The organism is Tistrella mobilis, from assembly GCF_039634785.1.
GTDB lineage: Bacteria > Pseudomonadota > Alphaproteobacteria > Tistrellales > Tistrellaceae > Tistrella > Tistrella mobilis.
Map to the genome: position 1 here is coordinate 453,851 of NZ_JBBIAB010000001.1, position 55,426 is coordinate 509,276.

General features: G+C 67.7%; 56 protein-coding genes (1 of these 56 only partly in view). 32 read left to right on the plus strand and 24 right to left on the minus strand.

Features of this window, described 5'->3' with window-relative positions:
* Positions 1 to 231 precede the first annotated feature (231 nt).
* The 3 genes from WI697_RS02140 to WI697_RS02150 all read left to right on the plus strand — a co-directional run bounded on the left by WI697_RS02140 (position 232) and on the right by WI697_RS02150 (position 2,756).
* Positions 232 to 1,629, plus strand: coding sequence for an NAD(P)H-dependent flavin oxidoreductase (locus tag WI697_RS02140; protein ID WP_062765925.1), 1,398 nt, complete (start codon positions 232 to 234; stop codon positions 1,627 to 1,629).
* Positions 1,630 to 1,778: 149 nt separating this feature from the next.
* Positions 1,779 to 2,189: an iron response transcriptional regulator IrrA gene (gene irrA, locus WI697_RS02145; protein WP_014747063.1), complete on the plus strand. Its 411-nt coding sequence runs from the start codon at positions 1,779 to 1,781 to the stop codon at positions 2,187 to 2,189.
* Positions 2,190 to 2,252: 63 nt separating this feature from the next.
* Positions 2,253 to 2,756 carry a rubrerythrin family protein gene (locus tag WI697_RS02150; protein ID WP_062765923.1) on the plus strand — a complete coding sequence of 168 codons (504 nt, stop codon included), beginning with the start codon at positions 2,253 to 2,255 and terminating at the stop codon, positions 2,754 to 2,756.
* A gap of 15 nt (positions 2,757 to 2,771) precedes the next feature.
* On the opposite strand, the gene WI697_RS02155 is transcribed toward WI697_RS02150, so the two are convergent.
* The gene (locus WI697_RS02155; RefSeq protein ID WP_014747065.1) at positions 2,772 to 3,371 is read right to left on the minus strand and encodes an SH3 domain-containing protein; all 600 of its coding nucleotides are present in this window, start codon (positions 3,369 to 3,371) and stop codon (positions 2,772 to 2,774) included.
* A 304-nt stretch (positions 3,372 to 3,675) separates the two neighbouring features.
* On the opposite strand from WI697_RS02155, the gene WI697_RS02160 reads away from it, so the two are divergent.
* The 3 genes from WI697_RS02160 to WI697_RS02170 all read left to right on the plus strand — a co-directional run bounded on the left by WI697_RS02160 (position 3,676) and on the right by WI697_RS02170 (position 5,520).
* Entirely contained in the window at positions 3,676 to 4,656 is a 981-nt protein-coding gene (locus WI697_RS02160) for a 2-hydroxyacid dehydrogenase (protein ID WP_062765920.1), read from the plus strand.
* 139 nt (positions 4,657 to 4,795) lie between these two features.
* The gene (locus WI697_RS02165) at positions 4,796 to 5,068 is read left to right on the plus strand and encodes a PIN domain-containing protein (protein WP_345957218.1); all 273 of its coding nucleotides are present in this window, start codon (positions 4,796 to 4,798) and stop codon (positions 5,066 to 5,068) included.
* A 32-nt stretch (positions 5,069 to 5,100) separates the two neighbouring features.
* On the plus strand, positions 5,101 to 5,520 hold the full coding sequence (locus WI697_RS02170) for an NYN domain-containing protein (RefSeq protein ID WP_345957219.1): 420 nt from the start codon (positions 5,101 to 5,103) through the stop codon (positions 5,518 to 5,520).
* Positions 5,521 to 5,534: 14 nt separating this feature from the next.
* On the opposite strand, the gene WI697_RS02175 is transcribed toward WI697_RS02170, so the two are convergent.
* The 8 genes from WI697_RS02175 to ubiE form a co-directional block, all read right to left on the minus strand.
* Positions 5,535 to 5,990, minus strand: a complete 456-nt coding sequence (locus WI697_RS02175; protein ID WP_345957220.1) for a hypothetical protein — start codon at positions 5,988 to 5,990, stop codon at positions 5,535 to 5,537.
* Positions 5,991 to 6,002: 12 nt separating this feature from the next.
* Entirely contained in the window at positions 6,003 to 6,818 is an 816-nt protein-coding gene (locus WI697_RS02180; RefSeq protein ID WP_345957221.1) for a HesA/MoeB/ThiF family protein, read from the minus strand.
* 64 nt (positions 6,819 to 6,882) lie between these two features.
* Positions 6,883 to 7,857 (minus strand): cysteine synthase A, encoded by a 975-nt coding sequence (gene cysK / locus WI697_RS02185; protein WP_062765914.1) that lies wholly within the window; start codon positions 7,855 to 7,857, stop codon positions 6,883 to 6,885.
* 52 nt (positions 7,858 to 7,909) lie between these two features.
* On the minus strand, positions 7,910 to 8,365 hold the full coding sequence (locus WI697_RS02190) for an RrF2 family transcriptional regulator (protein ID WP_014747071.1): 456 nt from the start codon (positions 8,363 to 8,365) through the stop codon (positions 7,910 to 7,912).
* A 74-nt stretch (positions 8,366 to 8,439) separates the two neighbouring features.
* Positions 8,440 to 8,898 carry a dUTP diphosphatase gene (gene dut / locus WI697_RS02195; RefSeq protein ID WP_345957222.1) on the minus strand — a complete coding sequence of 153 codons (459 nt, stop codon included), beginning with the start codon at positions 8,896 to 8,898 and terminating at the stop codon, positions 8,440 to 8,442.
* Complete coding sequence (gene coaBC / locus WI697_RS02200; RefSeq protein ID WP_345957223.1) at positions 8,898 to 10,172, minus strand: bifunctional phosphopantothenoylcysteine decarboxylase/phosphopantothenate--cysteine ligase CoaBC; 1,275 nt, start codon at positions 10,170 to 10,172, stop codon at positions 8,898 to 8,900. Before coaBC ends, dut begins: the two co-directional genes overlap by 1 nt.
* Before the next feature lie 171 nt (positions 10,173 to 10,343).
* Entirely contained in the window at positions 10,344 to 11,858 is a 1,515-nt protein-coding gene (gene ubiB / locus WI697_RS02205) for a 2-polyprenylphenol 6-hydroxylase (protein WP_345957224.1), read from the minus strand.
* Positions 11,859 to 11,885: 27 nt separating this feature from the next.
* Complete coding sequence (gene ubiE / locus WI697_RS02210) at positions 11,886 to 12,698, minus strand: bifunctional demethylmenaquinone methyltransferase/2-methoxy-6-polyprenyl-1,4-benzoquinol methylase UbiE (protein ID WP_062765902.1); 813 nt, start codon at positions 12,696 to 12,698, stop codon at positions 11,886 to 11,888.
* A gap of 79 nt (positions 12,699 to 12,777) precedes the next feature.
* Here ubiE and mutM point away from each other — a divergent pair, with 79 nt between their 5' ends.
* The 11 genes from mutM to WI697_RS02265 all read left to right on the plus strand — a co-directional run bounded on the left by mutM (position 12,778) and on the right by WI697_RS02265 (position 23,781).
* Positions 12,778 to 13,641, plus strand: a complete 864-nt coding sequence (gene mutM / locus WI697_RS02215; RefSeq protein ID WP_345957225.1) for a bifunctional DNA-formamidopyrimidine glycosylase/DNA-(apurinic or apyrimidinic site) lyase — start codon at positions 12,778 to 12,780, stop codon at positions 13,639 to 13,641.
* Positions 13,638 to 14,066 carry a hypothetical protein gene (locus WI697_RS02220; RefSeq protein ID WP_062765896.1) on the plus strand — a complete coding sequence of 143 codons (429 nt, stop codon included), beginning with the start codon at positions 13,638 to 13,640 and terminating at the stop codon, positions 14,064 to 14,066. The genes mutM and WI697_RS02220 overlap by 4 nt, the downstream gene beginning before the upstream one ends.
* Before the next feature lie 148 nt (positions 14,067 to 14,214).
* Positions 14,215 to 14,988 carry an enoyl-CoA hydratase gene (locus tag WI697_RS02225; RefSeq protein ID WP_014747078.1) on the plus strand — a complete coding sequence of 258 codons (774 nt, stop codon included), beginning with the start codon at positions 14,215 to 14,217 and terminating at the stop codon, positions 14,986 to 14,988.
* A 193-nt stretch (positions 14,989 to 15,181) separates the two neighbouring features.
* Positions 15,182 to 15,451 carry a 30S ribosomal protein S20 gene (rpsT, locus tag WI697_RS02230; RefSeq protein WP_014747079.1) on the plus strand — a complete coding sequence of 90 codons (270 nt, stop codon included), beginning with the start codon at positions 15,182 to 15,184 and terminating at the stop codon, positions 15,449 to 15,451.
* 551 nt (positions 15,452 to 16,002) lie between these two features.
* The gene (locus WI697_RS02235; RefSeq protein WP_014747080.1) at positions 16,003 to 16,473 is read left to right on the plus strand and encodes a rhodanese-like domain-containing protein; all 471 of its coding nucleotides are present in this window, start codon (positions 16,003 to 16,005) and stop codon (positions 16,471 to 16,473) included.
* 106 nt (positions 16,474 to 16,579) lie between these two features.
* The gene (gene dnaA, locus WI697_RS02240) at positions 16,580 to 18,115 is read left to right on the plus strand and encodes a chromosomal replication initiator protein DnaA (protein ID WP_345957226.1); all 1,536 of its coding nucleotides are present in this window, start codon (positions 16,580 to 16,582) and stop codon (positions 18,113 to 18,115) included.
* A gap of 207 nt (positions 18,116 to 18,322) precedes the next feature.
* Positions 18,323 to 19,444, plus strand: coding sequence for a DNA polymerase III subunit beta (gene dnaN, locus WI697_RS02245; RefSeq protein WP_014743521.1), 1,122 nt, complete (start codon positions 18,323 to 18,325; stop codon positions 19,442 to 19,444).
* Complete coding sequence (gene recF, locus WI697_RS02250; protein WP_345957227.1) at positions 19,441 to 20,706, plus strand: DNA replication/repair protein RecF; 1,266 nt, start codon at positions 19,441 to 19,443, stop codon at positions 20,704 to 20,706. Before dnaN ends, recF begins: the two co-directional genes overlap by 4 nt.
* 13 nt (positions 20,707 to 20,719) lie before the next feature.
* Complete coding sequence (gene gyrB, locus WI697_RS02255; RefSeq protein WP_062765890.1) at positions 20,720 to 23,224, plus strand: DNA topoisomerase (ATP-hydrolyzing) subunit B; 2,505 nt, start codon at positions 20,720 to 20,722, stop codon at positions 23,222 to 23,224.
* A gap of 84 nt (positions 23,225 to 23,308) precedes the next feature.
* Positions 23,309 to 23,518: a ribbon-helix-helix protein, CopG family gene (locus tag WI697_RS02260; RefSeq protein ID WP_014743524.1), complete on the plus strand. Its 210-nt coding sequence runs from the start codon at positions 23,309 to 23,311 to the stop codon at positions 23,516 to 23,518.
* Complete coding sequence (locus WI697_RS02265) at positions 23,515 to 23,781, plus strand: hypothetical protein (RefSeq protein WP_014743525.1); 267 nt, start codon at positions 23,515 to 23,517, stop codon at positions 23,779 to 23,781. The genes WI697_RS02260 and WI697_RS02265 overlap by 4 nt, the downstream gene beginning before the upstream one ends.
* A gap of 34 nt (positions 23,782 to 23,815) precedes the next feature.
* Here the strand turns inward: WI697_RS02265 and WI697_RS02270 are convergent, their stop codons facing one another.
* On the minus strand, positions 23,816 to 24,631 hold the full coding sequence (locus WI697_RS02270) for a DODA-type extradiol aromatic ring-opening family dioxygenase (RefSeq protein ID WP_345957228.1): 816 nt from the start codon (positions 24,629 to 24,631) through the stop codon (positions 23,816 to 23,818).
* Positions 24,632 to 25,031: 400 nt separating this feature from the next.
* Between WI697_RS02270 and WI697_RS02275 the strand changes: the two genes are divergently transcribed.
* On the plus strand, positions 25,032 to 26,975 hold the full coding sequence (locus tag WI697_RS02275) for a transglycosylase domain-containing protein (RefSeq protein WP_345957229.1): 1,944 nt from the start codon (positions 25,032 to 25,034) through the stop codon (positions 26,973 to 26,975).
* 11 nt (positions 26,976 to 26,986) lie between these two features.
* Here WI697_RS02275 and WI697_RS02280 read toward each other — a convergent pair whose 3' ends face one another.
* Complete coding sequence (locus WI697_RS02280) at positions 26,987 to 28,207, minus strand: multidrug effflux MFS transporter (protein ID WP_345957230.1); 1,221 nt, start codon at positions 28,205 to 28,207, stop codon at positions 26,987 to 26,989.
* Between the two features lie 519 nt (positions 28,208 to 28,726).
* Here WI697_RS02280 and WI697_RS02285 point away from each other — a divergent pair.
* A complete protein-coding gene (locus WI697_RS02285; RefSeq protein ID WP_014743529.1) occupies positions 28,727 to 29,824 on the plus strand; it encodes a citrate synthase/methylcitrate synthase in 1,098 nt (365 codons plus the stop codon).
* 101 nt (positions 29,825 to 29,925) lie between these two features.
* Here WI697_RS02285 and WI697_RS02290 read toward each other — a convergent pair whose 3' ends face one another.
* Both WI697_RS02290 and WI697_RS02295 read right to left on the minus strand, forming a co-directional pair.
* On the minus strand, positions 29,926 to 30,813 hold the full coding sequence (locus WI697_RS02290) for a 23S rRNA (adenine(2030)-N(6))-methyltransferase RlmJ (protein WP_345957231.1): 888 nt from the start codon (positions 30,811 to 30,813) through the stop codon (positions 29,926 to 29,928).
* A 90-nt stretch (positions 30,814 to 30,903) separates the two neighbouring features.
* Positions 30,904 to 32,121 carry an amidohydrolase family protein gene (locus WI697_RS02295; protein WP_062762658.1) on the minus strand — a complete coding sequence of 406 codons (1,218 nt, stop codon included), beginning with the start codon at positions 32,119 to 32,121 and terminating at the stop codon, positions 30,904 to 30,906.
* A gap of 642 nt (positions 32,122 to 32,763) precedes the next feature.
* Here WI697_RS02295 and WI697_RS02300 point away from each other — a divergent pair.
* The 3 genes from WI697_RS02300 to WI697_RS02310 all read left to right on the plus strand — a co-directional run bounded on the left by WI697_RS02300 (position 32,764) and on the right by WI697_RS02310 (position 35,458).
* Positions 32,764 to 33,969, plus strand: a complete 1,206-nt coding sequence (locus WI697_RS02300) for a homocitrate synthase/isopropylmalate synthase family protein (RefSeq protein ID WP_345957232.1) — start codon at positions 32,764 to 32,766, stop codon at positions 33,967 to 33,969.
* A gap of 5 nt (positions 33,970 to 33,974) precedes the next feature.
* Positions 33,975 to 34,667, plus strand: a complete 693-nt coding sequence (locus WI697_RS02305; protein WP_062762664.1) for a Sua5/YciO/YrdC/YwlC family protein — start codon at positions 33,975 to 33,977, stop codon at positions 34,665 to 34,667.
* Positions 34,668 to 34,777: 110 nt separating this feature from the next.
* Complete coding sequence (locus WI697_RS02310; RefSeq protein ID WP_062762666.1) at positions 34,778 to 35,458, plus strand: TenA family transcriptional regulator; 681 nt, start codon at positions 34,778 to 34,780, stop codon at positions 35,456 to 35,458.
* 61 nt (positions 35,459 to 35,519) lie between these two features.
* On the opposite strand, the gene WI697_RS02315 is transcribed toward WI697_RS02310, so the two are convergent.
* The 6 genes from WI697_RS02315 to WI697_RS02340 all read right to left on the minus strand — a co-directional run bounded on the left by WI697_RS02315 (position 35,520) and on the right by WI697_RS02340 (position 41,580).
* The gene (locus WI697_RS02315; protein ID WP_014743535.1) at positions 35,520 to 36,305 is read right to left on the minus strand and encodes an ABC transporter permease; all 786 of its coding nucleotides are present in this window, start codon (positions 36,303 to 36,305) and stop codon (positions 35,520 to 35,522) included.
* A 6-nt stretch (positions 36,306 to 36,311) separates the two neighbouring features.
* Complete coding sequence (locus WI697_RS02320; protein ID WP_014743536.1) at positions 36,312 to 37,487, minus strand: ABC transporter permease; 1,176 nt, start codon at positions 37,485 to 37,487, stop codon at positions 36,312 to 36,314.
* Entirely contained in the window at positions 37,484 to 38,554 is a 1,071-nt protein-coding gene (locus tag WI697_RS02325; RefSeq protein WP_062762675.1) for an ABC transporter ATP-binding protein, read from the minus strand. Before WI697_RS02325 ends, WI697_RS02320 begins: the two co-directional genes overlap by 4 nt.
* Before the next feature lie 112 nt (positions 38,555 to 38,666).
* A complete protein-coding gene (locus WI697_RS02330; protein ID WP_082828357.1) occupies positions 38,667 to 39,722 on the minus strand; it encodes an ABC transporter substrate-binding protein in 1,056 nt (351 codons plus the stop codon).
* A 233-nt stretch (positions 39,723 to 39,955) separates the two neighbouring features.
* Positions 39,956 to 40,831, minus strand: a complete 876-nt coding sequence (locus WI697_RS02335) for an ABC transporter permease (protein ID WP_197465087.1) — start codon at positions 40,829 to 40,831, stop codon at positions 39,956 to 39,958.
* Positions 40,828 to 41,580, minus strand: coding sequence for an ABC transporter ATP-binding protein (locus WI697_RS02340; protein WP_296715028.1), 753 nt, complete (start codon positions 41,578 to 41,580; stop codon positions 40,828 to 40,830). Before WI697_RS02340 ends, WI697_RS02335 begins: the two co-directional genes overlap by 4 nt.
* A gap of 149 nt (positions 41,581 to 41,729) precedes the next feature.
* On the opposite strand from WI697_RS02340, the gene WI697_RS02345 reads away from it, so the two are divergent.
* The 4 genes from WI697_RS02345 to WI697_RS02360 all read left to right on the plus strand — a co-directional run bounded on the left by WI697_RS02345 (position 41,730) and on the right by WI697_RS02360 (position 44,881).
* Positions 41,730 to 42,230 carry a class I SAM-dependent methyltransferase gene (locus WI697_RS02345; RefSeq protein WP_014743541.1) on the plus strand — a complete coding sequence of 167 codons (501 nt, stop codon included), beginning with the start codon at positions 41,730 to 41,732 and terminating at the stop codon, positions 42,228 to 42,230.
* Positions 42,227 to 43,576, plus strand: coding sequence for an ActS/PrrB/RegB family redox-sensitive histidine kinase (locus WI697_RS02350; protein WP_062762684.1), 1,350 nt, complete (start codon positions 42,227 to 42,229; stop codon positions 43,574 to 43,576). Before WI697_RS02345 ends, WI697_RS02350 begins: the two co-directional genes overlap by 4 nt.
* A gap of 51 nt (positions 43,577 to 43,627) precedes the next feature.
* Positions 43,628 to 44,218 (plus strand): ActR/PrrA/RegA family redox response regulator transcription factor, encoded by a 591-nt coding sequence (locus WI697_RS02355; protein WP_014743543.1) that lies wholly within the window; start codon positions 43,628 to 43,630, stop codon positions 44,216 to 44,218.
* A gap of 138 nt (positions 44,219 to 44,356) precedes the next feature.
* A complete protein-coding gene (locus WI697_RS02360; RefSeq protein ID WP_014743544.1) occupies positions 44,357 to 44,881 on the plus strand; it encodes an acyl-CoA thioesterase in 525 nt (174 codons plus the stop codon).
* Positions 44,882 to 44,897: 16 nt separating this feature from the next.
* Here the strand turns inward: WI697_RS02360 and WI697_RS02365 are convergent, their stop codons facing one another.
* A complete protein-coding gene (locus WI697_RS02365; RefSeq protein ID WP_345957233.1) occupies positions 44,898 to 45,812 on the minus strand; it encodes a response regulator in 915 nt (304 codons plus the stop codon).
* Positions 45,813 to 46,105: 293 nt separating this feature from the next.
* On the opposite strand from WI697_RS02365, the gene WI697_RS02370 reads away from it, so the two are divergent.
* The 5 genes from WI697_RS02370 to WI697_RS02390 all read left to right on the plus strand — a co-directional run bounded on the left by WI697_RS02370 (position 46,106) and on the right by WI697_RS02390 (position 51,020).
* Positions 46,106 to 47,305 carry an aspartate aminotransferase family protein gene (locus WI697_RS02370; RefSeq protein WP_014743546.1) on the plus strand — a complete coding sequence of 400 codons (1,200 nt, stop codon included), beginning with the start codon at positions 46,106 to 46,108 and terminating at the stop codon, positions 47,303 to 47,305.
* On the plus strand, positions 47,302 to 48,276 hold the full coding sequence (gene argF, locus WI697_RS02375; RefSeq protein ID WP_062762691.1) for an ornithine carbamoyltransferase: 975 nt from the start codon (positions 47,302 to 47,304) through the stop codon (positions 48,274 to 48,276). Before WI697_RS02370 ends, argF begins: the two co-directional genes overlap by 4 nt.
* Entirely contained in the window at positions 48,276 to 49,259 is a 984-nt protein-coding gene (hslO, locus tag WI697_RS02380; protein WP_062762694.1) for an Hsp33 family molecular chaperone HslO, read from the plus strand. Before argF ends, hslO begins: the two co-directional genes overlap by 1 nt.
* A gap of 55 nt (positions 49,260 to 49,314) precedes the next feature.
* Positions 49,315 to 49,971, plus strand: a complete 657-nt coding sequence (locus tag WI697_RS02385; RefSeq protein WP_345957234.1) for a hypothetical protein — start codon at positions 49,315 to 49,317, stop codon at positions 49,969 to 49,971.
* A gap of 143 nt (positions 49,972 to 50,114) precedes the next feature.
* Entirely contained in the window at positions 50,115 to 51,020 is a 906-nt protein-coding gene (locus WI697_RS02390) for an IclR family transcriptional regulator (protein ID WP_345957235.1), read from the plus strand.
* Positions 51,021 to 51,027: 7 nt separating this feature from the next.
* Here WI697_RS02390 and menC read toward each other — a convergent pair whose 3' ends face one another.
* From menC to WI697_RS02410, 4 genes are all read right to left on the minus strand, one after another.
* Positions 51,028 to 52,137: an o-succinylbenzoate synthase gene (menC, locus tag WI697_RS02395; RefSeq protein ID WP_345957236.1), complete on the minus strand. Its 1,110-nt coding sequence runs from the start codon at positions 52,135 to 52,137 to the stop codon at positions 51,028 to 51,030.
* A gap of 120 nt (positions 52,138 to 52,257) precedes the next feature.
* Complete coding sequence (locus WI697_RS02400; RefSeq protein ID WP_345957237.1) at positions 52,258 to 53,565, minus strand: serine hydrolase domain-containing protein; 1,308 nt, start codon at positions 53,563 to 53,565, stop codon at positions 52,258 to 52,260.
* A gap of 159 nt (positions 53,566 to 53,724) precedes the next feature.
* Entirely contained in the window at positions 53,725 to 54,174 is a 450-nt protein-coding gene (locus tag WI697_RS02405; RefSeq protein WP_345957238.1) for an NUDIX hydrolase, read from the minus strand.
* Between the two features lie 36 nt (positions 54,175 to 54,210).
* Positions 54,211 to 54,819, minus strand: coding sequence for a TetR/AcrR family transcriptional regulator (locus tag WI697_RS02410; protein WP_345957239.1), 609 nt, complete (start codon positions 54,817 to 54,819; stop codon positions 54,211 to 54,213).
* Positions 54,820 to 55,353: 534 nt separating this feature from the next.
* Here WI697_RS02410 and WI697_RS02415 point away from each other — a divergent pair.
* A protein-coding gene (locus tag WI697_RS02415) for a Crp/Fnr family transcriptional regulator (protein ID WP_014743556.1) crosses the window boundary here: on the plus strand, positions 55,354 to 55,426 show its beginning. Its footprint extends 608 nt past the window's final position; the window shows 73 of its 681 coding nt (coding positions 1–73); it begins with the start codon at positions 55,354 to 55,356; the stop codon falls past the right edge of the window.

Consider the following 55,426-nt stretch of genomic DNA (forward strand, 5'->3'; position numbering starts at 1 on the left):
TGCCGGTGAGGGCCGCGCTGTGCGGGTGCGGTGCAAAAAACCACGGCGGGCAGGGCTGGACTTCATGGAAAACCATGGCCAGTTAACCGGCGAACCTGCCCAAAGCCCGGTCTCGAGACCCGGCTGCGGGTGGATCGGTTCGAACGCATCGGCGCGGATCGGACGGCGGAACCGCCGGCCCGGGCCGCCGCTTTGAACAAAAAGAACGCAAGGACGAGTAGCGGAGGCATCGTGAAGCCCTTGAACCCCATCCTCCTGTCCGGACGGGAAGTCCTGCCCTTGGTCGAAGGCGGGAAAGGTGTCGCCGTGTCGAACGGCGAAAGCTCCGGCGCGTGGGCTGCAGCCGGCGGCGTGGGGACGTTTTCGGGTGTGAATGCCGACAGTTTCGACGCCGACGGCCGCCCGATCCCGCAGACCTATTACGGCAAGACCCGCCGCGAGCGTCATGGCGAGCTGGTGGCCTATGGCATCCGCGGCGGCATCACCCAGGCACGCATTGCCCACGAGCTGGCGGGCGGCGAAGGCCGGATCCACGTCAATGTGCTGTGGGAGATGGGTGGCGCCGAGACGGTGCTGCAGGGCGTGCTGGAAGGGGCCAAAGGCCTGATCCACGGCGTGACCTGCGGTGCCGGCATGCCCTATCGCGTGGCGCAGATCGCCGCCGAGCACGGGGTTTATTACTACCCGATCGTTTCGTCGGCCCGCGCCTTCCGGGCGCTGTGGAAGCGCGCCTATCACCGCTTCGCCGAATATCTGGGCGGCGTGGTGTACGAGGATCCGTGGCTTGCCGGCGGCCATAACGGCCTGTCGAACGCCGAGGACCCGCGCGAGCCGCAGTCGCCCTATCCGCGTGTGCGGGAACTGCGCGAGCTGATGAAAGAGATCGGCATCCCCAACGTGCCGATCATCATGGCCGGCGGCGTCTGGTATCTGCGCGAGTGGGAGCACTGGCTGGACGATCCCGAGGTGGCGCCGGTGGCGTTCCAGTTCGGCACCCGGCCGCTGCTGACCAGGGAGAGCCCGATTTCGGATGCCTGGAAGGAGCGGCTGCGGACGCTGAAGCCGGGTGATGTCTATCTGCATCGCTTCAGCCCGACCGGATTCTATTCCTCGGCGGTCAACAACGACTTCCTGCAGGAACTCCGTGGCCGCAGCGATCGCCAGATCGCCTATACCACCGAGCCCGTGGGCGATCACGAGGTGGCGCTGCCGATCGGTGCCCGCGGCCGGCCGGTCTATGTCACCGCCCATGATTTCGAGCGTGCCCAGGGCTGGATCGCCGAGGGTCATACCGAAGCGATGAAGACCCCGGACAGCACGCTGATCTTCGTGGACCCCGCCGCGGCGAAGCAGATCCATATCGATCAGATCGACTGCATGGGGTGCCTGTCGGCCTGCCAGTTCAGCAACTGGGCGGCCAACGAGAAGGGCACCACCGGCCGTCGGGCCGATCCGCGCAGCTTCTGCATCCAGAAAACGCTGCAGAACATCGCCCATGGCTCGAATGTCGAGCACGAGCTGATGTTCGCCGGCCACAACGCCTATCGTTTCGCCGAGGATCCGTTCTATTCGAACGGCTTCGTGCCGACCGTGCGTCAGCTCGTCGAACGCATCCGCACCGGTGACTGATGTGCATCTTCCGGCCGGAGATCGGGGGGCTTCCCTGGTCTCCGGCCTTGCACTCAGAATGGAACGCACCTAAATTCCTGGCTAACTGACCGTCCCTACGCGACTTTCCCATGGCGCGTCGTGGACCTTCAACAAGACGAGAGCCGGGAATGTCCACCAACCGCCCCTATACCGCCGTGCTCGAGAAGCTCAAGGCAGCCGGTCTCCGGCCGACCAAGCAGCGTCTCGCTCTGGCGCGTCTGCTGCTCGACGGCACCGACCGTCATGTGACGGCCGAAGAGCTGCACCGCGAGGCGCAGGCGGCGGCGCTCCCGGTGTCGCTGGCCACCGTGTACAATACGCTGCACCAGTTCACCCAGGCGGGGCTGCTGCGCGAGCTGGTCGTCGACAGCGGCCGGTCCTATTTCGACACCAATGTCAGCCACCATCATCATTTCTTTTATGAAGACGGCGGCCATCTCCAGGACATCCCCGGGGATGCGGTCCAGATCGCCCGTCTGCCCGAACCGCCGGGCGATGCCTCCATCGCCCGTGTCGACGTGATCATCCGCGTCCGCTGATGCCCGGCATGGGGGCGCGGGGCGGCGGGGTCACGAACCGGAGAGCCACGGAGCCATCACCCCATGACCGACCGTTCCGACGACCGTTTCCCGGCCGCCGAACCGCCGCTTGCCGGCACGCGGACCGAGGCCAATCTGATCCGCGCCTTCATGTCCGAGGCGGCCGCCAACCGCCGCTTCCTCTATTTCGCCCGCCAGGCCGATATCGAGGGCTTCAACGACGTGGCCGCAGTGTTCCGGTCGATCGCCGAGGGCGAGACCGGGCATGCGCTGGGCCATCTGGAATTCCTGGAAGAGGCGGGCGGTGACCCGGCGACCGGGCTTCCCATCGGGACCACCCCTCAGAACCTCCGCGCCGCGATCGCAAGCGAGGAGGAGGACGCCACCGGCGTCTATCCCGAGATGGCCCGCGTGGCCCGCGACGAGGGCCAGATCGAGGCGGCGGAGTGGTTCGAGACCCTGGCCCGGGCGGAGCGTGCCCATGCGGCGCGGTTCCGGCGCTCGCTCACCAGCCTGGAAGAGATCCTGGACGAGACCGCAGCCGAAGGGGATGACGACGGCGCCTGAGGCGCCGTCGGGCCGTCAGTGGAAATCTTCGTCCGGGTAGACGCCCCAGATCTCGTCGCGGCGGATCCAGGCGCGGGTGTTGGCGATGTCCATTTCGCACCAGTTCCGCTCGCAGGCCATCAGGCGGCCGACCACGCCCGGCTCGGCACGCAGCAGCGGCACGGCGTCCGCTGCCGGGCGGTTGTAGAGCGTGCGGACCTCCCCCTGGATGATGGCGGTGCGCCGGCCCGACAGCAGGCTCATATGCGCCCAGCCCTCGGCCCCCTCGACATCGCGGATCTTGCGCCAGTTTTCGTATTCCGCCGTCACCTCGACCGGCAGATCCTTGCGATTGTAGATCGCGGCGACGGGATAGCGGGTGCCGGGGCCGGTGCGGACATTCACCTCGGCCGAGCGCAGCGACACGAAACGGGGCAGGGGCGGCCGCTCGGCACTGCGGCCGATCCATTTGGCGCCGCCTTCATCCTCGGCCGGGGCATCCTTCGCCTCATCGGCGGTGGGCGCGTCGGCGGCGCCGGCCGTAAAGAACAGCGCGGCGCCTCCGATCATGGCCAGACAGACGAACAGCGTCAGCAGGAATGCGAAACGGGGGCGGGCGGTGGTGCGGTCGGGCATGAGAGGGATGGGTCCTGAAGGGCGGGCCTGAAAGCATGGGGGCGGTGCCGGCCGTGGGGTTCCCTTGGGGTCAAGGGCCCCGGCGGGGCTTTCCAGACCTTACGCCGCAGGGGATCGTCACGCAATCGGTCGGCCGGTTTGTATCGCACCGGCCGATTTGCTAAGAAAGGGGACCGGGCGGGTGCCGTCGGGCAGGGCGCCAGATGCGGGGCCGTTCCTGCGCCCGGTACAGGACGCCTGGATAATACGCCCCGGGGCCGGACGCTGGGCGGCCGTAAGGTGGGCGGTCTATGGGAGAGTGTCGATGGTGAAGCCGAAGCCGGTGGTTGTGGTCACCCGCAAGCTGCCCGAGCAGATCGAGACGCGCATGATGGAGCTGTTCGACACGCGGCTCAATCATGACGACGTCCCATTCGGGCAGGACAAGCTGATCGAGGCGGTCAAGACCGCCCATGTGCTTGTACCCACGGTGACCGACCGGATCGATGCCGGCGTGCTCGCCCATGCCGGGCCGCAGCTGCGGCTGATCGCCAATTTCGGCAACGGCACCGACCATATCGATCTCGCCACGGCGCGTCAGCGCGGTATCACCGTCACCAACACGCCCGACGTGCTGACGGAAGACACCGCCGACATGACCATGGCGCTGATCCTGGCGGTGGCACGGCGCGTGCCGGAAGGCGAGCGCATGGTCCGCAAGGGTGAGTGGAACGGCTGGAGCCCCACCCACATGCTCGGCCGCCGGATCTGGGGCAAGCGCCTGGGCATCATCGGCATGGGCCGTATCGGCCGTGCGCTGGCCCGCCGGGCCCGCGGCTTCGGCCTGTCGATCCACTACCACAACCGCAACCGGCTGCATGCCGATATCGAGGGTCCGCTCGAGGCGACCTATTGGGAAAGCCTCGACCAGATGCTGGCCCGGATGGACATCGTGTCGGTCAACTGCCCGCACACGCCGGCCACCTATCATCTGCTGTCGGCGCGGCGGCTGAAGCTGCTGAAGAAGGACGCCTATGTCGTCAACACCGCCCGTGGCGAGGTGATCGACGAGGCGGCGCTGACCCGTATGCTGCGCGACGGCCAGCTGGCCGGTGCGGCGCTCGACGTGTTCGAGCACGAGCCTGCGGTGAACCCCAAGCTGGTCGAACTCGACAACACCGTCCTGCTGCCGCATATGGGCTCGGCGACGCTCGAGTCGCGCATCGACATGGGCGAGAAGGTGCTGATCAACATCAAGACCTTCATCGACGGCCATACGCCCCCGGATCGGGTGCTGCCGTTCTGATGATGGCAGGATCTTGTCAGATCTGAGGTCTGCTGCTATCTTCTGAGCATCGACCCCCGGCTAGTACCCCGTGCACATATAGGGCACGTGACGAACCCCGGGGGTATTTTTCATACTAAATTTCTACCTGGGGTTGATTATGTCCACGGCTATCCTGATTGATGGCGCCTTCTTTCTCGTGCGACTGAACAGCCTCTATCACGCATGGCCCGGACTGAGCGACCCGGATCAGGTCGCCACGATCATCCATCGTACCGCCCTCGGGATGCTGAAACAGGGCGAGACGGAGGCGCGCCGGAACCTGTACCGGATCTTCTTCTATGACTGTCCGCCGCTGCAGAAGCGCGTCACTTTGCCAGTTTCACGGCAGACCCGAAACTATGCGCAGACCGATATGGCGACCTTCGCCTGAGCCTTCATGCGCGATTGAGGGCAAAGCGCAAAATGGCATTGCGGCTGGGAACGTTGAAGGGAGGAACGTCCTGGCGACTGAAGGCGCCTGCGACCCAGGAACTTCTGAAGGGGCGGCGTGGTTGGGCTTCCCTCACTGATGATGATTTCGAACTGGATCTTCGCCAGAAGGGGGTCGATATGAGGATCGGGCTCGATATGGCGAGCCTGACACTGAAGAGATTTGTAGATCAGATCATTCTGATCTCGGGTGATGCAGACTTCGTTCCCGCGGCGAAGCTGGCTCGCCGAGAAGGGGTCGACGTGATTCTCAATCCGCTCTGGAAGCCGATTCCCGAGGATCTCAATGAGCACATTGACGGGCTCAGGAATTATCTTGCCCGCTACGCGACGCCAGCCGCCGCCGAAGCCGATGCAGTACCATCCGGGGCGGACGATCTGCTGGAAACCTGAGCAGGCGCCCGCTTTCAGATGACCACCAGCCGCCCCGTGTCACCCAGGATCCGGTAGAGGCTGACCAGGCCGCCCTCTTCGAAGGACAGGTCGTCCCTGAGCGCGGTTTTCTCCAGGCCGATGGCGCGCAGGCCCATGTCGCAGACCATGAAGCGGGCGCCGAGGTCGCGGCAGGCTTCGATCAGGTCTTCCACGCCGGCGGCGCCGCGGGCGACGAGGCCGGCATTCCAGCCCGTGGCGTCGCCGGCCACGCCTGCGGCGACAAGGTCGGGGCCGAGCGGGCAGGTCGCCCAGCCCGGCCGTCCATCCGGGGCGGGCGCGCGCAGGCTCAAAAGGGCGGCGTTGGTGAAGAACAACACCACAGGTTGCGAGATCGCCAGGGCCGCCGCGGCCATGGCCAGGCCATAATGGACACGATTGAGGTGGCCCGATTCGAGGATCAGGCCGGTATATGATCTGTCACCGATCATGAACGTGTCCCGTCATGCACCATGGGCGCCGAGATCCGTGATGACCGGATGGTCACCACAGAGCGGGCAGGCCGGATCGGCGGGCAGGCGGACGGTGCGGAAGCGGTTGGAGAGCGCATCCACGATCAGCATCCGGCCGGCAAGACCCTCGCCGATGCCGGTCAGCTCCTTCACCACCTCCAGCGCCTGGAGCGAGCCGACCATGCCGGCCAGCGCACCGATGATACCCCCCGAGGAACAGCTGGGGATCAGCCCCGGCGGCGGCGGGGCGGGGTAGAGGCAGCGATAGCAGGGCAGGCGTGGCCCCCCCGAGCGGTGGGCATGCGAGCGGAAGGTGTAGATCTGGCCGTCGAAGCGCAGGATCGCCGCCGAGACCAGCGTGCGGCCCAGCAGATGGCAGGCATCATTGACCAGGAAGCGGGTGTCGAAATTGTCCGAGCCGTCGGCGACGAGATCATAGGCGCCGATCAGCGCCGCCGCATTGCCGGCATCGATCCGGCTGTCGTGGATTTCGACCCGGATCTCAGGGTTGAGTGCCCGGATGGCACGGGCGGCGCTTTCGACCTTCGGCCGGCCGATATCTTCGGTACGATGGATGATCTGGCGCTGCAGATTGCTGAGATCGACCCGATCGGCATCGACGATACCGATCGTGCCCACCCCGGCGGCCGCGAGATAGAGGCCGAGCGGCGCCCCCAGCCCGCCGGCGCCGATCAGCAGCACCCGGGCGCGCTTCAGGGCAAGCTGTGCCGTCTCGCTGAATTCCGGCAGCACGAGCTGGCGGCTGTAGCGTTCGATTTCGGCGTCGGTGAGCTCGATGTCGTCCACGACGGGCGGGGTTCCGCAGCAGAAGGGGGCGGCCGCGACGGAAGCGCCGCGGCCGCGGACAGGATCACTCGAGACCGTTGAAGAGATCGGTCGAGAGATAGCGTTCGGCGAAGGAGGGGACGATCGCAACCACGGTCTTGCCGGCCATGTCCGGCCGCTGGGCGATCTCGACCGCAGCCGCCACGGCGGCACCCGACGAGATGCCGCAGGGGATGCCTTCGGTCCGCGCCAGGGTGCGGGCATAGTCGAAGGCGGTCTCGTTGGCGATGGTCAGCACCTCGTCGATCACCGACCGGTCCAGAATCTCGGGCACGAAACCGGCACCGATGCCCTGGATCTTGTGCGGGCCGGGCAGGCCGCCCGACAGCACCGCGCTGTCCTCGGGCTCCACCGCAACGATCCGCACGTCCGGGTTCTTCTGCTTCAGCACCTGGCCGATGCCGGTGACGGTGCCGCCGGTGCCGACGCCGGCCACGACCACATCCACCTTGCCGGCGGTATCGGCCCAGATCTCTTCGGCCGTGGTCACCCGGTGCACGGCCGGGTTGGCCTTGTTGCGGAACTGCTGGAGCATGATCGCATTCGGGTTGCCGTCCACCAGCTCCTGGGCGCGGGCGATGGCGCCCTTCATGCCCAGCTTCGCCGGCGTCAGCTCAAGTTCGGCGCCCAGCAGTTTCAGCATCTTGCGGCGTTCGATCGACATGCTCTCGGGCATGGCCAGGATCAGCCGGTAGCCCTTGGCGGCGCAGACGAAGGCAAGCGCGATGCCGGTATTGCCCGAGGTCGGCTCGACCAGAACGGTGTCGGGGCCGATGGCGCCTTCCGCCTCGGCGGCGGCGACCATCGCGCCGGCAATGCGGTCCTTGACCGAGGCGAGCGGGTTGAAGAATTCGAGCTTGGCCAGAACCTCGCCCTTCACGCCCTTGGCGGCGCCGAGGCGCGAAAGACGGACCAGCGGCGTATCGCCGATGGTGTCGATGACATTGTCATAGATCCGGCCACGGCCGTGGGTGGGGGTCGGCTGCCAGGTATCGGTCATGTCGACTGCGCTCCTTCGTGGGGCCTGCCTCGGGGCGGGGGCGGCCTTCGCCTCAGATCGAGAAATCCATGCGGGTCATGGCTTCGCTGCGGATGCCCTGTTCCACGGCGCGCTGACAGAGATCGGCGACGGTGATCCCGTCCAGGCGTTCCATCAGCTCGTCCTGAATGTCCTGCCAGACCGGGCGGACCACCTTGTGGCCCAGATCGGACCCGGCCGGATCGGCCATGGGGTCGTCGGTCTTCTCCATGGCACGCACCACGCGGGCAATGTCGCCGATGGTGATCTTGCGCCGCTCGCGTGCCAGCCGGTAGCCGCCGCGGGGGCCACGCACGCCTTCCAGGATCTCGGCATGCACCAGCTGCTGCATGACCTGTTCGAGATACCGCTGCGGGATGCCCTGACGGCGGGTGATCTCCTTGCTCTGGACCGGCTCGGCACCGCCGTTGTGGGCGATGTCGACCACGGCTTCCAGCGCGAACAGCAGTTTCTTCGACAGCCTGAGCATGGGCGTTTCCGTTTCGATCCTGTTCGTGAACCCCGGCCTTGCACCACCGTTCCGCGGCAGGCCCGGATCTGTTCTCAGTGCCCGGTGGAGCCGAAGCCGCCGGCGCCGCGGACGGTGTCGTCCAGCGCCTCGACCTCGACCAGGCGGGTGGCGGTGACCGGGGCGATCACCAGCTGTGCGATCCGCATGCCGCGGGTGATCTCGACCGGCGCATCGCCCAGATTGATCAGCAGGACTTTCAGCTCGCCGCGATAATCGGCATCGATGGTGCCGGGCGCATTGAGCACGGTGACGCCCTGAGAGAAGGCCAGGCCCGAGCGCGGCCGTACCTGCCCCTCATAGCCTTCCGGGATCGCCATGGTCAGGCCGGTCGGAACCAGGGTCCGCCCCCCGGGGGCCAGCATGATCGGCGCGTCGGCCGGCACGGCGGCGGGCAGGTCCAGCCCGGCGGCACCGGCGGTCTTCATCTCGGGGAGCGGCAGGTCGCGGCCGTGATCGAGGCGGACGACCCCGATCCGGAGGTGGCGGTCCATCAGGCGGAATCCTTGGTGGTGGGCGCTGCGAAGTGATCGGCAATGCGGCGGGCCAGCCGGTCCGCCACCGCCTGCTTGGTCATGGCGGGCCAGCTGTCGGTGCCGTCGGCATCGATCAGGTGGATGGCATTGTCGTCGCCGCCGAAGGTGCCGGTGCCGGTCGAAACGTCGTTGGCGACGATCCAGTCGCAGCCCTTGCGCGCCCGTTTGGCACGGGCGTGGTCCAGCACCTGCTCGGTCTCGGCGGCAAAGCCCACCACCAGGGCCGGGCGCGACGGGCCGGATGCCGAGATGGTGCGCAGGATGTCGGGATTCTCGATCAGCCGGATGTCGGGCGGCAGCGCGCCGCCCGGCTGCTTCTTCAGCTTCTGCCCGGCTTCGATCGCCGGCCGCCAGTCGGCGACGGCGGCGGCGCAGACGGCGATATCGGCGGGAAGCGCCGCTTCGACCGCCGCCAGCATCTCGCGGGCGCTTTCGATATGGATGGTGTCGACACCGGCCGGATCGGTAAGGCGGGTCGGGCCGGTGACCAGCGTCACCCGGCAGCCCAGCGCGGCGAGTGCTGCCGCGATGGCATGACCCTGCTTGCCGGACGAGCGATTGGCGATGTAGCGCACCGGGTCGATCGGCTCGTGCGTCGGGCCGCTGGTGACGACGGCATGCCGGCCCGACAGCGGGCCGGGCGCATCGATCAGGGCCGTCCCGGGCCCCGTGAGCGCCGGGCGGCTGTCCTCGGCCAGGGCGGCACGGATGGCCTCCACGATCGCCGGCGGCTCTGCCATGCGGCCGGGGCCGAACTCGCCACAGGCCATTTCACCCGCGTCGGGACCGACCGTCAGCACGCCGTCGCGGCCAAGCTGGTCCAGATTGCGCCGGGTTGCCGGGTGGAACCACATCCGGACATTCATCGCCGGTGCCACCAGCACCCGCTTGTCGGTGGCAAGCAGCAGGGTGGTCGCCAGATCGTCGGAAATGCCCGCGGCCATCTTCGCCAGGATGTCGGCGGTGGCGGGGGCCACGACCACCAGGTCGGCGGCGCGCGACAGCTGGATATGGCCGATCTCGGTCTCGTCTTTCAGCGAAAAGAGGTCGGTGTGGACCTCCTCGCCCGAGAGCACGGCGAGCGACATGGGGGTGACGAACTCGCCGGCCGCACGGGTCATCACGACCTTCACCCCGGCGCCCGCTTTGCGGAGCAGCCGGATGAGTTCGAGTGCCTTATAGGCGGCGATGCCGCCGGTGACGATCAGCAGGATGCGCTTGCCGGTGAGCACCGGACCCTCCGCTTGGGATCCGACGGCTGGCGGGGGCCGTCATGTGGAACCTGCGCAATTGCGCAAGGTGTGGTGTGGTTAAACTAGGCGCCCTGAGGTCGCCGTGCAAGAGACAAGGCGAACCGGCATTTTAACCTGACGATGTTGCGGATGAGATGCGTCCCTGCCCGCTCAGCCCAGGATGAGCCAGAGCAGGGCCACCAGCAGGCCGCCGCCGATCGCGGCCGAAAGCCGGCTGCCGCTCATGATCACCGGGCGCGGCCGTTCGGGATCGCTCAGGGTTTCCAGCCGATCCATGATCCGGGGCAGGCGCTGTGCCACATGCAGCATCTCGCGCAGGGTGGTCTCGGCGCGGGCGCGGGGGCCCAGATTGGCGGCCATCCATTCGCGGATCAGCGGCTCCGCCAGCACCCACATATTGGCGCCGGGGTCCAGCAGTCGGGCCATGCCTTCCGCCTGGACCATCGTCTTCTGGAGCAGCAGCAGCTGGGGTTGCGTCTCCATCTGGAAGGTGGACGTCACCTGGAACAGCTGGGCGAGCAGCCGGCCGATCGAGATCTCGTTCTGGGGCTTGCCCAGGATCGGCTCGCCGATCGAGCGGGCAGCCTGGGCAAAGAGCGGCCGCGACTGGTCGGGGGGGACGAAACCGGCCGCAAAATGCACGTCGGCCACCGCATCGTAGTCGCGGGTCAGGAAGGCGCGCAGCATCTCTGCCAGATAAAGCCGCGACTGGCGGTCCAGCCGGCCCATGATGCCGAAATCGACCACGGCGATGCGACCGTCAGGCAGGATGAACAGGTTGCCCGGATGCATGTCGCCATGGAAGAAGCCGTCGCGGAACACCTGCAGGAAGAAGACCCGGGCGGCATTCGCCATGATTTCGCGCCCGTCGAGGCCTGCGGCCTTAAGTGCTGCGGTGTCGTCGGCACGCACGCCGCCGGTGATCCGCTCCAGCGTCATCACCCGGGCGGCGGTGCGCATCCAGTCGATCTCGGGCACCATGAAGCCGGCATCGCCCTCGAAATTCTCGCGCAGCTCCTGGCCTGCCGCCGCTTCCATTCGCAGGTCGGTTTCAATCGCCACCACTTCCGACAGGGTGCGGACCACCTCGACCGGTTTCAGCCGGCGGCTGCCGGGCAGCAGGCGCTCCAGCCAGCGAGCGATCCAGGCGAAGAGGGCGAGGTCGGTGGCGAGCGCGCGCTCCACCCCCGGACGCAGCACCTTGACCGCAACCTCGCGGCCGTCGGTGGTCTCGGCGAAATGGACCTGGGCGACCGAGGCCGCCGCCACCGGCACGTCGTCGAACTGCGCGAAGAGGTCGCTGACCGGCCGTTCGAAAGATTGTTCGATGATCCGCCGCGCATCCGCCCCCGGGAAGGGCGGCAGCCGATCCTGCAGCCGGGCCAGATCGCGCGCCACGGTTTCGCCGATCAGGTCGGCGCGGATCGACAGCACCTGGCCGAGCTTCACGAAACTGGGGCCGAGGGCGGTGAGCGCCCGGGCCAGCCTTTCGCCTTCCGCCAGCTCGCGCAGGTCGCGCCGGGTCAGGCGCCGGGCGGTCCGGCCGGCAAACCCCGCCGCCGGATGCTGGGTCGCCAGCTGCTCGAGCGGGAAGAGCGCGCCGTGACGGGCGAGGACATAGCCGATGCGCGAAAGCCGCAGCAGGTGGCGCAGGGTCGAGAACATGGGGGTCCGATCGGGAGGGGCGGGCGCTCAGACGTTCCAGGCCGAGTGCAGGGCGGCGATGCCGCCGGACAGCAGCCGCACCTTGACCTGGCGGAAGCCGGCGTCCGCGATCATCCCGGCGAAGCGGTCGGCGCTCGGGAATTTGCGGATGCTTTCGGCGAGGTAACGATAGCTCGCGGCATCGCGCGCGACCACCCGGCCCACCTGCGGCAGCACCTTGAAGGAATAGAGATCGTAGAGCCGGTCGAGCACCGGCGCCTGCACTTGAGAGAATTCCAGGCACATGAACCGGCCGCCGGGCTTCAGCACCCGCCGCGCCTCGGCAAGTGCCGCCGGGATGTCGGCGACGTTCCGGATGCCGAAAGCGATGGTATAGACATCGACCGAGGCCGATCTGACCGGCAGCACCTCGGCATTGCCCGCCACCCAGTCGATGCCGTCCAGGATGCCGCGATCGACCGCGCGGTCGCGGCCGACCTCGAGCATCGCAGGCGTCAGGTCGCAGACCGTCACCCGGGCCGGCGGCAGCTGGGCGGCTGCGGCACCGGCATTGCGCCGGGCGCGATCGATGAAGCGGAAGGCGATGTCGCCGGTGCCGCCGGCCACGTCGAGCAGGTGCTGGCCGGGCCGCGGCGCCAGCCAGTCCATCATCGCGTCCTTCCACAGCCGGTGGACGCCGCCGCTCAACAGGTCGTTCATCAGGTCGTAGCGCCGGGCGACGCTGTCGAACACGCCGCGCACCATGCGGCGCTTCTCACCGACCGTGGTGCTGGTGAACCCGAAATCGGCAGGGCGCTCGTCGCCGGCGTGCCGGCCGGCGGGCTCGTCGATCACTGACATCGCTCGTCCTCGGAACCTTCGGGTGCGGGTGCGCGAGGGAACATAGCGCGGGCGGGGGCATTGCGCTACCCTCGCCCCCATGCCAGAGCTGCCCGAAGTCGAAACCGTGCTCAGGGGCATCGCCCCCAGGATGATCGGACGCCGCCTCGCCGAGGTCGAGGCGCGGCGCCCGGATCTGCGTCGCCCGCTGCCCGCCGGTTTCGTGCAGCGGCTGACGGGGCGTGCCGTGATCGCGGCGGATCGTCGCGCCAAATATCTGCGCCTGCACCTTGAGGGGGGCGAGACGCTGATCGTCCATCTGGGCATGTCGGGCCGGCTGGTGATCGAGGATGCGCAGCCGCCGGTCGCCTTCCGTCACGGCCCCTCGATCGCGGTGGCGGATGCGCCCCATACCCATGTCGTGTTCCGCCTGGACGACGGCACCCGGATCCTGTTCGCCGATCCGCGCCGCTTCGGGCTGATGGACATCGCCGCCACCGACGATCTGGACGCCCATGACCTCTTCGCCCATCTGGGACCGGAGCCGCTCGGCAACGGTTTCTCGGGGCCCTATCTCGCCCGGGCCTTCGAGGGGCGGCGGGCCCCGGTGAAGGCGCTGCTGCTGGATCAGCGCGTGGTGGTGGGGGTCGGCAACATCTATGCAAGCGAAAGCCTGTTCGAGGCCGGCATCCACCCGGCCCGTGCCGCCGGCACCCTGTCGGGCGAGGATTGCGACCGGCTGGCGGCGGCGGTGCGCGCGACGCTCGACCGGGCGATCACCGCCGGCGGCTCCACCCTCAGGGATTTCGTCGGTGCCTCGGGCGAACTCGGCTACTTCCAGCACAGTTTCCGGGTCTATGACCGGGCCGACGCCCCCTGTTCGCGGGAGGGCTGCGACGGTACCATAGAACGCGTCGTTCAATCGAACCGTGCCACCTATTTCTGTTCCCGGTGTCAGGCATGACCGTTTTCCGGACCATGATCGTCCTTGCGGCGCTCGCGATCGCCGGCCCCATGACCATCGGTCTCAGCCCGGTTGAGGCCGCCGACACCGAGTTCCTGGGCCAGGTCGAAGATCTGCCGCTGGCCCCGGGGCTCGCCGAGGACGCGGGGGGCTTTACGTTTGACAAGCCCGACGGGCGTATCGTAGAGGCTTACGCAGTCGGTCGTGTGACCGGTGCACAGGTGATGCGCTTCTACCGCGACGCCCTGCCCCAGCTGGGCTGGCGCGAGGTCGGGGGTGCCGCTGCCGCATCCGGTGCCGGCGCCGGTATCGCCGCCTTCACCCGCGGGGCCGAGCGCCTGACGATCGACACGGCCGAGCAGTCCTCCGGCCGTCTGGTCGTGCATTTCGTGCTGGCACCTGCAGAGGGTGCTGCGCGCCCCTGACAGCCAGGCTCCCGCCCCTGCCGGGAGGCCGCCGGGCGTCGGGACGTCAGTCTTCATCGACCGGCTTCGGGACCAGGCAGGCGGCGAAGGATCCCGCATCCGCCGCCCCGGTGAAGCCGGCGCGGGATCGCGGAGGGAGCAGACCCACATGTCCTACAAGAACATCCTGGTCGACACGCGCGGCGCCGTCGGGCTGATCCAGCTCAACCGGCCCAAGGCGTTGAACGCGCTCTGCGCCGAACTGATCGAGGAGCTGAACGCGGCGCTCGACGCCTATGAGGCGGATCCCGAGATCGGCGCGATCGTGCTGACCGGCAGCGAGAAGGCCTTTGCGGCCGGCGCCGACATCAAGGAGATGCTGCCCAAGTCCTTCCAGGACGTCTACATGGAGGACTTCATCTCGCGCTGGGAGCGGGTGACCCGCTGCAAGAAGCCGGTGATCGCGGCGGTGTCGGGCTATGCGCTCGGCGGCGGCTGCGAGCTGGCGATGATGTGCGATTTCATCCTGGCGGCCGAGAATGCGAAATTCGGCCAGCCCGAGATCAATCTCGGCACCATTCCGGGCTCGGGCGGCACCCAGCGCCTCACCCGATTCGTCGGCAAGTCCAAGGCCATGGAAATGTGCCTGACCGGCCGGATGATGGATGCCGAGGAAGCCGAGCGTGCGGGGCTGGTCAGCCGGATCCTGCCGGTGGCAGAGCTGCTCGACGAGGCGCTGAAGGTCGCCCAGGCGATCGCCGCCAAGTCCCTGCCCTCGGTGATGATGGCCAAGGAGGCGGTCAATGCCGCCTACGAGACCACGCTGACCCAGGGCGTGCGCTTCGAACGCCGGCTGTTCCATTCGAGCTTTGCGCTCGAGGATCGCCGCGAGGGCATGACCGCCTTCTCGGAGAAGCGCGAGCCCCAGTTCAAGAACCGCTGACCGCATCCCGCCGACCGGCGCTGACCGGTGCCGGTCGGCGGGAATCGCAGTGGTTGCACGACAACGGCCGACGGCGTTCCGGCCGGAGCGCTTTCGGCTTTGCCGATAACGTCTTGACTCAATCGTGGACCGCACCTATCGTCCGCGGCCTGAGTTTCCCCTTATCCCGAACGTATCCGAAGGGCCGACCCTGATGGCCAATCATGTCTCCGCCGAGAAGCGTATCCGTCGCAACGCGCGCCGGGCCGAAATCAACGGCGCTCGTATCAGCCGCATCCGCACCTTCGTGAAGAAGGTCGAAAAGGCCCTTGCCCTGGGCGACAAGGATGCCGCCGTCGCCGCTTTCGCCGTCGCCGAGCCGGAACTGCGTCGCGGCGTGAACAAGGGCGTGCTGCACGGCAACACCGCCTCGCGCAAGATCTCGCGCCTCAGCGCGCGCGTGAAGGCGCTGTCGCAGGCCTGAGCCCGCAGCGGTCCGGCGCCCGATCGTGGCTGAAACTCCGGAAGCCCGGAGGTGACAGCCAGAGTCTTCGGCATATGGTCGCAGGCAGCCCGACATCCTTCGACGCACGGCATGCGATCTCCGCATGCCGTGCGTCGTCGTGTCGGGATTGATGCATCGCGTCAAAAGATCGCGTTCGCATTTCGGACCCGTTGCCAGCCGCCCGGGCCGGGGCTAGTCTAGGCCCCATCGAATGCAGGTCCGTCCCCACAGCGGCCGAGCGTACCGGAGGTTCCGGACCGGATGCCCGATCAGGCAACCGATCCATCGAATCCAAGGCATGCTCGCCGGCGGTTTCGACCGACCTGTTTCCCAAGCCTTTCGAAGAGCGGATGTGGACGGCGCGTCGTTCGATGCATGGACATCGAATGATGACGCAGAGGCTTTGTCCGCAGGCGGCCCCAGGGCCTGACCATGCGGATCCCGTGGCCCCGGGCCATGCGCGTGCCCTTTGCCTGCCGCGTCCCCCATCCCTTCGTCCTGATCTGCCAGAGGAGCCACGAGGCGACGCCATGGCCAGCACCGACGACATCCGCCGCAACGCATCGGCCCGCACGGGCGCCCAGGCCGGCTATGCCGGCGACGTCACGCCCGAGGAGGCGTGGGCCTTTCTGGAGCAGCAGCCCGACGCGGTTCTGGTCGACGTGCGCACCCGCGAGGAATGGATGTTCGTGGGCCTGCCGCTGCTCCAGCCCCTGGGCAAGGAGCCGCAGCTGATCTCGTGGCAGGTCTGGCCGCAGATGGCGCCCAACCGCGACTTCACCAATGCGCTGGCCGAGGCCGGCGTCGGCCGCGAGCAGCCGGTGCTGTTCCTGTGCCGCAGCGGCGCCCGGTCGCGGGCTGCTGCCATCGCGGCCACGGCCGCGGGCTATGAGACGGCATTCAACATTGCAGGCGGGTTCGAGGGGGATGTCGGCCCCGACGGGCATCGCGGTACGGTCAACGGCTGGAAGGCGGCGGGGCTGCCCTGGTTCCAGAACTGACCCGACCGTCCGTCACCGCCGTGTCGTGGCCCGAGAGGGGGCGGCGCGGTTGCCGTTCGTCCGCATGAAGCCGGACGACCCCCGCCAACTCCGACTGCCGCTGCCCATGACCTCGGTTTCCGATCCTGCTGACTTCGCCGAATATGAGGCACAATGGGCCCGTGTGCGCGACTCGCTCCGTACCGAGTTCGGTGATGCCGCCTTCTATTCCTGGTTGAAGCCGCTGGCTCTCGCTTCGGTCGCCGATGGCCGGGTGACGATCCAGGTGCCGACCCGCTTCATGCGCGACTGGGTGGTGTCGCATTATGCCGACCGCATCCGCGTGCTGTGGTCGTGGGAGAATCCGGCCGTGCGCCGGGTCGACATTGCCGTGGCCGGCGTGAAACCCGCGGCCGCAGAAGCGCCGGCACAGCCGGCCCCCCGGCCTGCGGAGGTGGTGGATCTGCCACCGGTGCCGATGGCCGTGCCGACGCCCATGGCCTCCAGGTCCGCTGCTGCCGCCGCCCCGGTGCGGGCTGCGGCACCGCGTGCGGCCACCGCGGCGGCGCCTGCGATCGTCATCGCCGACGCCGATGCCGAGGCGGAAGCGGGCAGCCGTGCGGCAGAGCGGATCGATCAGTGGTCGGCCGGGCTGGACCCGCGCTTCACCTTCGACAATTTCGTCTGCGGCAAGCCGAACGAACTGGCCCATGCGGCGGCGCTTCGTGTCGCCGAAAGCGAGACGGTGCAGTTCAACCCGCTGTTCCTCTATGGCGGCGTCGGTCTGGGCAAGACCCATCTCATGCATGCCATCGCCTGGCATATCCGCGGCCGCAATCCGCGCCGCAAGGTCGTCTACATGTCGGCCGAAAAGTTCATGTACGAGTTCATCCGGGCGTTGCGCTACAAGGACACCATGGCGTTCAAGGAGCAGTTCCGCTCCGTGGATGTGCTGATGATCGACGACGTGCAGTTCATCAGCGGCAAGGACTCGACCCAGGAAGAGTTCTTCCACACCTTCAATGCGCTGGTCGACCAGAACCGTCAGATCGTGGTCTCGGGCGACCGCTCGCCCTCCGATCTGGATGGCATGGAAGAGCGGCTCCGCTCCCGCCTCGGCTGGGGCATGGTCGCCGATATCCACCCCACCACCTATGAACTGCGGCTCGGCATCCTGCAGCAGAAGGCGGATCAGCTGGGGGCGGTGGTGCCGGTGAAGGTGCTGGAATTCCTGGCCCATAAGATCGCCTCCAATGTCCGCGAGCTGGAGGGCGCCCTCAACCGCGTCGTCGCCCATGCGACCCTGGTCGGCCGGGCGATCACGCTGGAGACCACCCAGGAAGTCCTGCAGGATCTGCTGCGCGCCAATGAGCGCCGGCTGACGATCGAGGACATCCAGAAGCGGGTGGCCGAGCATTTCAACATCCGGGTCTCGGACATGCATTCCGCCCGGCGGTCCCGCGCGATCGCGCGGCCGCGGCAGGTGGCGATGTATCTGGCAAAGCAGCTCACCCAGTCGAGCCTGCCCGAGATCGGCCGCAAATTCGGCGGCCGCGACCACACCACGGTCATGCACGCGGTCAAGAAGGTCGAGGAACTGGCCGGTCAGGATGCCGGTTTCTCCGACGATATCGAGCTGCTGCGCCGGATGCTGGAGAGCTGAGCCGGGGGCATCCACGCCGCCCCGTCCGTGCGGTCCGCATCCCGGTGACATCTGCCGTTACACTGGCTTCGCGCGCAGGCGGGCGGTATACTCCTAGCCCCTGACGGGGCCAGAGTCCGGAACCGTCTCCGGGGGTCGTCACCGCCCTCTCAGATCTGCCGGCCGGGCATGCCCCAAGCCGATCGACAGCCCTCACCGGGAGCGCACATGAAGCTGACCATCGAACGCGCCGCCCTGCTCCGCGCGCTGACCCACGTGCAGAGCGTCGTCGAGCGCCGCAATACGATTCCGATCCTGGCCAATGTGCAGGTCGAGGCGGAAGCCTCGGGCCGGCTGCGCCTGACCGCCACCGATCTGGATCTGTCGGTGGTGGAGGATGTGCCGGCGACGGTGGGACAGCCGGGGCGGACCACGGTGCCGGCGCACACCCTGCACGACATCGTCCGCAAGCTGCCCGACGGCGCCGAGGTCGAACTGGCGCTGGATGCCGCCAAGGGCCAGGTGAAGCTGACCGCCGGTCGCTATGCGTCGGCGCTGTCGGTGTTGCCGGCCGAGGATTTCCCCGAGATCGCCGAGGGCAACCTGCCCTTCGCCTTCTCGCTGCCGGCCGATGAGCTGAAGCGGCTGATCGACAAGACCCGCTTCGCCATTTCGACCGAAGAGACCCGCTATTACCTGAACGGCATCTATCTGCATGTGGCCGAGGGGCCGGATGGCCGGCGGCTGCGTGCGGTCGCGACTGATGGTCATCGTCTGGCCCGCGTCGAGGCGGATGTGCCGGAGGGTGCCGCCGGCATGCCCGGCGTGATCGTGCCCCGCAAGGCGGTCGGCGAGCTGCGCAAGCTGGTCGACGAGGTCGATGCCGAGGTGTCGGTGGCGCTGTCGGAAACCAAGATCCGTTTCGTCTTCGGCGACGTGGTCCTGGTCTCGAAGCTGATCGACGGCTCGTTCCCGGATTACGAGCGGGTGATCCCGGCCGGCAACGACAAGATGGTGCGGATCGACTGCAAGCCCTTCGCGGCTGCGGTGGATCGTGTCGCCACGATTTCGAGCGAGAAGTCGCGCGCCGTGCGGTTCTCGCTCACCGACGGCCGGCTCGATCTTGCCGTGACCAGCCCGGATAACGGCTCGGCGAGCGAAGAGCTGACGGTCGACTACGAGGGCCAGCACATCGATATCGGCTTCAATTCGCGCTATGTGCTCGATGTGGCCGGCCAGATCGACGGCGATCTGATGGAGCTGGCGATCGCTGACGGAGCCTCGCCGGTGGTGATCCGCGATACGGCGGATGCCGGTGCGCTCTATGTGCTGATGCCGATGCGGATTTGATCACGCCCAACCCCACCGATTTCCCGGAGCCCACCGCCGGCGCTGCGTCTCTGCGGCCGGGGGTGATGCGACCGGCCATTACCCGGCTGGTGCTGACCGGTTTCCGCAATTACCCGACGCTGCGTCTGGCGCTGGACCCGGCACCGGTGGTGCTGACCGGGCCCAACGGCGCCGGCAAGACCAATCTGCTCGAAGCCGTGTCCATGCTGGCCCCGGGACGCGGCCTGCGCGGTGCGCGACTGGGAGATATGGACCGGCTGATCCCGGGTGTGGAGGGACGGAGCGGCGGCGGCTGGGCGGTGGCGGCGACGGTCGAGACCGCCGATGGGCCGGTCGAGGTCGGTACCGGCCTTGCCGGCGGCGGCCTGGAGCGCGAGCGCCGGATCGTCCGGGTCGACGGCCGCAATGCGAGTGCCGCGGAACTCGGGCGGCGCTGGTCGGTCCTCTGGGTGACGCCGGCGATGGACCGGCTGTTCGTCGAGGCGGCGGGCAATCGGCGGCGGTTCTTCGACCGGCTGGTCTATGGGCTGGATCCCGACCATGCCGGGCGGATCGCGGCCTATGAGCAGGCGATGCGCGAGAGGGCGCGGCTGCTTCGCGACGGCCGGCGCGACCCCGCCTGGCTGGGCACGCTGGAGGCGACCATGGCCGCCAGGGGTGTTGCGATCGCGGCGGCACGGCTGGGCTTTGCAAGCCAGCTGAAATCGGTTCTGGCGGCGGGCGGCCACGGCTTTCCCAAGGCCCGGATCGCTATCGAGGGTGAGGTGGAGGCGGCACTAGCCGGCCAGCCCGCCCTTGCGGTGGAAGACGGGCTGGCCCGGCGGCTGGCCGAAAACCGGGGGATCGACGCCGATACCGGGACCACCCGGGCCGGCGTCCATCGCACGGATCTGGCCGTGACCCACGAGGGCAACGGCATGCCGGCGGCGCGCTGCTCCACCGGCGAACAGAAGGCGCTGCTGCTGGCCCTGGTGCTGGCGGTGGCACGGCTGAAACGGACGGTGGAAGGATCGGCGCCGATCCTGCTGCTGGACGAGGTGGCCGCCCATCTCGATGCCGAGCGGCGCGACGCGCTCTATGACGTGCTCGTCTCGCTCGGTGCCCAGGCCTGGCTTACCGGCACCGACCGCCCGCTCTTCGCCGGGCTCGGCGGCGGACGGGCGCAGTTCGTGCGGATCACCGATGCCTCGGCGATCCGCGACCAGATCGTCGACCCTGCCGGCACTCCCCTGCCGGCGGCGGGCGACCATGACCGAGGATGATGGAACCGGTTCGATGACAGAGCAGCCCGCACACTCCCCGTCCGAGACTGCCATCGCAGCCACGTCCTATGGCGCCGACTCGATCAAGGTCCTGCGTGGCCTGGATGCCGTGCGCAAGCGTCCCGGCATGTATATCGGCGATACCGACGACGGCTCGGGCCTGCACCACATGGTCTACGAGGTGGTCGACAATGCCATCGACGAGGCCCTGGCCGGCTGGTGCGACACCGTCGACGTGGTGCTGAACCCGGACGGATCGGTGACCGTGCGCGACAACGGCCGCGGCATTCCGGTCGACATCCACGAGGAAGAGGGCGTGTCGGCGGCCCAGGTCATCATGACCCAGCTGCATGCCGGCGGTAAGTTCGACCAGAACTCGTACAAGGTGTCGGGCGGTCTGCACGGCGTCGGCGTGTCGGTGGTGAATGCGCTGTCGGAATGGCTGGAGCTGCGCATCTGGCGGGCGGGCAACGAGCACTTCATGCGCTTCCGCATGGGCGATGCCGAGGCCCCGCTGGAGATCGTGGGGCCGGCCGGCGACCGTACGGGCAGCGAGATCACCTTCCTGCCCTCGACCGACATCTTCACCAAGACCGATTTCGACGCCGCCACTCTGGAACGCCGCCTGCGTGAGCTGGCCTTCCTGAATTCGGGCGTCACGATCGAGTTCACCGATCTGCGCGCCGAGACGCCGGCCGTCCACCGCATGCATTACGAAGGCGGCATCGAGGCCTTCGTCCGCTATCTGGACCGCAGCAAGTCGCCGCTGCATTCGCTGCCGATCACGGTCTCGGGCGAGCGGGCCGGGATTACGGTCGAGGTCTCGATGCAGTGGAACGACAGCTATCACGAGAACGTTCTCTGCTTCACCAACAACATCCCGCAGCGGGATGGCGGGACCCATCTGGCCGGATTCCGTGCGGCGCTGACCCGCACGATCAACGCCTATGCGGCGTCTTCCGGCCTGGCCAAGCGCGAGAAGGTCGCGATCTCGGGCGAGGATGCGCGCGAGGGGCTGACCTGCGTGCTGTCGGTGAAGGTGCCGGACCCGAAATTCTCGTCGCAGACCAAGGATAAGCTGGTCAGTTCCGAGGTGAAGCCGGCGGTCGAGAACCTGGTGGGCGAGCGCCTGGACCAGTGGTTCGAGGAACATCCGCAGGACGCCAAGGCGATCGTCGGCAAGGTGGTCGAGGCGGCGGTCGCGCGCGAAGCGGCCCGCAAGGCCCGCGAACTCACCCGGCGCAAGAGCGCGCTCGACATCACCAGCCTGCCCGGCAAGCTGGCCGATTGTCAGGAGCGCGACCCCGCCAAGTCCGAGATCTTCCTGGTCGAGGGTGACTCGGCAGGCGGCTCCGCCAAGCAGGGCCGTAATCGTGCCAATCAGGCGATCCTGCCGCTGCGCGGCAAGATCCTGAACGTGGAGCGCGCCCGCTTCGACAAGATGCTGAGTTCGGCCGAAATCGGCACGCTGATCTCGGCGCTCGGCTGCGGCATCGGCCGGGACGATTTCGATCCCGACAAGCTGCGCTACCACAAGATCATCATCATGACCGACGCGGACGTGGACGGCAGCCATATCCGCACCCTGCTGCTGACCTTCTTCTACCGCCAGATGCCCGAGTTGATCAAACGCGGCCATCTGTTCATCGCCCAGCCGCCGCTCTACCGCATCAAGCGCGGGTCGAGCGAGGTGTATCTGAAGGGCGAGCTGGAGCTTGAGAATCACCTGATCGCCCAGGCGCTGGAGGACACCGTTCTCACCCTGGCTTCGGGGGCCCAGCATGCCGGCGGCGACCTGCGGGTGATCGTGGAGCGCTCACGCGATGTCGCCAACCAGCTGAAGGCGATCGCACGGCGTGCGCCGCTCTGGCTGCTGGAAGAAGCGGCCCTCGCCGGTGCGCTTTCCGAGGCGGCCTTTGCCGACAGGGCCGCGGCGGAACGCGCCGGTGCCGCCCTGGTCAGCCGGCTGGATGCCCGTGCGAACGAGCATGACCGCGGCTGGTCCTTCGCGGTCGAGACCGGTGCCGCGGAGGGCGAGATCGGCCCCTCGGCCGGTGCCGGCCGGGCGGGCGAGGTGCGGCGGATCCGGGTGCGCCGCGAACTGCGCGGCATGCAGGAAAGCTATGCCATCGATGCCAGCCTGTCGCGCGGCGGCGAGGCGCGGCTGATCAGCCGGCATCTGGCCGAACTCGGCCCGGTCTTCGATGGCGTTGCCACCATCGCCTTCGACAAGGGCCGGGAAGTGCGCGTCGTCGCCCCGCGCGAATTGTTCGAGGCGGTGCTGGAGGCCGGCCGCCGCGGCATTCAGGTGCAGCGCTATAAGGGCCTTGGTGAGATGAATGCCGACCAGCTGTGGGAGACCACCATGGACCCCAACAGCCGCACCCTGCTTCAGGTCCGCATCAATCATGCCGACGAGGCGGATGAAATCTTCACCACCCTGATGGGCGATGTGGTCGAGCCGCGTCGCAACTTCATTCAGGATAACGCGCTGAACGTTTCCAACCTGGACGTGTAAAGCGCCGTATCTTGCTTCGCCTCCATTGCCTCCTCGCCCGGATTGCTCCTATATTTCAGAGTGATCCGGGCAAAGGAGGTCGGGATGAGCGTCAAACTGAATCTGATCCTGTCGGACGACCTCGGCCGCGAAATCGATCAGGCGGCAAGGGAGAGCGAGACCGACCGGAGTGAGATTTTCCGGAAGGCGCTCCAGCTGTATCTGGCGGCCCGGGAGGGCAAGCGGCGCGGATTGAAGCTCGGGCTCATTGAACCCGGATCTGAGCGCGTCGAGACTGAGATCGTCGGATTGTGAACACGATTGATCTCGATCGTCCTCCGTCGGGGCACAGGCTCGACGTGAAGATTTCTCCTGACGAAGCGGCCGGTGAGCGCCAGGTGCGTCTGTTCAAGGACGTCACCCTGTTTTTGATGGCCGCAGGCTTCGTCATTCTCATCATCGTCTTTTGCTTTTTGACGGTGACGTCGGTTGCTGCGTCTGTCGACGAGAAGAAGTGGGCGATGTCGGTTCTTTCTGCCGCAGCAGCCGGGTTGATCGGTTATCTCATTCGCAAATGAAGCGGGGCCGCGGGTGCGGAGCTGCTCACCTGCGTCAATCGAACCGGAACGCTGAAACCGTCGTCTCCATCACCCGGTCGGAAAAGATCTTCCGGCCCCGTCCTTCGGGTGCTGCACCCGCCGCGACCATGAGCGGGATCAGGTGCTCTTCCGCCCGGGGCGGGTGGCAGAGCCGTGCCGCCGGGGCGTCCGCCCATTCTGTCAGCGCCGTATGGCGGGTGGCGGGGGCCGCCTCCACCGCACCGGTCAGCCAGGCGTCGAAGCTGTCGGAGACCGGGCCGAAGCGGGGATCGCCATAGCCGCGCATGTTGTGGAAGCTCATGCCGCTGCCCAGGATCAGCACACCCTCGTCACGCAAGGCGCCAAGGGCGGCACCGGCGGCGAGATGGCTGGCCGGATCCAGATCATTGCGGATCGACAGCTGAACCACCGGCAGGTCGGCATCGGGGGCCGCGAGCAGCAGCGGGATGAACATGCCGTGATCGAAGCCGCGCGCAGGGTCGACATGGGCGGCGAGGCCGGCTGCCCCCAGCAGGTCGACCACCCGGCCGGCGAGCGCGGGATCGCCCGGCGCCGGATAGCGCAGCTGGTAGGTATGTGGTGGAAACCCGTAATAGTCGTAGATCAGCTCCGGCGCCGCGGCACCGGTGACGGCAAAATCGTCGGTCATCCAGTGGGCGGAGACCATCAGGATCGCCCGCGGTCGCACCGGCAGCCCCCGGATCAGCCCGCGCAGAAAATCGCCCATGCGGGTCCAGGTGTCGCGGGGCGTCCAGTCCATGAAGAAGCAGGGGCCGCCGCCATGGGGGATGTAGATTGCGGGCATGGGCGCGGTTGCGGCCTGGCTCATGGGGGTGTCCTCCGGCTGGGGTTCGATGCCGAGTATGCGTCCGCCGGCTGATCCGGCAAAGTCGCATGAAGGTCACGACCTGGAACAGGCCGTTCCACGTAGTGTCCGCAAATACCGTGCCCCTGTTCCCGTCCCGTTCCGAGACCCGCCGTCCATGCGCCGAGCTTCAGTTCCCGTCCGTCGTGATCCCGTGCTGTCGTCGGCTGCCGTCGAGGCCCCGGGAGAGGATGGCCCGTTTCTGATGGCCGAGCGCCGCACCTCTGGTGGTGGAGCCAGGCCATCGGGCAGCGGCGGCGGGCGTCGTGGTACGGGGCGTCGTGGGACAGGGAAGGGGGGATCCGGTGACGGCGGCAGCCGGCCGCCGCGGCGCTGGTTGCGCCGGGCAGGCATTGCGCTCGGCGTGGTTGCCCTGATTTTCGCCGGCTATATCGCCTGGGTGCTGCGGGACCTGCCCTCGCTTGACGAGCTGAACAAGCCCGCGGCGGAGCCGGGTATCACCGTGCTGGCCCGCGACGGAACCGCGATCGCCGTCTATGGCCGGCTGACCGGCCGCCAGATCACGGTCAACGATCTGCCGCCGGCCCTGGTCGAGGCGGTGCTGTCGACCGAAGACCGGCGGTTCTACGACCATCCGGGCATCGACATCTTCGGCATCGGCCGCGCGGTCTATGCCAATCTTTCGGCCGGCCGGGTGGTGCAGGGCGGCAGCACCATCACCCAGCAGCTGGCCAAGATGCTGTTCCTGACCCCGGAACGCTCTTTCGAACGCAAGCTGCGCGAAGCGGTGATGGCGCTCCGCCTGGAAGCGGTCTACGACAAGAACGAGATCCTGGCCCGCTATCTGAACCGCGCCTATTTCGGCGCCGGGGCCTATGGCATCGATGCGGCGGCACGGCGCTATTTCGACAAGCCGGTCGAGGAGCTTGATGTCGGCCAGTCGGCGATGCTCGCGGGCCTTCTGCAGGCGCCGTCGGCCTATGCGCCGACATCGGCGGCCGAGCGGGCCGAGCGGCGGATGAGGGCGGTGGTCCAGAACCTGGTCGATGTCGGCTATCTGACGCCGGAGGCGGCGAAAGAGGTGCGGGTGCCGAAGCTTGCCCCCTCGGCCCGGGCGACGGTGGGGGCCACCAACCGGCGCTGGTTCGCCGATTGGGTGCTGGACCAGCTTTCGGCCCATCTGGAACCCACCACCCGCGATATCGTGGTCCGCACCAGCCTGGATGCGGAGTTGCAGAGTGCGGCCGAATCGGCCGTGAGCGAGGTTCTGGCCGCCGACGGGCCGAAGCTCAAGGCCGGCCAGGGGGCCTTTGTGGCGGTGGCGCCCGATGGCGGCGTGCTCGCGATGGTCGGTGGCCGGGACTATCGTGCCAGCCAGTTCAACCGGGCGACCCAGGCCTGGCGCCAGCCCGGATCGACCTTCAAGCTGTTCGCCTTTCTGGCGGCGCTGGAAGCGGGCTGGGAGCCGAACACCCTGGTGCTGGACGCACCGGTGACGGTGGACGGCTGGTCGCCTGCGAATTTCGAGCCGGACTATGCGGGCGAAGTGCCCCTGGTCCAGGCGGCCGTGCGCTCGCTCAACACCGCGACCGTACGGGTGGCGGAAGAGGTCGGGCGCGACCGGGTGATCGCGACCGCCCGCCGTCTGGGCCTGTCGGGCGACCTGCCCAGGGTTCCGAGCGTGACCCTGGGGACGGGGTCGGAGAACCTGCTGGAGATGACGGCGGCCTATGCGGCGCTAGCCAATCAGGGGCGCCCGGTTCAGCCCTGGGCGATCGAGGAGGTGCGGGCAGCCGACGGAACCGTGCTCTATCAGCGCGCCGCGCCGGAACCGGCCGAACCGGTGCTGTCTGCCCACACGGTCCAGGCGATCAACGCCATGCTGGTCAAGGCGGTGGAGACCGGCACCGGCCGCGCCGCGCAGCTGCGCGGTGCCGTGATCGCGGGCAAGACCGGCACGACCCAGGATTACCGCGATGCCTGGTTCATCGGCTATACCGGCGCGGTCGCGGCGGGGGTCTGGGTCGGCAATGACGATGATGCGCCGATGCGCGGCGTGACCGGCGGCCGGTTGCCGGCCAAGATCTGGGCACGCGCGATGTCGGAAGGGGGCGGCCGGATGATGCTGGTGCCGCCGCCGGTTCTGGACATCAGGGCGCCGGCACCGGTGGTGCCGCCGTCGGATGACCCGCTCTCGCGCCTGCTGCGCGGCCTGTTCGGCGAGGAGAGCGCCACCCCTGCCCCGCCCGGGCAGCCGTCGGCGCAGCAGCCGGCGCGCCCGGCACCCTCTCAGCCCTCGCGGCTGTCCAATCCGCCGGCCTATCCCGGAGAGCGCTTCGACCGCTGACGGCCTGCGGCTCAGACCGGCCGGTTGGGCCGGTGGACCAGCAGGCGGTTGGCGGTGAGCGCGATGGCGGCGAGCACCAGGATGGTGCCGGCGATCGGGATCGGCGTGCCGTCGGCAAGCGGCGCCGTGGCCGCCGCGACGATGCCGCCCGTGGTCATCTGGGTGCTGCCGATCAGCGCACTGGCGGTGCCGGCCATATGGGGATAAGGCAGGATGGCCGCGGTAAAGGCCTGGGGCAGGGCGAAGCCCGCACCGGCAAGCAGGAAGGCGGCGCCGGCCGTGACACCGAGGGCGGTGTCGGTGCCGGTCAATGTCTGGGCCAGCATGACCAGACCGCCGGTTGCCATCAGGCCGAGCCCGATGGTCAGCAGGCGCAGCGAGCCGAGCCGCATGACCAGCCGCCCGCCGATGCCGGCGCCCGCCACATAGCCGGCGACCGCCAGCCCGAAATACAGGCCGAAACGTTCGGGCCGGATGCCGTAGCCCTCGATCAGCAGCACCGAGGAATTCGACACCCAGGCGAAAAGGGCGCCAAAGGCCGAGCAGGTGCAGATGCCGAGACCGACGAAGCGGCGGTCGTGGAGCAACTCGCCCATCGCTCTCAGGATCGCGACCGGCCGGATCCGGCTGAGATCGCGATTGGTGATCGGCTCCGGCAGGATGGTGACGGCGCTTGCGATCAGCAGGATGCCGATCACACCAAGGGCGGCGAAATTGCCGCGCCAGCCGAACAGCACCTCGATCTGACCGCCGATCATCGGCGCCACCATGGGGGCGAGTGCGGTTGCCGAGGTGATGGAGGCGAAAATCGATCCTGCGCGTTCGGGCGGAAACAGATCGCGGACCAGGGCGCGGCCGATCACGGCCCCGGCACAGGCGCCGGCCCCCTGCAGCACCCGGGCCATGACCAGCTGGTCGATGGTCGCGGAATAGAGACAGAGAACCGAAGCCACCACCTGCACCGTCATGCCGGCGATCAGCACCGGCCGGCGGCCCAGCGCATCCGAGACGGGGCCATAGACCAGCTGGGCGAGGGCCAGCCCCCACATATAGCCGGTCAGGGTCAGCTGCGCGGTTGCGGCATCCGCGCCCAGATCCCGCCCCATCGCCGGCAGCGAGGGAAGATAGAGATCGGTCGAGAGCGGCCCGAGGGCGGTCAGCGCGATCAGAACCAGGGTGATACCGCGGCTGGGGGCGGCACCGCGGCCGGGGCCGGAGGTGGGGAAGGACATTGCGGCGATGCCGATCGGAAGCGCGTGGAGACCTGCCAGCTTATAGGCCGTCGGGCGGTGCCGGCCAAGAGGGACGCCTCGATCGCCAGGATCGCCATAGAGTCTCGCTTTGTGAGACACATTTCACCGGACAGGATTTCACGTCTCGCCTTGAAGAATACTCATGCATGACATCCGCCGCTCTGATGCCAGAATAGTGTCAGCAGTGCTGACGTGTCCGTCCGAAAATAAGAGCGGGATTACAGTGGGTTGTGACATATAAGCGGGACCGCGGCCGTCCGGATGCGCCCGAGACAGGTTGTTGCGTGCTGGGCGTGTCCGTCATTCTATGGTGACATGTTGTCCCGCGATAATCGCGAATAAATTGACGGACCGCTGCCTGCGGAGTTATATCTCCCCCACATGTTGAGGCCCGGACGCAGGGGCCCCCCGGAAATCCGACGTCCGCCCCAGCGGGCGGCGCCGGCAGCGAGGGACTCCGCCGACGGAGCGCGCCCCGTAGCTGGAGAGGATTTGAGCGTGACGATCAATGCAGGTCTCGAAGGGATTGTCGTCGCCGAGACGGATCTGTCGCTTGTCGACGGCAAGAACGGCTATCTGGTCTATCGCGGGAACTGGGCCAAGGATCTCGCGATCTCCCGCACCTACGAAGATGTGGTTCACCTGCTGTGGCGCGGCCACCTGCCTGACGAACGCGAGAGCGAGGCCTTCCGCGCCGAACTGGCGGCCCGCCGCAAGCTTCCCGACTATCTGAAGACGATCATCCGGGCGCTGCCGCCCGAGACCGACACCATGAGCGTGCTGCGCACGGCGACCTCGGCGATCGGCGATCGCAGCTTCGCCTGGCCCCCCACTTTCGAGCAGGCCTCGGAGATCCTCGCCAAGGCGCCGACGATCATCGCCTATCGCAATGCGCTGAACACCGGCCGCGATCCGATCGAGCCGGATGAGAGCCTCGGCCATGCCGAGAACTATCTCTATATGCTCCATGGCGAGAAGCCGACCCGCGTCCACACCCGCGCGCTCGACGCCTATATCATCCTGACCGCGGAGCACGGGCTCAATGCCTCGACCTTCACCGGCCGGGTGATCACCTCGACCCGTTCGGACATCGCGTCGGCGATCACCGGTGCGATCGGCGCGCTGAAGGGCCCGCTTCATGGCGGCGCGCCCTCGGAAGTCGACACGATGCTCGAGGAGATCGGCACCAAGGAGAATGCCGAGCCCTGGCTGCGCCAGCAGATCGAGGCCGGTGAGCGTCTGATGGGCTTCGGCCACCGGGTCTACAAGACCATGGATCCGCGCGCCGTGGCACTCCGCCAGGTGTCGGACAGCTTTGCCGGCGAAGATCCCTGGTTCGACCTCTCGGTCCATGTCGAGGAGACCGCGGTCCGGCTGCTGTCGGAATACAAGCCCGGCCGCAATCTCTATCCGAATGTCGAGTTCTGGGCGGCGGCGGTGCTGCGCGGCGTGCGCATCCCGACCGACCTTTATACCCCGACCTTCGGGCTGGCGCGCATGGCCGGCTGGTCGGCGCATATCCTGGAACAGGCCGACAAGAACCGCCTGATCCGGCCCGAATCGACCTATGTCGGCGAGATGCCCAAGGCGTCCTGACGACCTCTGGCGCCTCGATGCAGAACGGCCGGTCGCCCCCTCGGGGCGGCCGGCCGTCTGTTTATGGCGACCTTTTTTATGACGACCTTTGTGGTGGCCGGTCAGTCGCGCGGCAGAGCGCTCACGCGCCAGTGGCCGGGGCGCTTCGGATCTGCCGCCAGCCTGCGGGCGCACCAGTCCAGCAGATCGGCCATGCCCTCTTCCACCGGCCAGGCGGGGTTGACCGCGATCAGCCCGGTGGTGGTCATCCCGTCCGAGGTGCTGCCGGGGGGCAGGATCGACAATTCGGCGCGCAGGCCTTCCACATGGGGCGGCAGGGCGCGGCCGATCCTCCGTGCCAGATCTTCGGCGGCCTCGGCCCGCTTCACCGGGTACCAGATCAGATAGCTGCCGCTGGCCCAGCGTTCGATCGCGGCCTCCATGGCGCGGGCCAGACGATCGAACTCGTCCACCTCTTCGAAAGGCGGGTCGATGATGGCGAGGCCGCGCCGTTCCCCCGGCGGCAGGCAGGCTTTCAGCACGCCGTAGCCGTCGTGGCGCAGCACTTCGATCCGCGGGCCCGGGCGCGGGGCGCGGGCGCCCAGCACCCGTTCCAGCCGTGCACGCACCGGATCGACGGTCTCGGCTGCGATCAGCCGGTCGCCCGGACGCATGGCAAGGGCGGCAATGAGGGGAGAGCCGGGATAGCGCCGGCGCGTGCCCACGGCACCGCGACCGTCATCCACCGCATCCAGCGCCCGGCGCAGCCCGGCAATCAGGGCCGGTTCGTCCGGGGCCGGTCGGTCGGGGATGCGGAAGATGCCGCCGCGGGCCTCGCCGCTGCGCAGGCTTTCGGGGGCCTCCAGGTCGTAGAGCCCTGAGCCGGCATGGGTATCGATCACCACGAAGGGCTTCGACTTGCGGGCCAGATGGGCGACCGTGGCGGCCAGCGCCGCGTGCTTGACGATGTCGGCAAAATTGCCGGCGTGGAAGTCGTGGGCGTAGTTCATGCCTGGGGCGGGCCTGTTCTGGAAATGCCATGGGCGATCACCGGATGGTGACCGCCCCGGCGTCTTTCGACAAGGCCTGCCTGGCCGGGATCAGCCCTGCGCGGTCTGGGTCGGCTTCGAGAAATGCACATCTTCGGGCTTCAGCCCATAGAAGCGCATCGCATTGGGGCCGAAGATCAGATCCTTGTGCGCATCGGGCACGTCGTCGCGCTCGCGGATCGAGCCGAAGGCTTCACCCAGCTTGCCGCCGGCATAATGGGTGTGCGGGAAGTCTGCGGCCCCCAGAATGCGATCGGCGCCGATCAGATCGACGAAGGCCGGCAGGTTGGCCTCGTCACCCTCGACGGTGAAGTAGATCTCACGCTCGCGCAGATAATCGATCGGGGCCTTTTCCGCCGGCCAGACCTCGGCCGCGGGCGTCACCCGCCACTTGTCCATCCGGTCGAGCACGGTGGGGAACCAGCTGGCGCCACCTTCCAGGAAGCCGACCTTCAGCGACTTGAAGCGATCGAGAATGCCGCCGCCCAGGAAGCTGAAGAAGCCGAAGACGATGGTCATCTCGAAATTCAGGATGAAGGCTGCGGCCGGGCTGTCGAGGCCTTCGCCGATGCCGTCATGGGCCCAGCCGACATGGACGCAGATCGGCAGGCCGACCTCTTCCGCCGCCGCCCAGACCGGATCGAACCGGCGATCATGCAGCAGAACCGATCCGACCGTGCCCAGCACCATCAGCGAGGTCGCCCCCAGCGCCTTGGCACGATGCACTTCCTTCACCGCCTGATCGGGCAGGCGCATCGGCAGAAGGGCCGCCCATTTCAGCCGGGTCGGCTTCTTGGCACAGGTTTCGGCCATCCAGCTGTTATACGACCGCATCAGCGCCGCCTCGAACAGCGGATCACGGGTCAGCGGCTGGAGGAAAAGTGTCGAGTAGATCGTCGCGACGTCCAGCTGGATCTCGTCCATCTTCGCGCAATAGGCGTCGACGTCGAGAATGCCCTGGATGGCGGTGCTGACCGGCTTCAGCTTCGCATAGTCGGTGACGATCGGGCTGGCATGACAGGACGCCTGATAGCCCTGCATCTTGGGCCGCATCTCGCCGTCGATCAGCCAGGCATAGTTGCGCTGGGTCCGATGGGCGATCATGTCGCCGATATGGACGATCTTGGGCCGCCGGTGCCAGTAGGCGCGGTCCAGATGATCAAAGATGCCGTCATGATCCTCGATATGAGAATCGGCATCGATGAAGGGGTGTTTCTTCTCGGCCGACGCGAAAGCGCCACGCCGGTTCGGAACGGACTGATAGGTCATCGGGCTGCTCCGCCGTGCTGCCTGCCTGAAATGGCAAATGTCTCGTTCTGCGAGACGATTTCGGGCGATCCACCATTGCGTGATATTGGCCGCCCCGTCCTAGCCAAAAATGAGCACCGCAAACCGGCTTGTCAATTTTTGCGATCTATTCCACCAGAAATAATCGCCGGAGCCGCGATCCTTCCGGCTTTCGGCGGCAAATGTCTCGTTTCATGATACTTGCGGGGATGAATTGCTCGTGGAGGTTGAGAAAACGGGTTGCCGGTTAGATAGCGATGTTTTAGGGTCTTCCAACTGACGGTAGATAATCCGTCAGGATAGTCATCGGTGGGAACGATCGCCAGCAGCATCGCACCGGCACAAAGTCGGGCGAGATCGCGCCGGAAGAGACGGCGGCAGGCGACGGAACCAGGGCAAGTGGCGCAGGCGATGCGGCGGGCAAGCCGGCTTTGTCTGCGAAGCGGGGCAGTCGCGAACGGGGGGCCGGCAGGGCCAGGACCTGTCGGCGTGAAGACGCAGACCGGATGTGAAGTGCTGAGCGGCAGCCGCCGCCATGCGCCGTGGGTGATCCATTGCCCGCAATCCGGTGTGAGGATCAGCCCTGACGGCACGCGACCTGTTCCTTCGAAGGGAGCATGTCCGATGCATCATGATCTTCCGACCGTCGCGGCCAGCGGGTTTCGGACAGCCAGACTGGTTGACGCCTCTCTTGCCGACGGCCGCGGTGCCACGGCACCGACGGCGGAGCGGCTGGACATTCTGCTGGCCCTCGACGATCTGGGCATCGATGCGGCGCTGATCGGTTATCCGGCAGCCCGGCCCGCCGATCTGGCGCTGCTGGAGGCCAGTCGCGCACGCTGTCGGCAGCTGACCCGCATGGTCTGCACCGCGCTTGCCGATGCGCCGGTCCTGGCGGATCTGCTGGGCCGGGGCGGGCCGACGGAAAACGGGCCGCCGATCGAGGTCGTGCTGGAATGCGGCACCGATCCGCGTCTGGCCGAGGGTGCGGATCCGGTGGCGCTGCTGACCGGTGCGATCATCCGTCTGGCACCCCGGGCACCCGTCTGGGTAGAGCTTGCGGCGATTGCTGCAGCCGCTCCCGAAATGCTGCGGAGCCTGGTTCATGCCGCTCTTGCGGCCGGCGCCCGGGGGCTGATCCTTGCCGATACCACCGGCCGGATGCTGCCGGCCGAGACGGCGGCCACGATCGGCATGTTGCGGGCGATCACCGGCCCGACGATCCCGGTGATCGTGGCACCGGCCGACGATCTGGGCCTTGCCACCGCGAATGCGCTGGCCGGGCTTGCCGCCGGCGCCGATGGGGTGCTGGGCGCCATCGGCGGCTTGGGGGAGCGCGCCGGTCTGGTGCCGATCGAGGAGGTCGCGACCGCCATCCGCTACCGCCCGGATCACGTCCGACTGGATCACGCCATCGATCTCGCGGCCCTGGTCCGTACGGGCATGACGATCGCGGAAAGGCTTTCGGTCGATCTGGGGCGCAACAAGGCGCTGCTCGGCGACTATGTCTTCGGAACGGCTGCCGGGCTGCATCAGCACGGGCTGCTCAATCATCCGATCACTTACGAATATCTCGACCCGGCGGATTTCGGCCGCGAGCGGCGGATCCTGATCGGTCGCCATTCGGGGCGTGCAGTGCTGCGCGCCCGGCTGACCGAGGCCGGGATCAATCTGGATCCGGCAGGGCTGGAGGCCGTCTATCAGGCGGTGATGCGCAGCGCCGATCCCGAACGGTTCAACGACACGGCCGAGCTGGTCGCGCTCCACCGCCGGCTTTCGGCCGGGGATGCGGTGGCAGGCCCTGTCGCCCACGTCAGTCAGGGGGCATGAGGACGATGGAAGTAGCGCTTGGCGTACCCGATGACGAGGTCGTCGACGATGCCGAGGTGGATCATGTGCTGGGGGTCATCCGCGGCGGCGGCCTGACCCTGCTCAAAGCCAATATCGGTTACGGGCTGATCGGCCATACCGAACGGTCGATCCGCCGGATGTACGAGGTGAAGGGTCGGCCGCTGACCAACCCCTGCATCACCATCGGCAGCATCGATGTGCTGCGTGACCTGGTGATCATGGAGGATCCCCGGCTGCTGGACTGGATCGCCGAGGTGTCGGAGATGACGACGCTGGCGGTGATCAACCGGCTCAACCCCGACAGCCGGCTGTTTGCAAAGCTGACGCCTCATGTCCGTCGGCAGTGCAGCGAGAACGGCACGGTCGCGACCTTCATCCGGACCGGCGCGTTCATCGAACAGCTGGTCGAGAAGGCGCTGGCCGAAGACATCCTGCTGGTCGGATCCTCGGGCAACATCTCGTCCACGGGTAATCGCTATACCTTCGCCGACGTCCAGCCGCAGGTTCTGGAGGGCGTGGATTTCTGGCACGAGAAAGGTGACGCCAAGTATCTCAACGACCAGAAACTGGCGACCAGCATCGTCAACCTGACCAACTTCACCTTCCGCCGCAAGGGCGTGAACCACGAGTACATCGCGGCCAGCCTCGACGCCTTCAGATCGCGAACCGGCCTCTGAGATCGGGCCGGTCTCTGACGTCGGTCGTGCGACGGCGACACGGGATGCAGTTTCCAGGGACATGGACAAGTCGGCCCGCCCGCGGCGGGCTTTCGGAAGGACGATGACGCATGTCGGAATATTTTGAGGAGTTCGACCGGATCATCCAGGCCAACAAGTATTCACGCCACTCCTTCGTGAAGGAGATCGAGGCGGGCCGGGTGACGCGCGAACAGATGAAGCGCTGGGCGATCCAGAAGTATCATCAGGTCTATCTGCAGAACAGCTGCTACAGCGGCATTCACGCAAACAGCTGGCACGAGGACGTCCGCGCCTTCGAAATGGAGCAGCTGATCGCCGAGGAAACCGCAATCGCCGATGGGTCGGACAGCCATTACAACCTGATGAAGCGCTTCGCGCTGGCGCTCGGGGCGACCGAGGCCGAGATCCGGGAGACCCCGGTGGCGCCGGAAGTCTGGGATTTCGTGACCTATCTGGTCGGCCACTGCCGGAACAATCATTTCGTCTATGGCATCCTGGCGATCTATGTGAACGAAAGCCAGACCTCGGAAAGCGCGATGAAGATGTATCGGGCGCTCAAATCCGGCTTCCAGCTGGATGATCGTGCGCTCGAATGGTTCACCGTTCATGGTGAAGCCGATATCGAGCATTCGTCGCACGCCAAGGATCTGATCGTGAAATACGCCCACGAGGCGCCGAACTTCGAATGGCGCGGCCGGCAGGTGGTCGAGACGGGGTCGAAGATGTGGACCAAGCTCCACGACTTCTACTACGGCCTCGTCACCGGCTGAGACCGGGCCGGGTTCCGCCGCGGCGGCGTCGGGGGAGGCCGCCGCGGCGGATGCCGGATCGTCAGGATGTCGCCGGGCTTTTGCCACGCCGCTTCATCGCCGCCATGGCCAGGGCGACCAGGATCGTGCCGACGATGAAGACGAAGGCCGCGGCGGCGATCGCCGGGCTGATGTTCTCGCGGATGGTCGAGAACATCTGCCGGGCGAGGGTGCGCTGATTGGGTCCGGCGACGAACAGGGTGAGGACCACCTCGTCGAGCGAGGTGGCGAAGGCCAGCACCGCACCCGAGGCAACCCCGGGCATGGCCAGCGGCAGGGTCACCCGCCGGAAGACGGTGACCGGCGAGGCGCCCAGGCTGAGAGCGGCGAGTTCAACCCGCCGGTCGATGCCGGCGAGCGCACCGGTGACGCTGACCACCACGAAGGGGATCGCCACCACCGCATGGGCGACGATGACGCCCAGATAGCTGCTGGCGATGCCGAGCCGGACGAACAGCACCTGCATGCCGACCCCCAGCACCACGGCAGGCACGACCATGGGCAGCAGGAACAGCGTCCGGGCGATGCCGGCGAAGGGCAGGCGGCGGTTGCGCAGACCGAGCGAGGCGGCGGTGCCGAGCACGGTGGCCAGCAGGGTCGCCCCGGTGCCGATGATCAGGCTGTTCACGATGGAGCGCTGCCAGACCGCCGCCGTCGCCAGTTCCTCGAACCAGCGGGTGGAGAATTCCGGGATCGGATAGGTCAGGAAGACGCTGGAGGTGAAGGCGAGCGGCAGGATCGCCACAAGCGGCGCCACCAGGAAGATCACCACCGCAAGCGCATAGAGCAGTTTGAATGCCTTGGGCATGGGCTGTCAGCTCCTTCCCGTGGCAGGGTCGGCCGAAAGCCGGCCATAGACCGCATAGAGCAGCAGGGTGACCACCAGCAGCACCAGGCCGAGCGCGCCGGCCATGCCCCAATTGGCTGAACCCGTGGCATAGAAGGCGATGACCGAGCTGATCATCTGGTCGCCGGGGCCGCCGATCAGGGCCGGGGTGATGTAGTAGCCGATGGCCGTCATGAACACGAGCAGCGCGCCCGAGGCGAGGCCGCGGAAGGCGAGCGGGAACACCACACGCAGGAAGGCCCGGAGCGGGTTGGCACCCAGAGAGGCTGCGGCCGGCACCAGGTTTCTGGGAATGGCGATCAGCACGCTGTAGATCGGCAGCACCATGAAGGGCAGCAGGACGTGGGTCATGGCGATCACCACGCCCAGGCGGTTGAAGATCATCGGCACCGGCGCGCCGACGATGCCGAGGCCGAGCAGCAGATCGTTGATCAGCCCCTTTTCCTGCAGGATCACGAACCAGGCCGCAGTGCGCACCAGCAGAGAGGTCCAGAGCGGCAGCAGCACGGCGGCGAGCAGCAGATTGCGCTTCCAGCCCTCGGCCGCCGCGATCAGCATGGCATATGGAAAGCCGATCAGGGCGCAGGCGATGGTCACCAGGGCGGCGATCCAGAAGGTGCGCAGCATGATCACCCGGTTGGCCGAAGCCTCGTCGGCCATCGACACCACCTCGCCCGCGGCGTCGCGCTTCAGATCGACGGCGGCGAGCAGGTGACGATCCGTATAGGGGGAAAGCGCGCCGGCGATCGCCTGCCAGTAGCGGGGTTGATCCCATCGGCGGTCGACCTCGGCCAGGTCGGCCGGCATGTCGCCATCCTCGATCGCCCGGATCGTCTTCGACATCAGGGTGCGGAAGCCCGACTGGGCGCTGTTCAGCCGGCGGACCATGTCGCCGACCGCCTGGGTGTCGGTCGCCGCCGTCAGATCCTCGACGATGGCCGCCTTCATCTCGGGCGTCGGCGGCGACTGACGATCCCAGTCGGCGGCGACCTCGGCGGTGCGGGGCAGAATGCGCAGCACCGCCGGATCCGACACCGCCTGCGACATCATCGTGGCCAGCGGCCAGAGGAAGAAGATGCCCAGGAAAAGCAGCAGCGGCGCCAGCAGCAGCGCTGCGGCGCCCTTCGACCCGCCGCCGCTCATGGGGCGATGACCCGGCAGTCGGCCGGGCGGAATTCGGCGAAAACCTCAGTTCCGGGCGCCCATTCGCGCGATTTGCGGTCGAGCCGGACGGTGAAGCCATGCGCCCCGCCGTCCAGCTGCACCCTCAGATGGTCACCCTGATAGATGCAGTCGGCGACCCGGGCCGCCAGGCTGTTGCCGGTGCCGCCCGGGCGCTCCGCCAGCTCGATCCGTTCGGGGCGGATCGACAGCAGAACCTCCTGGCCGGGGACGACCGGTTCGGCGACCGCGGCGACGACATGGCCGCCGGCGGCCAGGGCGATGCGGGCCTCGGCCCCCGCGCTGTCTTCGACCCGGCCCTCGGCGAGATTGGTCTCGCCGATGAATTCGGCCACGAAGCGGGTGCGGGGTTCGTCGTAGATTTCGCGCGGCGAGCCGATCTGCTCGATCCGGCCGTGGTTGAACACCGCGATCCGGTCGGACATCGTCAAGGCTTCGGACTGGTCATGGGTGACGAAGACGATGGTCAACCCCAGCCGGTTGTGCAGGGCGCGGATGTCGAGCTGCATCTGTTCGCGCAGCTGCTTGTCGAGCGCGCCCAGCGGCTCGTCCATCAGCACCACCCGGGGTTCGAAGACCAGCGCGCGGGCAAGGGCCACACGCTGCTGCTGTCCCCCGGAAAGCTGAGACGGTCTGCGATCGGCCAGCGCCGAGAGCTGGACCATGTCGAGCACCCGCGCCACCCGCTCGGCAATCTCGGCGCGGCCGGTGCCGCGCATCTGCAGCGGAAAGGCGATGTTCTCGCCCACGGTCATGTGGGGGAACAGGGCATAGCTCTGAAACACCACGCCCATATTGCGGCGATGGGGCGGCAGGTCGTTGATCGGCTGACCGTCGAGCAGGATGGTGCCGGCCGTGGGGTTTTCGAAGCCGGCCAGCATCATGAGCAGGGTGGTCTTGCCCGAGCCGGATGGCCCGAGCAGGCTGACGAATTCTCCCTCGGCAATATCGAGGGTCAGGTCGTTGACGACCGTCAGGGCTCCGTACGACTTGCTGATGCCGTCGAAGCGGATGCGAACGTTTTCCAACAGCGTCCTCCAGCTCTGACCGGGTCGGCGCTGAGGCGGGCGAAGGATCGTGCGGGGGAACGATGCCGCGCCGGGCGGGTGTCGCCACCCGCCCCTCGCGCCGGTCGCGGGCTCAGCGCGCCAGCCAGGCGTTGAAGCGCCGGGTCAGTTCCTCGGAATTGTCGATCCAGAAATCGACGTCGAGCGGGATGGCATCGGCGATATTGGCCGGCGCCGTCGGCAGGTCGGCTGCGTATGTCGGATCGACCATGGCGGCCGCTTCCTTGTTCGGCAGACCATAGGCAATCGTCGCCGGCAGCTTGATCATGTTCTCGGGCGCGCTTGCGAAGGCGATGAAGTCCTGGCCGGCTGCCGCGTTTTCGGCACCCTTCAGAACCACCCAGCTGTCGATGGCATAGATGCTGCCCGGCCAGACCACCTTGAACTGCTTGCCTTCGGCCTTGTTGATGGCGGTGATGCGCCCGTTATAGGCCGTCGTCATCGCCACCTCGCCCGAGGCGAGCAGCTGCAGCGGCTGGGCGCCGGCTTCCCACCAGACCAGGTTGGGCGAGAGCTCATCCAGCTTCTTGAAGGCGCGATCCACCCCTTCGGGCGTGCCGAGCACATCGTAGATCTCGTCCTTCGGGACGCCGTCGGCGAGCAGGGCGAATTCGAGCGTATACTTGGCGCCCTTGCGCAGGCCCCGCTTGCCCGGGAACTTTTCGACATTCCAGAAATCGGCCCAGGTCTTGGGGCCGTCGGCGAGCTTCGCGCCGTCATAGGCGATGGCGGTGCTCCAGACGATGGCGCCCACGCCGCAATCGCTGCCCGACTGGGCCAGGAACTTGTCCTTGCCGCCGAGTTTCGCCCAGTCGATGGTCTCGTAAAGCCCGTCGGCGCAGCCCAGCGCCAGTTCCTCGGCCTCCACCTGAACCACGTCCCAGTTGGGCGCGCCGGCCTTCACCTTTGCCTGCAGCACGCCATAACCGCCATCCCACGATTCGTCCAGCAAGGGCTTGCCGGTCTTGGCGGCGAAGGGCTTGAAATAGATCTCGCGCTGCGCGTCCTGATAGTTTCCACCCCAGGAAACCACGGTCAGATCCCGGGCGAGTGCCGGTTGACTTGCGGCGATGCAGATGCCCGCCAGAAATACACCACCGGCCCCGATGTTCCGGAATACGCTCTTCATAGGAACAGCCTCCCCTGGCTTCCCTGGTCTTGCCCCCTTCTCAGGATGTCCTCACACCAGAATCCCCAACGTCGTTGCGACGACTGTGAGTGCAGCCTGAGCGTCATAATTGCTGCATCTTTTCCGGCGCACCGCAACATCTTTTGATGGCATGTCGACGAGTGGACAGCCTGCCGCAGCGGTATGCAGAGGGGCCGGCACCGGCCGGGTCACCCTCCCGGCCGCTCTCCGGGTCACTCTCCGGAGGCGAGCAGACGGCCGTCGCGGCGGGCGGCGCGGGTCGCGCGGGTGAAGGCCACCGCTGCCATCACGACCAGCACGCCGTCCAGCGCGAAGGCCCATGCCAGATGGCGCCAGGGAATGGTGCCGTCGATCAGCACCTGACGCATGCCTTCGAAGATATGCGCGGAGGGCAGGACCCAGGCGACCGGCTGCAGCCAGCCGGGCAGCACCTCGATCGGGTAATAGATACCCGAGATCGGCTGCAGCACGAAGATCGCCGCCCAGGCCAGCCCCTCGGCACCCAGCCCGACCCGGAGCAGCAGGCTGGCCACCATCAGCCCGATCGACCAGCCCATGATCATCAGCGCCGCCAGGAAGGGCAGCAATGGCCAGCCGAGGGTGAAAATGTCGTAATGATAGAGCGGCCAGGCCAGCGCCGCCGCGGCCCCCGTGCCGATCGCGACCCTTATGCCCGCGACCGTCAGCATGGCGGCGATCATCTCCCAGGGGCGGAGCGGGCTGACGAAGAGGGTGGCGAGGTTGCGGGCCCAGATTTCTTCGAGCAGGGCGAGGTTGACGCCCAGCTGCGAGCGGTAGAGCACCTCCCAGAGCAGCAGGCCCGAAAGCAGGGTGCCGGCGGCCTGGGCCAGCCAGTCGGTGCGCTCGGTCAGGAAAAGGGTGATGAACCCCCAGAGCAGCATCTGCATCGTCGGCCAGTAGACGATCTCGACCAGCCGGGCCCAGGAACTGAACAGCAGGCGCAGATGGCGCAGCACCAGCGCCTGGATGCGCTGCAGGGAAGCGGCGGTGCCGGTGAGCCGCTCGGGCGCCTCGCTCAACGCCGCCTCCATCGCGGCGGTGGGCGGCATCATCCGTTCGTGGTTCATGCCCCCTCCGCAGGCTGCATCTCGGGCGACCGGGCGACGTCGAGGAAGACGTCTTCCAGGCTGGCACGGCCGTAGCGGGTCAGGAGCTCCGCGGGCGTGCCGTCGTCGACCACCCGGCCGGTGCGCATCATCAGCACCCGATGGGCCAGCCGCTCCACCTCGCCCATATTGTGCGAGGCGAGCAGAATGGCGGCGCCCGACAGTTCGCGGAACCGTTCCAGCAGCCCGCGCAGCCGGTCGCCGGTATCGGGGTCGAGCGAGGCGGTCGGCTCGTCGAGCAGCAGCAGCTCCGGCCGGTTCAGCATCGCCTTGGCGAGGGAAACCCGGGTCTTCTGCCCGGCCGAGAGCCGCCCGGTCGGGCGGTCGAGCAGGGCGTCGAGGTCGAAGGCGGCCGAGATCTCGCGCACCCGTCGCGCCGGATGGGCAATGCCGTAGAGCCGGGCATAGACATCAAGATTCTGGCGCACGGTCAGCCGGTGGGGCAGGTCGACATAGGGCGAGGAGAAATTCATCCGCGGCAGGGCCCGCTTGCGATCGCGGGTCATGTCCTCGCCGAACAGCCGGATCCGGCCGGCGGTCGGGATCACCACACCCAGGATCATCGACATCGCCGTGGTCTTCCCGGCGCCGTTTCCGCCGAGAAGTGCAACGGTTTCGCCACGCCGGACGGTGAAATCGAGGCCGGCGACCGCCTCGACGGTGCCGTAGGTCTTGCGCAGGTGCTCGACGGCAAGGACGATCTCGGTCATGGATACGCCGTTCGGCCGGTGGGGCTCAGGAAAGGGTGCAAACCCTGTCGGGCCTGCAGGCTGTTCGATCGAAGGTGGTCCGGTGCCGGCCGGGGGTCAAGCGCGACGGCCGGCGACCCGGGCCCCGTCCGCCTGAACTGGAGCCATCCGTGAGCCGTCTCGACAGTTTCATTCGCCGCCTGACCGCCCAGCGTGCCTGCCTGGATCGTGCCGCGGAGATCATCCGCGATCTCGACGGGCCGGTGCTGGAGCTGGGGCTCGGCAATGGCCGCACCTACGACCATCTGCGCAGCATCCTGCCCGACCGGGAAATCTTCGTGTTCGAGCGCAAGGTCGCGGCCCATCCGGATTGCATCCCCGACGACGCCCATCTGATTTCGGGGGACCTGGCAGAGACCCTGCCACGCGCGGCCGAACGCATCCCGGCGCCCGCCGCCCTGGCCCATGCCGACATCGGCAGTGGCGATGCCGAGGCGACGGCCCGGAACGCCGCCCGTGTGGCGGCGGCGCTGCCGGTTCTGCTGGCGCCCGGTGCGGTGGTGGCGGCCGATCAGCCGCTCGACGACCCAAGGCTCCGGCCGATCGACCTGCCCGAGGGCGTGGCACCCGGGCGCTATCACCTCTATCTCAGGGTCGAGGTGCCGGAATGAGTGCGGCCGGCCCCACGCTTCCGCCGGCCGGCAGCCTGCCGCCGGGCATGGGATCCCCCGATGGCGGGCGGGTGCGTGCCCATACCCTGGTCACCATCCGCTGGCTGGCGATCGCCGGGCAGCTGGCGGCGATCATGCTGGTGTCGCAGGGGCTCCGCTTCCCGCTGCCTTTGCTGGAATGCGTGGCCGCGGTGGGGGCCTCGGCCCTGCTCAACCTTGCCACCACCCTGGCGCGGCCGGCGAATGCCCGGCTGACCGACGGCCAGGCGGCGCTGTTCCTGGCCTTCGACGTCTGTCAGCTGGCGGTGCTGCTGCAGCTCACCGGCGGTCTGGCCAATCCCTTCTCGGTGCTGGTGCTGGCCCCGGCCACGATCAGTGCGACCATCCTGTCGGTGCGCTCTACCGTGGTGCTGGCCGGCATGTCGCTGATTGCGGTGACCATGCTGGCGGTCTGGCATCATCCGCTGCCCTGGGACGGCGAGGGCGGACCTCTCGCCCTGCCACCGCTTTATGTCGCCGGGGTCTGGGCGGCGCTGGTCCTGAGCCTGCTGTTCCTGACCGTCTATGCCGCCCGGGTCGCGGCCGAGGCCCGGCGGATGTCGGATGCGCTTTCCGCCACCCAGATCGCCCTGTCGCGGGAGCAGCAGCTTTCGGCGGTGGGGGCGCTTGCGGCGGCGGCGGCCCATGAACTCGGCACGCCGCTCGGCACCATCGCCATCGTCGCCCGCGAACTGGAGCGCGATCTGGGCCCCGACGGTCCGCAGGCCGAGGATCTGGCGCTGCTGGTTTCGGAAAGCGCCCGCTGTCGCGAGATCCTGGCCCGGCTGGCGCGGGCCCCCGAACAGGCGAGCCCCGCCTTCAAGCGCCTGGGCCTGCCGGAACTGCTGGAGAGTGCGGCAGCACCCTATCGGCGCAGTTCCGGCCCCGAGATCGTGGTCGAGATCGACCCCGGATCCGATCGTGCGCAGATGCCCGATGCGGCGCCCGTGCCCGAACTGCTCCACGGCCTGGGCAATCTGGTCGAGAACGCCTCTCAGTTCGCCGCCGGCCGGGTAACGCTTTGGCTGGGCTGGGATCCGCGCTATATCACGATCGAGGTGCGCGACGACGGCCCGGGCTTCCCGGCGGATCTGCTGCCCTGGATCGGCGAGCCCTACATGTCCACCCGCCGCGAGGCGGGGCGCATGGGGCTCGGCGTGTTCATCGCCAAGACCCTGCTGGCCCGCACCGGCGCCGATGTCCGTTTCGCCAACCGGCCCGAGGGCGGAGCCGTGGTCAGCCTGCGCTGGTCGCGTTCTGCCCTGGCGGGCGGCGGCAAGGGTGCCGCCAGACCGGTGTCGTTCTGAATGCAGCCTGCCGCTGCTGCGGGTCCGTATCGCAAGAGGAAATGCCGTCCCATGTCCACGCCGCCACATGTCGATGCGGAAGATGCCGATCTGATCGACCTCGCCGCCGCAGCCCCCGAAGACCGCGTGCTGATGATCCTGGATGACGATGCGCCGTTCCGGCAGCGCCTGGCCCGGGCGATGGAGCGCCGCGGTTTCGACGTCCATGCCGCCGGCTCGGTCGCCGAGGCGCGCGACCTGCTCACCAGCCTGCGGCCCGCCTTTGCCGTGCTCGACATGCGCCTGGACGATGGCAGCGGCCTGGATCTGGTGCCGGCCCTGCGGGACCGGCGCGAGGACGCCCGGATCGTGATGCTGACCGGCTATGGCAACATCGCGACCGCGGTGGCGGCGGTGAAGGCCGGTGCGCTCGACTATCTGGCCAAACCCGCCGATCCGGACGATCTGGAGCGGGCGCTGCTGTCGCGGTCGGGGGTTCTGCCGCCGCCGCCCGAGCATCCGATGTCGGCCGATCGCGTGCGGTGGGAGCATATCCAGCGGGTGTTCGAGCAGTGCGACCGCAACGTCTCCGAGACCGCCCGGCGGCTGAACATGCATCGCCGGACCCTGCAGCGCATCCTGGCCAAGCGCTCGCCGCAATAGGCCCTTTGACCGCCGGACCCTGGCGGCGCCGGATTGTGATGCGGGCTGGCCGCCCGGATCGGTAAGCGATAGTCTTTGGGGCATGGATCAATTCCGGCGCGAATCTGTCGCCGGCCTGCCCCGAAGGCCGCCATCGCCATGACCACGTCCGAGACCCTGCCGCCCTATACGGCCGATGACCTGCTGATCGATACCGTGCCGCCGCCGACCGATCCGGCAGCCATCGGCCCCGGTGCCGGTCGCTTCCGGCTCTGGATCCCCGAGCGTATCCGCTTCGGCGAGACCGATATGCTGGGGCATGTGAACAACGCGGTCTATGCCCGCTGGCTGGAGCTGGGGCGCACCCGGCTGTTCGATCTTTGCGGTCTCGCCACCCGCTATGATCAGGATGCCCCGACGGTGATGGTCCAGGCCGAGCTTCGGATCGGCTACAAGGCCGAGCTGCGCTATCCGGGGCTGGTGATGATCGCGACCGGGGTTCAGCGCATCGGCCGCAGCTCGATCGCCATTCCGCAGGCGCTTTATGCCGGCGGCGTGCTGATCGCCGACAGCGACAGCATCTGTGTCGCCATCGATCGCGACAGCCGGCGCCCCGCAGAAGTGCCGGCGGATCTGCGCCGGGCGCTGGAGCGCTATGCGACCCGCGAGCCTGCGGCGGGATGACGGGTGACGGCCGGCCTCAGCGCCGGCCTTCCGCCTCGCGCCGCCCTTCTGCTTCGCGACGGCTTTCCTCGAATTCGCGCAGGGCCAGCGGCTCGAACGGTCCGGTGCCGTTCTCGGCCTCGCCGGCTTCGCGGCGGCCGGCGGTGCGACCGGATTTGAAGGTGCGCTCGTTGACATATTCGACCAGCGCCGAAATCAGCTTGTCGCCCTGGGCCTTGTCGACGATGCCGGTATCGCGCAGTGCCGCGCGGAGATATTCGTCGAAGCGCCGTTTCACCTCGGGCATGCGCTGAGCCCAGAACTCGACCGAGCCGGTGAGATAGCCCAGCATGAAGACCTGATCGGCATGGCTGTTGCCGAAATCCGGGCTGGCGAGTGCGCGGGCGAGGGCGACGATCCGGCTCACCTTCAGCAGAACGTCGTCGTTCTGAATGGTTGGCGCCGAGCCCTCGGCCAGCTTCAGCTGCCGGGTGGCGAGCTCGGCCTGCGGCTTCGCCAGCGCGTCGCGCGCACTGGTCAGCACCTCGCGGCGACGCTCGCGGGCATGGGGCGTTTTCGGGCGGGTCCAGAACTCCACCCGTTCCACCAGCTTGGCGAGACTTTCCGACTTGATGATGTAGTCGTCGCCGCCCGCTTCCAGGCAGGCCCGCACGGTTTCGCGCGTGTCGAGCGAGGACAGGAAGATGATCGGCACGGCCGAGCCCAGGATCCGGCGGATCCGCCCGCAGGCCTCGATGCCGTCCATGCCCGGCATCATGATGTCGAGCACGACCAGTTTGGGCGTGTTCGAGGTGCACAGCTGGATGGCCTGCTCGCCGTTATTGGCGGTAAAAACCGAAAAGCCATGCGCCTCCAGCACGTCTCGGTAGAGCTTGCGGAGACTGTCCTGATCCTCGGCGAGGACGATGAGACCACGGCTGGTGACGGTCATGTTCTGCCTGTACGCGGGCCGACCCGTTGCCGGGTGGTCATCTGACGTCCGGAGCGGACGCGGGCCATTGAATTCCGACGGGGGCGGTGCCGCCGTCACGGGAATCCATACCCGTCGGATACGCCTCCGAAGGTACACCGGGCCGCAGGCGCACACCAAGGAAATCCGCCGCTTGCCGCCTGTGCTGCGCGATTGACAGCACAGGTTCCACACCGGATACTCGCCCCTTTCCAGCGTGTCCGTCGCCGTTATGACGGGTGCGGACACCCAACCGCCACGAGGAGCGAGGGACAATGATCCCGGCCGTGATGCCGACCTATGCGCGGACCGATCTGACGTTCGACAAGGGCGAAGGCGCGTATCTGTATACGGCGGACGGGCGACGATTCCTCGATTTCGCCAGCGGCATCGCCGTGAATGCCCTCGGGCATTCCCACCCCCATCTGGTCTCTGCGCTGACGGAGCAGGTGGGGAAGCTCTGGCACGTGTCGAACCTGTATCAGAGCCCGGGCCAGGAAAAGGCGGCGGAACGGCTGGTGGCCGCCACCTTCGCCGATACCGTGTTCTTCTCCAATTCGGGCGCCGAGGCGATCGAATGCGGCATCAAGATGGTGCGGCGCTATTTCGATCTGTCGGACCAGCCCGGCCGCTATCGCATCATCACCGTCCAGGGCGCCTTTCACGGCCGCACGCTGGCGACGCTCGCCGCCGCCGGTAACAAGAAGTACCTGGACGGCTATGATCCGGTGGTCGACGGGTTCGATCACGTACCCTTCGGCGACCTTGCGGCCGCCGAGGCGGCGGTGACTGAGGAAACCGCGGCGATCCTGATCGAGCCGGTTCAGGGCGAAGGCGGCATGCGACCGGCGGCGCTCGACTATCTGCGCGGCCTGCGCAAGCTCTGCGATCAGCATGGCCTGCTTCTGTTCCTGGACGAGGTTCAGTGCGGCTTCGGCCGGACCGGCCGGCTGTTCGCCCATGAATGGGCGGGCATCACCCCGGACATCATGGCGGTCGCCAAGGGCATCGGCTCGGGCTTCCCCATGGGCGCCTGCCTTGCGACCGAAAAGGTGGCGGCGGTGATGGGGCCGGGTACCCATGGCTCCACCTTCGGCGGCAATGCGCTCGCCATGGCGGCGTGCAATGCGGTGCTGGACGTGATGCTCGAAGACGGTTTTCTCGACCGGGTCCGCCAGGCGTCCGAACGGCTGTGGGGGGAGCTGTCGCAGCTGATCCCCAACTATCCGGGCGTGCTGGAAGAGATCCGCGGCGCCGGGCTGATGCTGGGATTGAAATGCGTGGTGGCCAACGGGCGCATGGTCGATGCCTTCCGGGCAAACGGCCTGTTGACCGTTCCTGCGGGCGACAATGTGGTGCGTCTGCTGCCGCCGCTGATCATCGGTGATGCCGAGATCGACCAAGCCATCGACGCGATCCGTCGGGCCTGCGACAGCGTCGCATCCGAGATCGCCACAGAGGAGGCCGCCGGATGACGGCCCTGGACCTGACCATCGACGCGCCGCTCACTGCGGCGCGGACGCCCCGCCATTTCCTGGATCTGGACGCGCTGCCGACGGCTGAGCTGCGGCGCATTCTGGATTTCGCCCATGCGCTGAAGGCCCGTCGTGCGGCAGGTGAGCGCCCGCCGCTGCTTGGCGGCCGGACGCTGGCGATGATCTTCGAGAAGCCGTCGACCCGGACCCGCGTGTCGTTCGAGGTGGGCATGAACGAGCTGGGCGGCTCGGCACTGATCCTGAACCCGCAGGACAGCCAGCTGGGCCGCGGCGAAACCATCGCCGACACGGCCCGCGTCCTGTCGCGCTATGTCGACGCGATCATGATCCGCTGCCACGCGCACGAGACCCTGACCGAACTGGCGGCCCATGCCAGCGTGCCGGTGATCAACGGCCTGACCCGCCGCTCGCATCCCTGCCAGCTGATGGCCGACCTCATGACCCTGGAAGAGCAGTGGGGGCCGGGCAATCTGGCTGGCCGTCGCATCGCCTGGGTCGGTGACGGCAACAATATGTGCGTGACCTTCGTACAGGCGGCCGTGCATTTCGGTTTCGACCTGGCGATCGCCTGTCCTGCGGCCTATCAGCCGGATCCCGACGCGGTGGCGGCGGCCCTGGCGGCCGGCGCCCGTGTGACGGTGGGCGAGGATGTCGGTGCCGCCGTGGCCGGCGCCGATTGCGTGGTGACCGACACCTGGGTGTCGATGGACAGCAAGGACGCCGAAGCCCGCCAGCGCGATTTCCCGGCCTATCAGGTGAATGATGCGGTGATGGCGAAGGCGGCACCCGGGGCGGTGTTCATGCATTGCCTGCCGGCCCATCGCGGCGAGGAAGTCACCGACGCGGTCATGGACGGTCCGGCCTCCGTCGTGTTCGACGAGGCGGAGAACCGGCTTCATGCCCAGAAGGCGGTGCTCGCCTGGTGCCTGGGTGTCATGGAGACCAAGTGATGACGACGACGCCGACCCACGGCGCCGGAACCCCTGCCGAGCGGTCGACCCTGGTCGACCGCTCGTTGCCGTTCCGGCTCCCCTGGGCCGAGGCTCGCGGCCGTGTTGCGCGGCTGGGCCCGGCGCTGGACGAGATCCTGGGGCGCCATGCCTATCCGGCGGCGGTCTCTGCCGTGCTGGCCGAGACGGTGACGCTGGCCGCCATGGTCGCCCATTCGCTGAAGACCGACGGTGTGTTTACGGTGCAGATCCGCGGTGACGGCCCGGTCTCGCTGATGGTCGCCGATGCGACCGCGTCGGGCGCATTGCGGGGCTATGCCCAGTTCGATGCCGATGCCGTGGCGGCGCTGGACACGGCCGTTGCCGGCGTGCGCCATCAGGGCGCGCCCTCGATGCCGCGCCTGTTCGGCCGGGCCTATCTGGCGCTGACGCTGGACCCGGGTCAGGGCATGGAGCGCTATCAGGGCATCGTCGAACTCGATGGCGAGCGTCTGGCCGATGCGGTTCATGCCTATTTCCGGATGTCGGAGCAGATCGAAAGCGCCGTGCGGTTTGCGGTGACGCCGCCCGAGGGCGACCGGGGCTGGCGGGCCGGCGGGCTGCTGCTTCAGCGCATGCCGGCCGAGGGCGGTACGGCGACCGCGGCCGAGGATGCCGAGGACGGCTGGCACCGTGCGGTGGTGCTGGCCTCCAGCGTCCGCGACCAGGAGCTGACCGACCCGGATCTGCCGCTCGAGACCCTGCTGCTTCGCCTCTATCACGAGGATGGCGCCATCGCCTATGAGGCGCTGCCGCTCGGTTTCGCCTGCCGCTGCTCGCCCGAGCGTGTCGAGGGGCTGATCCGCAGCCTGCCCGGCGACGATCTGGCCGAGCTGACCGTCGACGGCCAAGTCGACGTGGTTTGCGAGTTCTGCGGCACATCCTATGTCTATGACGATGCAGACATCGCCCGGCTGCGGGCGAATGATGACCACCGGCACTGACGGGCCGCCGGATCACGTCGAGGACGCCGGCCATATCGAGGGAGACTGACCGACGATGACCACCTCCCCGTTCCATCCGACGCGCCCCCGTGCGATGCACCCCTATACGGGCATCGGACCCACCCGTCGCCGGGTGCTGGGCCTGGCCGCAGGTCTTGCCGCTGCAGGCCTTCTGGCCGGCTGCGCCTCGGAGCCGCTGCCCGAGGGGCCGAAGCCGATCCGGTTCGACGACAAGCCGAAATTCCGGCTGAACGTGGCCCGGGTGCAGCTGCTGGACAATTACCAGCCGCCACGCAAGGCCCCCAATGTCGAGCATCTTTTCCCGACCTCACCGGCCCGGGCCGCCGGCGACTGGGCGCGGGACCGGCTGGAGGCGGCGGGTGTGTCGGGGACGGCACGTCTCGTTATCCGTGACGCGAGTGTGATTGAGAAGCCGCTCCCCCAGACCGGCGGCATTCGCGGCACGTTCACCCAGGAACCGACCGACGAATATGCCGCGACGCTGATCGCGACGCTCGAGATCCTGTCGGAGACCGGCGAGCGGCAGGCCTATGTCGATGTCGAATCGCGCCTGGTGCGCGCCATCGATGCCAGTGGCTCTCCGCTTGCCCGTGAGGTCGCCTTCGATCGCATGACCCGCGACCTGCTCGCGGGCTTCGATCAAAGGTTGAGTGAAAATCTGAATACAACCCTCAAGGACTATGTTCTCTGATGGCTCGCGTCTGATCGCCGCAGACCTCCTCTTTCGGCTTAAGCAAAACCCATGGTGGTTTGACAGGGGTCATCATATCGCCTAGGTTCTTCCGACCGTCGGCCGCGATTGCGCGGGCTGCGGTCGGAATGGAGGACCGGGGCATGAGCCGGATGTCGGGTGTCGAGGAGCTGCCGCGGGTTGCCCGCGGCGAGGGTGGCCATCGGGGGGACGCGGCGCCGGCGGTGCGACGTTCGACCGATGCTGGCAATGTGCAGAGTGTGGCGCGTGCCGCGGCAATCCTCCGCGTTCTCGCCGGCCATGTGGGCGAAGGGGCGCGGCTGTCCGAGATTGCAGCCGCAACCGGGCTGCACAAAGCGACGGCCCACCGGCTGCTCGCGGCCCTGAAGGAGCAGGGTCTGGTCGACAAGGCCGCCGATACCCACCGCTACCATCTGGGGCTCGAGCTGTTTCTGCTCGGCTCGTCGGCATCGAACCGTTTCAGCATTCGTGACATTGCCCGTCCCTCGCTGCAGCGTCTGGCGGAGCAGACCGGCGATACGGTCTATCTGTTCGTGCGCAGCGGCATGGATGCGCTGTGCGTCGACCGCGTGGAAGGGGCCTTTCCCATCCGCACCCTCAGCCTTGATGTCGGCGGTCGGCGGCCCCTGGGCGTTTCGGCGGGGTCACTTGCCCTGCTTGCAGCGCTGGGCGATGAGGAGGTCGGCCAGGTGATTGCGGCCAATGCCGAGCGCTTCGCCCGCTTCGACTGTGCCCCTGAGGAGGTCGGCCGGATGGTCGAGGCCACGCGGCGGGCCGGCCATGCCGTCAGCGATGGCATGATCGTGCCCGGCATGTGCGCCGTGGCGGTACCGATCAATGATCGCACGGGGATGCCGGTGGCAGCGATCAGCATCGGTGCGATCAGTCAGCGCATGGACGCGACGCGTCGTGCCCGCATCGTGGGCCTGATGGCCGCCGAGGCTCGGCGGATCGAGCAGGGCCTGCAGCCGGCCGCCACCCCCGGCCGGCGCCGGCGCAGTGCGCGCAGCGCCGGCGCATCGGCCTGATCGGCCCTCAGGCCCCGATCCTCAGAATCCGGGTCGTGACCCGGGCGAGCTGCACCGGGTCCGGTTCGGTGCCGAGGCCCGGCGCATCCAGCGGAGCGACCAGCCCCCGCCCGGTCAACTCGACCGGAAGGGTGGTGATGTCGGGGGCGAAATAGCGGGCGCTTTCTGCGACATCCGACGGATAGGTCATGCCGGGCAGGGTGGCGAGCGCGATATTCGTCCAGCGGCCGATGCCGGTCTCGAATTTGGCCCCGGTGAAACAGCCGATACCCTCTGCCGCAAGCCGGTCGTGGATCGCCCTTGCCCGGATCAGCCCCCCGACCCGGCCGACTTTGATGTTGACGGCGCGGGCCGCGCGACGTTCCAGCAGCTCGTCGACGTCCTCCATCGTGTGGATGCTTTCGTCCAGACAGACCGTGGTGTCCAGTCGGGACTGAAGGGCTGCATAGGCCTTCCAGTTGTGCGCGGCCATCGGCTGTTCCAGCAGCATCAGCCCGAAACGGTCGAAGCCGGTCAGATGATCCAGATCCTCAGGCCCATAGGCGCCGTTTGCATCAGCCAGCACCGGCATATGGGGCAGTTCGGTGCGCAGCGCCGACAGCGGCTCCACATCCCAGCCGGGTTTGATCTTCACCTTGATCCGGTGATAGCCGCCATCTTCCGCCCGCCGGGCCGCCGCCAGCAGATCGGCGACGCTTCCGGTCACGCCGATCGTGGCGCTGGCCTTCACCGGTCTGATGGCGCCGCCGATACGCACCGCCAGTGCCACGCCATCGCGGCGGGCCAGCAGGTCGTGCAACGCCACTTCCAGCGCTGCAATGGTCTCGACATGGCCGGCGACGTCGCGGAACCGGTTGAGCATGTCTTCCGGTCCGTCCACGTCGCTGCCGACCAGCAGCGGCGCCAGGTGCCGCTCGATGATGTGCCAGGCGGTCTCGATCGTTTCGTAATGGTAGAAGGGCGACTCCATGGCCGTGCATTCGCCCCAGCCCGACAGCCCGTCGGACCGGATCTCGACGATCAGCTTGGTCCAGCGTTCCATGCGCTGCCAGCGATTGGCGAAGGGCGCCACCATCTTCGGCGTCACGAAACGCAGCACGATCTCGTCGATCCGCATCGGGGAGTCTCCCTGGGGTTGAGATGATCCAGGGATGATAGCGACAGGCAAATATCAATCCAACGTTGAATATCGAGGTAAGGAAGACCGCGGGGCCCAAGGGCACCGCGGCCTCGCGGTTCAGCGTGTCATGGCACCATAGACGCCCTGGCGAACGATCAGCCGATAAGGTTCACGTTGCGAGACGCTCTGCATCATGTAGACCACCAGCAGCTTCTCGCGCGGGTCGATCCAGAAATAGGTGCCGGCATAGCCGCCCCAATAGAGATCGCCGGTGCTGCCCGGCCAGGCACCGTCCTCGCCCCGACGCACGGCGAAGCCCAGGCCGAAACCATAGCCCAGGGGGCCCAGCCCGCCGGTATCGATCTCGGGCGTCAGATGATCGGCGGTCATCAGCCGCACGCTGGCCGGGCTCAGGATCCGGGTGCCCTCCAGCTCGCCGCCATTCAGGATCATGCGCAGGAAGCGCAGATAGTCGCGGGTGCTGCCGTACATGCCGCCGCCGCCCGAAAGGAAGGTATCGGGGTGCGCAGGGTCGAGCAGCTCGGGCGGCTTGTTGCCGAAAGCGGCCTCGGGGTCGGCGGCCGCCACCCGGCTGCGCAGGGCCTCGGGCACGTGGAAGAAAGTCTCGGTCATACCAAGCGGCTTCAGCACCAGCCCGGCCACGACCTCATCCAGCGGTTTGCCGGCGGCGACTTCCAGCACCCGGCCAAGCAGGTCCGTCGAGCGGCCATATTCCCAAAGCGTGCCCGGTTCCGCCACCAGGGGCAGCTTCGCCAGCCTGGCTGCATACTGTTCGTTGGTATCGGTCCAGAGATGGGTGCCGGCTGCCAGATAGCGGCTCTTGATCGCCGACTTGCCGAACACGCCATAGGTCAGGCCGCTGGTGTGGCGCAGAAGATCACGCACCGTCATCTTGTGTGTGGCGGGGGTGGTCTCGACCGTCGGCTTGCCATCGGCACCGGCGACCTCGCGGCCGACCTCCAGCCTGGCGAAATCCGGCAGATAGGCCGAGACGGGGGCCGCCAGCAGCAGCCGCCCGTCTTCGATCAGGCGCATGGCCGCGACCGATACGATCGGTTTGGTCATGGAATAGAGCCGGAACAGGCTGTCTTCGGTCATTTTCGTGCCGGCAGCCCGATCCTGCCACCCGACGGCACGCAGTGTGACCAGCTGCCCGTCACGTTCGACGGCAAGCACGGCGCCCGGAATGCGGCCGGCTTCGGCATCTGCTGCCAGCCGGTCGCCAAGGGCGGTGAGCCGGGCGGCATCGAAGCCCGCGCCCGCGGCATCCGCGACAGTGGTTTCCGCAGCCCGGGCAGCCGGAAGGCCGGGTATCGTCGTCAGCAGGGCTGCGGCCAGAAGGGCGGCGTGCAACGACCGGCGTCGGCCGACCGCCGATCCGGCAAGGGATGTGAGACAGATCATCTGGGTCTTCCTCCCTCCGTCGCCCGATGCGTTGCCGGGCGATCATGGTCGGCCCGGATGCGACATCCGGACCTTGCATGATCAGGCGGGGCCGACGGACGGCTGTCAACGTGGGCGGGAGGAAAATCCGCCATGCGAAACCCACCGCCCTGGCAGCCGTTATCCCGGGCGGGTGGCTGCCACCAGGTCTGCAACATCGCGGCAGAGTGGCTGGGGCAGATTGTCGGGGTCGGCCCAGATCGCGTCGCAGGCGTCGTCAGCCGCCTGCAGCCCGGCGGATCCGGTCACGGCAAGACGGATGGCCACCAGCACGAAATGATGATCCGGCCGATCGGCGGCACCTTCCGCGACCTCCAGCACCGCAACAGGTTCCGGTGCGGGCGAGGCGTCGGCCCGGGCCTCAAGGCCGGTTTCCTCTGCCAGCTCACGGATGGCGGCGTCGACCAGCCCCTCCCCCCAATGTACCCGGCCGCCGGGGAAGCCCCAGTGACCGGCCTGGGGCGGATTGGCGCGCAGCACCAGAGCGACACGGTCGTCATGCCACGCGATGGCGATGACGCCGACCCCCGGCATGGCCGGATGCGGACGGGCGGGGTCTGTCTCGGTCACGGGCGGGGGCTCCGGTCAGGGCCGCCCGGCTGCCGGTCAATGCGGTGCGAGGCGGCGGAGCAGGTCGGCGGTGTAGCGGTCGAGCATGGCTTCAGCATTGCTGCCGAGCGAGCCCAGCCGATGGGTGCAATCGCAGATCAGCAGGCCCATCAGATAGCTGAACACCTGACAGAGTTCCATACGCCGGGCTTCCGCGTCCAGTCCGGCATAGGCGGCGAGCGCGTCTCCGATGACGTCCAGCGCCTGAGAGAGCTTGCGGTTGAGCCGGCGGTCGAGTTCGGGTGTCAGCCCTGCAGGCTTCAGCCCGTGATAGAGATAGAGCCCGAGGCTCATCTCGTCCGGCCGGCTGCGGTAGTAGGTAAAATAGCTGCGCAGGACGATTTCTACCCGTGCGCGCGGATCGGTGGTGCCGCTGGCTGCAGTGGCCAGGTGCTCGTGCAGGCATGTCAGCCCGTCAGAGAGCACTGCGGCATATAGTTCTTCCTTGTTGCGGAAATAGGGATAGATCGCACCGGTCGTGCAGCCGGCGGCGGCGGCGATGCCGCGCATTGATGCCGCCTCGAGGCCCATGTCGGCAAAGATAGACCGCGCGGCGTCGACGATGATCTGGCGTTTCAGGGCACGAACCGCCTGGTCGCGCGCCATGCGCGGCCTCACGGCCGGTGCAGGGCCTCGGGCGGGCAGTTGGGTCGCGGTGGTGGTCTGCGTATGGCTGAGCATCATGGTCAGGATCCCCCCTGTGCCGCCCGGACCAGTGTCTGGCGGACGGCCGCGGACCCGGAAATTGGCGGGCATGGTTGGCCCATGCTCCGTCCGGGGCGCATGTTCTCGGCATGGCGCCGTAGATGGTCGAGCCCCCTTTCTCGCGGATGCGACACAGATCCGGCACGCCGGATCCCGCAGGCTCGTTCCGATATGAGGAAAAGCCTAACCGAATCGCAATTTTCTGTTCCTCGGTGCGTTGACAGATGGTGCGACGTGAATCATGCTATCTTAGCGGAATTCTAGGGACATCTCTTTGTGCAGCCCGCCGCAGGCAGTGAAGGCCGGATGACCGTTGCGATCCTCTGCCTGTACCGGATGGCGATCAGCCGGGACAGCCGCCAACGCCGGAGTTATCTTTGATGGGTAAGTCAACGGCCGGCCGGCCGACCGATGCTCCACCGGACAAGGGATGCCATGCTCTCTGAAGCGAAGTTCATGACCGTCGCTCACTGGGCAAAGGATCTGAATGAGGAGGATCGCGAACTCG

Excerpts from the sequence above, each read along its gene's own strand:
- WI697_RS02155 (WP_014747065.1), bottom strand. The coding sequence starts at position 3,371 with ATGCCCGACCGCACCACCGCCCGCCCCCGTTTCGCATTCCTGCTGACG.
- WI697_RS02305 (WP_062762664.1), top strand. The coding sequence starts at position 33,975 with ATGGAAGTAGCGCTTGGCGTACCCGATGACGAGGTCGTCGACGATGCC.
- WI697_RS02300 (WP_345957232.1), top strand. The coding sequence starts at position 32,764 with ATGCATCATGATCTTCCGACCGTCGCGGCCAGCGGGTTTCGGACAGCC.
- hslO (WP_062762694.1), top strand. The coding sequence starts at position 48,276 with ATGACGACGACGCCGACCCACGGCGCCGGAACCCCTGCCGAGCGGTCG.
- argF (WP_062762691.1), top strand. The coding sequence starts at position 47,302 with ATGACGGCCCTGGACCTGACCATCGACGCGCCGCTCACTGCGGCGCGG.
- cysK (WP_062765914.1), bottom strand. The coding sequence starts at position 7,857 with ATGACCGATACCTGGCAGCCGACCCCCACCCACGGCCGTGGCCGGATC.
- WI697_RS02165 (WP_345957218.1), top strand. The coding sequence starts at position 4,796 with ATGTCCACGGCTATCCTGATTGATGGCGCCTTCTTTCTCGTGCGACTG.
- WI697_RS02340 (WP_296715028.1), bottom strand. The coding sequence starts at position 41,580 with ATGACCGAGATCGTCCTTGCCGTCGAGCACCTGCGCAAGACCTACGGC.
- irrA (WP_014747063.1), top strand. The coding sequence starts at position 1,779 with ATGTCCACCAACCGCCCCTATACCGCCGTGCTCGAGAAGCTCAAGGCA.
- WI697_RS02170 (WP_345957219.1), top strand. The coding sequence starts at position 5,101 with ATGGCATTGCGGCTGGGAACGTTGAAGGGAGGAACGTCCTGGCGACTG.
- WI697_RS02350 (WP_062762684.1), top strand. The coding sequence starts at position 42,227 with ATGAGTGCGGCCGGCCCCACGCTTCCGCCGGCCGGCAGCCTGCCGCCG.
- WI697_RS02290 (WP_345957231.1), bottom strand. The coding sequence starts at position 30,813 with ATGAACTACGCCCACGACTTCCACGCCGGCAATTTTGCCGACATCGTC.
- mutM (WP_345957225.1), top strand. The coding sequence starts at position 12,778 with ATGCCAGAGCTGCCCGAAGTCGAAACCGTGCTCAGGGGCATCGCCCCC.
- WI697_RS02310 (WP_062762666.1), top strand. The coding sequence starts at position 34,778 with ATGTCGGAATATTTTGAGGAGTTCGACCGGATCATCCAGGCCAACAAG.
- WI697_RS02190 (WP_014747071.1), bottom strand. The coding sequence starts at position 8,365 with ATGCTCAGGCTGTCGAAGAAACTGCTGTTCGCGCTGGAAGCCGTGGTC.
- WI697_RS02385 (WP_345957234.1), top strand. The coding sequence starts at position 49,315 with ATGACCACCTCCCCGTTCCATCCGACGCGCCCCCGTGCGATGCACCCC.
- menC (WP_345957236.1), bottom strand. The coding sequence starts at position 52,137 with ATGCGGATCGACGAGATCGTGCTGCGTTTCGTGACGCCGAAGATGGTG.
- WI697_RS02315 (WP_014743535.1), bottom strand. The coding sequence starts at position 36,305 with ATGCCCAAGGCATTCAAACTGCTCTATGCGCTTGCGGTGGTGATCTTC.
- WI697_RS02400 (WP_345957237.1), bottom strand. The coding sequence starts at position 53,565 with ATGATCTGTCTCACATCCCTTGCCGGATCGGCGGTCGGCCGACGCCGG.
- WI697_RS02295 (WP_062762658.1), bottom strand. The coding sequence starts at position 32,121 with ATGACCTATCAGTCCGTTCCGAACCGGCGTGGCGCTTTCGCGTCGGCC.
- WI697_RS02320 (WP_014743536.1), bottom strand. The coding sequence starts at position 37,487 with ATGAGCGGCGGCGGGTCGAAGGGCGCCGCAGCGCTGCTGCTGGCGCCG.
- dnaA (WP_345957226.1), top strand. The coding sequence starts at position 16,580 with ATGACCTCGGTTTCCGATCCTGCTGACTTCGCCGAATATGAGGCACAA.
- dut (WP_345957222.1), bottom strand. The coding sequence starts at position 8,898 with ATGGACCGCCACCTCCGGATCGGGGTCGTCCGCCTCGATCACGGCCGC.
- WI697_RS02225 (WP_014747078.1), top strand. The coding sequence starts at position 14,215 with ATGTCCTACAAGAACATCCTGGTCGACACGCGCGGCGCCGTCGGGCTG.
- WI697_RS02335 (WP_197465087.1), bottom strand. The coding sequence starts at position 40,831 with ATGAACCACGAACGGATGATGCCGCCCACCGCCGCGATGGAGGCGGCG.
- WI697_RS02370 (WP_014743546.1), top strand. The coding sequence starts at position 46,106 with ATGATCCCGGCCGTGATGCCGACCTATGCGCGGACCGATCTGACGTTC.
- ubiE (WP_062765902.1), bottom strand. The coding sequence starts at position 12,698 with ATGTCAGTGATCGACGAGCCCGCCGGCCGGCACGCCGGCGACGAGCGC.
- dnaN (WP_014743521.1), top strand. The coding sequence starts at position 18,323 with ATGAAGCTGACCATCGAACGCGCCGCCCTGCTCCGCGCGCTGACCCAC.
- WI697_RS02410 (WP_345957239.1), bottom strand. The coding sequence starts at position 54,819 with ATGGCGCGCGACCAGGCGGTTCGTGCCCTGAAACGCCAGATCATCGTC.
- WI697_RS02220 (WP_062765896.1), top strand. The coding sequence starts at position 13,638 with ATGACCGTTTTCCGGACCATGATCGTCCTTGCGGCGCTCGCGATCGCC.
- ubiB (WP_345957224.1), bottom strand. The coding sequence starts at position 11,858 with ATGTTCTCGACCCTGCGCCACCTGCTGCGGCTTTCGCGCATCGGCTAT.
- WI697_RS02235 (WP_014747080.1), top strand. The coding sequence starts at position 16,003 with ATGGCCAGCACCGACGACATCCGCCGCAACGCATCGGCCCGCACGGGC.
- rpsT (WP_014747079.1), top strand. The coding sequence starts at position 15,182 with ATGGCCAATCATGTCTCCGCCGAGAAGCGTATCCGTCGCAACGCGCGC.
- WI697_RS02260 (WP_014743524.1), top strand. The coding sequence starts at position 23,309 with ATGAGCGTCAAACTGAATCTGATCCTGTCGGACGACCTCGGCCGCGAA.
- WI697_RS02175 (WP_345957220.1), bottom strand. The coding sequence starts at position 5,990 with ATGATCGGTGACAGATCATATACCGGCCTGATCCTCGAATCGGGCCAC.
- WI697_RS02365 (WP_345957233.1), bottom strand. The coding sequence starts at position 45,812 with ATGACCGTCACCAGCCGTGGTCTCATCGTCCTCGCCGAGGATCAGGAC.
- WI697_RS02390 (WP_345957235.1), top strand. The coding sequence starts at position 50,115 with ATGAGCCGGATGTCGGGTGTCGAGGAGCTGCCGCGGGTTGCCCGCGGC.
- WI697_RS02280 (WP_345957230.1), bottom strand. The coding sequence starts at position 28,207 with ATGTCCTTCCCCACCTCCGGCCCCGGCCGCGGTGCCGCCCCCAGCCGC.
- WI697_RS02150 (WP_062765923.1), top strand. The coding sequence starts at position 2,253 with ATGACCGACCGTTCCGACGACCGTTTCCCGGCCGCCGAACCGCCGCTT.
- WI697_RS02270 (WP_345957228.1), bottom strand. The coding sequence starts at position 24,631 with ATGAGCCAGGCCGCAACCGCGCCCATGCCCGCAATCTACATCCCCCAT.
- WI697_RS02355 (WP_014743543.1), top strand. The coding sequence starts at position 43,628 with ATGTCCACGCCGCCACATGTCGATGCGGAAGATGCCGATCTGATCGAC.
- WI697_RS02360 (WP_014743544.1), top strand. The coding sequence starts at position 44,357 with ATGACCACGTCCGAGACCCTGCCGCCCTATACGGCCGATGACCTGCTG.
- WI697_RS02330 (WP_082828357.1), bottom strand. The coding sequence starts at position 39,722 with ATGAAGAGCGTATTCCGGAACATCGGGGCCGGTGGTGTATTTCTGGCG.
- WI697_RS02160 (WP_062765920.1), top strand. The coding sequence starts at position 3,676 with ATGGTGAAGCCGAAGCCGGTGGTTGTGGTCACCCGCAAGCTGCCCGAG.
- gyrB (WP_062765890.1), top strand. The coding sequence starts at position 20,720 with ATGACAGAGCAGCCCGCACACTCCCCGTCCGAGACTGCCATCGCAGCC.